We start from the raw sequence: 42,481 nt of genomic DNA, 5'->3' as shown, positions 1-42,481 counted from the left end.
CTCTCCGTGAATGCTTCCGGGCTATCCCGGTCAACACTCGCGTTGAGCGGCACCACCGGGAGGAATAGTCCCAGCAGTGCACAGCGTCCTCGCTGTGTGTTTTTCTTCAAAGGAACCTCGTCCGAGATGGACGGGGTATCAACATATCTGGCGTTGACTTTTGGCACGCTGTTGAGTTCTCAAGGAACGGAAGCTTCCTTCGAGACCGTCTCACCGGCCCCTCCGGGCTTTCCCTTCGGTTTCTCCAGCTTATCAGACCCTTTCCGGCCCGATTCCCGCTGGCGGGATTTCACTGCTTCGCGTTCCTGCCTTTCGGCTTTCGCGCTCCCCGACTTTAGCAGAAGCTTTCCGCCGGATTTCCCACCCATACGAGCCACCCACCGGACACAGACGTGTCCGCTGGCACTCGGCGAGGCGGGGAGGTGTCAACGTACTGGAGCCCCGCACCGGAAGCAAATCCCGCCTCACAGGCACCACAACGCTGCATGGACCCCAGAGGACGCAGACGCTCGGCCAGGCCCACCGCACGGTCCGGCAACCGCCAATGGTCTAAACCGGTCGGCCATGCGGTTAGGCTGCTCTAGCGGTATCGCCGTCCGGTACAAGATGGGGCGGCGCCTATGAACTCCGCACATAGGAGGCTTCCCATGACGACTGTGACGTCCCCCCTCGCCGGAAGGGCCATCGGTCTCGCCGCAGTGCCGGACCCGGTGTTCTCCGGCGCGATGGTGGGTCCTGGGACCGCGATCGACCCGGTGCGCGAGCCGTCCGCAGCGGTCTCGCCGGTTGACGGTGTTGTCGTCTCCCTTCACCCGCACGCGTTCGTGGTCGTGGACGGGGAAGGCCGTGGCGTGCTGACCCACCTGGGCATCGACACCGTGCAGCTGAACGGCCAGGGCTTCGAACTGCTCGTGAACAAGGGCGACACCGTGACCCGCGGCCAGGCCGTGGTGCGGTGGAACCCGGCGGCGGTCGAGGAGGCCGGTAAGTCGCCGGTCTGCCCGGTCGTGGCGCTGGAGGCGACCGCCGATGCGCTGGGCGACGTACGGGAAGACGGCGATGTGAAGGCTGGCGACGAGCTCTTTTCCTGGAGCTGACCGACGCCCCGAGCGCGGCGCCGTAATTTCGACGCCGGGCGGACACGGTAATCACGAGCGCGGCGGCCACCGCCGCTTCAACCGGAGACGGGTGAGATGGAGACAACGCTGCGAGGCGTCGGTGTGAGCCACGGTGTGGCGATCGGCGAGGTACGGCACATGGGCACCGCGGTGCTCGAACCACCGGCGAAGCAGATCCCCACCGATGAGGCCCCCCGTGAGCAGAGCCGGGCGCGACAGGCCGTGGAGGCCGTGGCCGCCGACCTGATCGCGCGCGGCAATCTGGCCGGCGGCGAGGCCCAGGCGGTGCTCGAGGCCCAGGCGATGATGGCCCAGGACCCCGAGCTGATGGCCGACGTGGAGCGCCGGATCGCCGTGGGCAGCACCGCGGAGCGCGCCGTCTACGACGCCTTCGCCGCGTACCGGGCGCTGCTGGCCGGGGCCGGGGAGTACCTGGCGGGCCGGGTGGCCGACCTGGACGACGTCCGCAACCGCATCGTGGCCCGTCTGCTGGGCGTGCCGATGCCGGGCGTGCCGGACAGCGACGAGCCGTACGTGCTGATCGCGCGGGACCTGGCACCGGCGGACACCGCGCTGCTCGATCCTTCCCTGGTGCTCGGTTTCGTAACCGAGGAGGGCGGCCCGACCAGCCACAGCGCGATCCTCGCCCGCGCGATGGGTGTCCCCGCCGTGGTCGCCCTGCCGGGCGCCAGCGAGTTGGCCGAGGGCAGCGTGGTGGCCGTGGACGGCAGCACCGGTGAGGTCTTCGTCGACCCGAGCGCCGAGAAGCGTGCCGCCTTGGAGGCGGCCGCCGCCGAGCGCAAGGCGGCGCTCGCCGCGGCGGTCGGTCCGGGCGCCACCTCGGACGGGCACAAGGTGCCGCTGCTGGCCAATGTCGGCGGTCCGGGCGATGTTCCGGCGGCGGTCGAGGCCGGTGCCGAGGGTGTGGGCCTGTTCCGCACCGAGTTCCTGTTCCTGGACGACAGCAAGAAGGCGCCCTCGGAGCAGAAGCAGGTCGAGGCGTACCGCAAGGTGCTGGAGGCGTTCCCGCAGGGCCGTGTGGTGGTGCGGGTGCTGGACGCGGGCGCGGACAAGCCGCTGGAGTTCCTGACGCCCGCGGACGAGCCCAACCCGGCGCTGGGCGTACGGGGTCTGCGGACGCTGCTCGACCACCCCGAGGTACTGCGCACCCAGTTGCAGGCGCTGGCCAAGGCGGCGGCGGGGCTGCCGGTCTACCTTGAGGTCATGGCCCCGATGGTGGCCGACCGGACCGATGCCAAGGCGTTCGCGGACGCGTGCCGTGAGGCCGGGTTGCAGGCGAAGTTCGGTGCCATGGTCGAGATCCCGTCGGCCGCGCTGCGGGCCCGGTCCATTCTGCAGGAGGTGGAGTTCCTGTCGCTGGGCACCAACGACCTGGCGCAGTACACCTTCGCCGCGGACCGCCAGGTCGGTGCGGTGTCGCGGTTGCAGGATCCGTGGCAGCCCGCGCTGCTCGACCTGGTGGCGCTGGCCGCGGAGTCGGCCAAGGCCGAGGGCAAGAGCTGTGGTGTGTGTGGCGAGGCGGCCTCCGATCCGCTGCTGGCGTGTGTGTTGACCGGTCTCGGGGTGACCAGCTTGTCCATGGGCGCCGCCGCCATCCCGTATGTGCGGGCGACGTTGGCCAAGTACACGCTGGCGCAGTGTGAGCGTGCCGCGGCCGCGGCGCGGGCGACGGACTCGGCCGAGGACGCGCGTCGCGCCGCCCAGGCGGTGCTGTCCGGCGAGTGATTTCGGCCTGCGGGCGCCAACTCGCCCGGCGGCCAGCGGTGTTGCGGGGCGTCCTGCCGTACGGCGGGGCGCCCCGCTCGGTATCCCGCGCGTCACTCCTCGGCAGGCGGGGGCAGCGGTGTGCCCGCGCAGTAGGTCACTCCTGGTTCTGGTGGTACGGGTTCGCCGGTTTCGGCGTCCGTGCAGTAGGCGTCGAAGACCTCCGCCTCGCTCAGTGGATGCAGCCAGCCGTCGCGCAGACTCCAGCCGCGCACCCGGTCCGGTGCGTCGGGTGTGCCGCGTCCGGTGCGCAGCACCACGCCGCCGGGGCTGCCGGTGGCCAGCCCCACGGCGAGTACGGTGCAGAAGACCAGGGCGTCGGTCTCGCCGAGTTGGACCGTGCCGTCGTCCGCGCAGCGGGCGTGCAACACCGCGGCCAGGGGTGGGCTGTCCGGTGTTTCCTCCGCGCCCGGCCCGTCGGCGAGCCGGATCACGGGCACGCTGCACACCAGGTGGTGCCTGCCGGCGCCCGCGGTTCGCAGCAGCCGGGACAGTGCCTCGGAGGCGCGGTCGAAGGCCGCGTTGTGGCCGGAGCAGCCGCTGGCCCTGGCGAGGATGGCGGTGGCGTGCTCCCAGGTGGCGCGCCGGCCGGCGGCGCCGATGAGCTGGCTGACCAGGTCGTCGACCGCTTGGCCCTGGTATGGGACGGTCACGCCGCTCGCCGCGACCTCGGCGGTGTACCGGGATCGGGTGGCGGCGGCGTCAGGGTCCTGGCCGGTGCCGGCGCAGTAGGCCGCGTACTCGTCGGGGTCGAACAGGACGACGCTGGTGTGGATGCCCTGTGCGGCGAGCGAGCGCAGCAGGCCCTGCATCTGGCGCAGGTACTGGGCGTGGTCGTGGAAGGCGAAGGTGGAGTAGGACCGCATCGCGGTGAAGTCCTCGCGGTCCGCCAACAGCGCCACGGTGCTGGGCACTTCGCGGCGGAGCGCGCGGCGTGGCACCCGCCGCGAAGTGCTGAGGTTCTCGGTGTGTGACATGGTTCCCCCTCCGTGCGGCTACCCCCGTAGCCACAGCAGCACGGCTGTCCGGGTCCTCCGACCGGTCACGGTCTTCGAACCCCTTGCTCACTCACCGTAACCCGGGGCACTGACAACGCGCGGCGGAAATCACCGGGGTTTGCTCAACTCTTGGTTCGCCGCTGCCGCGCCAACTCCACGTAGACGCGGAGGAGTTCGATGTTGTCGACGGATCCGGGGTTGACCGCCTTCTCCAGGGGGGTGCCCTGCAGCAGCCGCTTCACCGGGACCTCGATGCGCTTGCCGGTGAGGGTGTGCGGGATGCCGGGGACGGCGATGACCTCGTCGGGGACGTGCCGCGGGGAGAGTTCGCCGCGGATGGCCCGCTTGAGGCGGTCGCGTAGCGCGTCGTCGAGTACCGCGCCTTCGGCGAGCTGGACGAACAGCGGCATCCAGTAGCCGCCGTCGGGCTGTTCGACGCCGATGACGAGGGACTCGCGGATCTCGGGGAGGCGTTCGACCACTTCGTAGATGTCGGCCGAACCCATCCGCACGCCTTGTCGGTTGAGGGTGGAGTCGGAGCGGCCGTGGATGATGACGGTGCCGCGTGAGGTGATGGTGATCCAGTCGCCGTGCCGCCACACGCCGGGGAACATCTCGAAGTAGCTCTCGCGGTACCGCTGGTCGTCCGGGTCGTTCCAGAAGCGGACCGGCATGGACGGCAGCGGTGCGGTGACCACGAGTTCACCGACCTCGTCGATGACCGGCTTGCCGTTCGGGTCCCAGGCCTGCAGGTCGGTGCCGAGGCAGGCGCCCTGCAACTCGCCGATGTAGACGGGCAGGGTGGGGATGCCGCCCGCGAAGCAACTGCACACGTCGGTGCCGCCGCTGACCGAGGCGAGCCAGAGGTCCTCCTTGACCTCGTCGTACACCCAGCGGAAGCCGTCCGGCGGCAGCGGCGAGCCGGTGGTGGCGACGCACTTGACGGCGGACAGGTCGTGTTCGCGGCCGGGCCGGACCCCGGCCTTGCGGCAGGCCATGACGTAGGCGGCCGAGGTGCCGAAGACGGTGGCGCCGGTGCGCTCGGCGACCCGCCACTGCGCGCCGGTGTCGGGGTGGCCCGGGCTGCCGTCGTACAGGATGATCGTGGCGCCCGCGAGCAGTCCGCCGACTAGGAAGTTCCACATCATCCAGCCGGTGGAGGTGTACCAGAAGAAGCGGTCGTCGGGGCCCAGGTCCATGTGCAGCCCGGTCTGCTTGAGGTGCTCGACCAGGATGCCGCCCTGCGACTGGACGATGGCCTTGGGCAGTCCGGTGGTGCCCGAGGAGTACAGCACCCACAGCGGATGGTCGAACGGCACCTGCTCGTAGCGCGGTTCCGCGTCCGCGGAGACCAACGCGTCCCATTCCAGGGCGCCTTCGGGCGCCGGGGTGCCGAGCAGCGGGATGTGCACGACCGCGCGCAGCGTGGGCAGTTCGCGGCGCAGTTCGGCGACGGTGTCGGTGCGGTCGTGCTCCTTGCCGCCGTAGCGGTAGCCGCCGACGGCGAACAGCACGACCGGCTCGACCTGTTGGAACCGGTCGAGCACGCCGCGGGCGCCGAAGTCGGGGGCGCAGGAGGTCCACACCGCGCCGACGGCCGCGGTGGCGAGCAGGGCGATGACGGCGTGCGGGGTGTTGGGTACGTAGCCGCTGACCCGGTCGCCGGGGCGGACGCCGAGGCGGCGCAGGTGGTCGGCGAGACTGGCGACCTGGCGGCGCAGTTCGCTCCAGCTGGTCTCGCGGATCTCGTGCCGTTCGTCCAGGTACAGCAGCGCGGGCCGTTGGGCGCGGTCGGTGTCGTCGGCGGTGCGCAGGGCGTGTTCGGCGTAGTTGAGGGTGGCGCCGGGGAACCAGCGGGCGCCGGGCATGGTGGCGTCGGCGAGCACGGTCTCGTAGGGGGTGGCGAAGCGCACCTGGAACCATTCCACGACGGCCTGCCAGAACCGTTCGGGGTCGCGCACCGACCAGGAGTGCAGGGCCTGGTAGGAGGCGAGCGGGTCGGCCGGGTCACCGCTGGGCGCACCGTGCGTTTCGGCCGCCCATGCCTGGAAACGGGTCAGCCGGGTCGCGGCGATGCGTTCCGGGCCCGGCCGCCAGACGGGACGCGGGGCGGGGGTGGGCTGCGGTGCGCTGGTCATGGTGACGACTCCCTGGGTGGCGCAGCTTTACGCCTGTGTGGTGCGTTGTACCTCTTACGCCTGTGTGCGTTGTACCTCGCCTCGGGCGGAATGTCCCCGGGCGGGGCTGGGCAGGACGATGCCATGTGATCGTCCGCCGCGCCAGGGTCTTCTTCCGGCTCGCTGGTGGAACATGCCGCTCCGGGTAGCTGGCCAGGGTGAACAGTGGCTTAACGCGGGTGGGTACGCCGGGTGGGGCTGGAAGGCTGAGCGGCATGGACAGGCGTGATCTTGTGCGTTCGCTGCGGTGGGTGGGGTCGCGCGACGGCTGGCGGGCGGTGCGGGCCGCCTGGCGCAGACACCGGATCGACGCGCGGGACCTGCCCGGGGGTGGGGCGCAGCGGGCGAGGGTACCGGGGACGGCGTGCGGCGCCGAGGCGTTGCCGGGCGGTGGCGTGGTGTGGTTCGCCCAGTCCTCGCTGCGGGTGCGGGTGGCGGTGGGCGGTGCGGTGTTCTGCGGCTGGGACGGCGCGGCGCCGGAGCCGTCGTACGCGCTGGCCGGTGAGTGCCCGGCGGCGGACACCCGCGCGGTGCTGGAGCCGGACAAGGACGGCTGGCGGGTGGTGTCCGAGCGGATCACGGTGGTCGTCTTCCGCAACGGGGCGGTGGAGTTCCGTACTCCGGGCGGGGTGCTGCTGCGCCGGGAGCTGCCGCCGCGCTGGTGGGACGGGCCGGGCCGGGCGTCGTGCTGGGTGCAGCGGGCGCGGACTCCGGCGGACGCGGTGGTGTTCGGGCTGGGCGGCCGTTCCTCGGGGCCGGGTCTGCCCGCGGGCTCCTACCGGCTGTGGAACACCGATCCGTGCGCCGCGTTCGGTCCTGGTGACGATCCGCTGTACATCACGATGCCGGTGCAGTTCGTGGTCGCGGACGGCGGCTGCCATCTGGTGTTCCACGACAACACCTGGGACGGGCGGGTGAGTTTGCGGGACGGTGAGGAGGGCGCCGGTTCCGGGCACGACCAGTTGGGCGGTTGTGAGGTGCGGTTCGAGGGCGGGCCGCTGCGGTACTGGGTGATGGCGGGCAGTCCGGGCCGGGTACTGGGCACCTGGACGGCGTTGACCGGTCGGCCCGCGCTGCCGCCGCGCTGGGCGCTGGGCTACCAGCACGCCCGCTGGGGGTTCGGCAGCGCCGAGGAGGTGCGGCGGGTGGCGGCCGGGTACCGTGAGCGCGGGATGCCGGTGTCGGCGCTGCACCTGGACATCGACCACCTCGACGGGCACCGGATATTCACCGTGGACCGTGACGCCTTCCCCGAACTGCCCGTGCTGGCCGCGGAGTTGCGGGAGCACGGCACCCGGCTGGTGTCCATCGTCGATCCCGCGGTGAAGGCCGAGCCGGGCCTGGCGGTGTACGACAGCGGGACGGCCGCGGACGCGTTCGTGCGGGACGCCCGGGGTCAGGTGGTGCGCGGGGTGGTGTGGCCGGGCGAGACGGTCTTCCCCGACTTCACCGAGCCCCGGGTGCGCCGGTGGTGGGGCGGGCTGTACGCGGAGCGGCTCCAGCAGGGTTTCGCGGGTTTCTGGCACGACATGAACGAGCCCACGTCGTTCACCGCGTTCGCCCGGTACGGCGAGGCGACGCTGCCGCGTTCGGCCCGGCACAGCCTGGAGGGGCGCGGCGGCGACCACCGCGAGGCGCACAACGTCTACGGGCTGGCGATGGCCCGCGCCGGGTACGAGGCGCTGCGCGAACTGCTGCCGGGGCAGCGGCCGTTCTTCTTCTCGCGCTCCGGCTGGGCCGGGATGCAGCGGTACGGCGGCACCTGGTCGGGGGACGTGGCGACCGGCTGGCCGGGGCTGCGGGCCTCGCTGGCGCTGGTGCTGGGGCTCGGGCTGTGCGGGGTGCCGTACTCGGGGCCGGACGTGGGCGGCTTCCACGCGGTGCCGTCGCCGGAACTGTTTGTGCGCTGGTGGCAGTTGGCGGCCTACCTGCCGTTCTTCCGCAGCCACTCGGCGATCGACGGCGGGCGGCGTGAGCCGTGGGAGTTCGGGCCGCGGGCCGAGGAGTGCGTACGGGCCGCGCTGGCCGAGCGGGTCCGGCTGCTGCCGTACCTGTACACGCTGGCGCATCTGGCGCACCGCACGGGAGCGCCATACGTACGGCCGCTGTGGTGGTACGAACCCGATGACCGCAGGCTGCGGTCGGGCGGTGACGCGTTCCTGCTGGGGAAGGCACTGCTGGTGGCGCCGGTGCTGGAGCAGGGCGCGACCGCCCGGGCGGTACGGCTGCCGCGCGGCCGCTGGTACGACGCGGCCACCGAAGCCGCCCACCACGGCGGCGGCCAGGTGCTGTTGGACGCGCCGCTGGACCGTACGCCGGTGCTGGTCCGCGCCGGGGCGGTGCTGCCCGTCGCGGCGGAGGGCGGGCTGCTGTTGGAGGTGTGGGCTCCGGCGCCCGGGCAGACCGGTTCCGGGGTGGTGATCACGGACGAGGGGGACGGCTGGGAGCCCCCGCGAGTGGAGCGGTTCACCTCCCGCTGGGAGCACGGCGCGGTGGTGGTGGAGCGCGAGGGAGCGGACGAGGTCGGGTACCCGGTGCGTGTGCGGGGGTTGCGTCCGGGGTGACGCGGCGGATCGCCGTGCGTGCGGTACGAGGCGTTGCCGGACACAAGCTAACTGACATACCGTCAATTCCATGGAGCGTACCCCGGTCGTGTCCGGTTGGTTCAGCGGGGACGGTGACGACTTCCGGCTGCTCGGCACCCGGTGCCGGGCCTGCGGGTCCGTGTTCTTCCCCCGGGCGGACGCCTTCTGCCGCAACCCCTCGTGCGACGGCACGGAGTTGGACCAGACGCCGCTGTCGCGCACCGGCACCGTGTGGTCGTACACCGACAGCCGCTACCGGCCGCCCGCGCCGTACCCGTGCGACCCGGAAGCACCCTGGGAGCCGTTCACCGTGCTCGCCGTGGAGCTCGCGGCGGAGCGCATGGTGGTGCTGGGACAGGCCGCGCCGGACGTGACGACGGCCGACCTCGCCGTCGGCATGGCGGTGGAACTGGTACCGGGCGTACTGCACCGGGACGCCGAGCGCGTCTGGGGGACGTGGCACTGGCGGCCGACGGGAGTGGCGGTATGACCGGGGACATAGCGGTGCTCGGCGCCGGGCTGCACCCATGGGGCAAATGGGGCCGCAACTTCGTGGAGTACGGGACAGCGGCCGCACGGGCCGCGCTCGCCGACGCCCAACTCGACTGGCGTGACGCGCAGTTGGTGGTCGGCGCGGACACGGTGCGCGGCGGCTACCCCGGGCATGTGGCGGGCGCGGCCTTCGCGCAGGCGCTCGGCTGGCAGGGCGCCCGGGTCAGCAGCGTCTACGCCGCCTGCGCCTCGGGCGCGCAGGCGATCAACACCGCTCGCGCCCAGATCCTGGCGGGCATGGTCGACGTGGCGCTGGTGGTCGGCGCGGACGCGGCGCCCAAGGGCTTCTTCGCCCCGGCGGGCGGGGACCGGCCGGACGACCCCGACTGGCTGCGGTTCCGGGTGCTGGGCGCCACCAACCCGGTCTACTTCGGGCTGTACGCCCGCCGCCGGATGGCCCGGTACGGGGACACACCGCAGGACTTCGCCCAGGTGAAGGTGAAGAACGCGGCGGCGGGCGCGGTCAACCCCAACGCCCGCTACCGCAAGGCGGTGAGCGCCGAGGAGGTTGCCGCGTCCCCGGTGGTGGCCGATCCGCTGCGGCTGTTGGACATCTGCGCGACCTCCGACGGAGGCGCCGCGCTGGTGCTGTCCAGCATGGCGTTCGCCCGTCGCCGCGGAGTGGCCCCGGTACGGATCCGCGCGGTGTCCACGGTCACCCCGCGGTATCCCAGGACGGCGCTGGACCTGCCGGACTTCGCCACGGACTCGGCGGCAGCCGTGCCGCCGCCCGAGGTCGGCTTCCGCGCGTCGATCGCGGCGGCGGCCTACGAGGAGGCGGGGACGGGTCCCGCGGACCTGGATCTGGCCGAGGTGTACGACCTGTCCACCGCCTTGGAGCTGGAGTGGTACGAGGATGTCGGGCTCTGTCCTGCCGGTGAGGGCGCGAAACTCCTCCGCGAGGGTGCCACCGCCCTCGGTGGGCGGGTTCCGGTCAATCCCAGCGGCGGCCTCGCCTCGTTCGGCGAGGCGGTACCAGCTCAAGCGATCGCCCAGGTCTGCGAGTTGACCTGGCAGTTGCGCGGCCAAGCCGGTGGACGCCAGGTGCCGGGCGCCCGGTGCGGGCTCGCCGCGAACCAGGGGTTGTTCGGGCACGGGGCCGCCGTGATCGCGGTGCGGTAAGCGCTTCGCTGGAAATGCCGCGATGTGCCGTCGATCGGCTACGGCTCCGCCGTGGCTGGTCGCGCCCACGCGGCGGAGCCGCACATGAGCAGAGCCCCGCGCCCCTTCAGGGCGCTACCGAACCGCGGCGCAGCCCCCCAGGGCTTTGTTCGACAACGCCGGACAACACCGTTGTGGTTGCTCGCCGTCGCGGCGGACAAAAGTCGCCGTCTCCGGCGGAAAGTTACGTGAACGCGCCGTAAATCCCCCCGAGTCATAGGCGCCCCAGCGGCATGCTGGGTGGGTGCCTGCCTGGACCGATCGTCTGCGCTTCGCGTTTCAGCCCGTGGTCAACGTGGTGACCGGCTCGGTGGCGGCCTTGGAACTCCTCGCCCGGCCGGAGGAGGGCGACCTGCTGTGCTCCGCGCGCCGCTCCCCCGAACTCGACGTGGAGATCGCCGCTCTCGCGGTACGGTCGGCCGCCCGCCAGGAGGCGCTGCTGCCGCTGCACGTCAACCTGTTCGCGGCCACCCTCGCCGAACTCCCCGAGCCGACACCGCTGTTGGCCGCGGTACGGGAGGTCGGCCGCCGCCCGTGGGAGATCACCGTCGACGTGGGGCCGCCGTTCTCCGGGCTGTGGCGGGACCCGCTGGTCGAGGCGGTGCGCAGCCTGCGCGAGCGGGGCTACCGGATCTGTGTGGACGGGGTCGGCGACGGGGACGTACCCGTCCGGCTGCTGGCCGAGCTGGCCCCCGACATCGTCAAGCTCGACGCCTCGCTGACCGCCGGACTGCCCGGCGACGAGCGTCGGCGGGCGGTGGTGGGCGCGCTGCGGCACTTCTGCGAGAGCGTCGGCGGACGGCTGGCGGTCGAAGGCGTGGAGACGGAACGGCAGTTCGCGGCGGTACGGGAGCTGGGCGTACACCTGGCGCAGGGCAACCTGTTCGCGCCCGCCGCCCGCCGCCCCACCGCCGATGTGTACCGGCCGCCGGTGCCGCCCCCGGCCGCCGCCGTCCCCGCCTCGGCACCCGCCGGGCCACCGGTCGCGGCGTTCCTGCGGCCCGCCGCACTGCTGCCGTTGTCGGTCTCCGCGGAGCGGGTGCGGGAAGTGCTGACCGCCAGCGAGGAGACCTCCGGGGTGGTGCTGGTGGACGACGACGGCGTACCGGTGCGCACCATCGACCGGGACCGCTTCCTGCTGTCGCTGTCCGGCCGTTACGGTCACGCGCTGCACGCCGACCGGCCCGCGCTGCGGCTCGCCGACCATCCCCGGACGATCCCGCTGGCCGCCACCGCGTGGCAGGTGCTGGACGTAGTCGCCGCCGACGCGCGGCGGCGCACCGGGGACGACGTGGCGGTGGTCGATCCGGCGGGACGCTGCGTGGGCGTGGTGCGTCTCGCGGACATCGTCCGGTCGCTGGCGGAGAGCCGGGTGGAGGAGGCGGTCGGCCTCAACCCGCTGACCCGGCTGCCGGGTTCTGACGTGGTCAACCGCGAGTTGGAGCGGCGGATTGCGCAGGGCGTGGGGGTGGCGGTGAGCTGGCTGGACGTGGACGCGTTCAAGCAGGTCAACGACGGCGCCGGATTCGCGGCGGGGGACGAGTTGATCCGGGCGGTCGGCCACCATCTGGCGTTGTGCGCGCGGCAGTTCGCCGGGGCCCTGGTCGGGCACATCGGGGGTGATGACTTCCTGGTGCTGTGCGCGCCGGAGGAGTTGGCCGCCATCGCGGGCGCGGTGCTGGACCGCCCGTGGTCGGCGGGTGGGCTTCCGGTGACCCTGTCGTTGGCCACGCTGCTCTGCCCGCCCGGGCGGATCTGCGACCACCACCAGGCCGCCGGGCAGTTGGCGACGCTGAAGAAGGAGGCGAAGGCACTGGACGGCACGAGTTGGGTACGGGCCCAGGCAGGCCACGCGGGACATCAGATCCTACGCGGAGACAGCCGTCCGTATCCGGTCCGGCGCGCCGCCGCGAACTGACCGCGTCGGCGGGCGAGTTCCCACTGGTCGCCGTTGGTGCGACACCGCCGGGCTGTTCGCCGTCACCGCGGAAGAAAAGATCCGCCGCACCCGGTGAGCGACCATGACGGTGTTGACCCAAGGTCTCGAACCAGCCGCAACCACCGGGCAGTTGTCACTCGGCCCCGCGCCAGCGGCCCTTCACGTCGCGGCGGGCTGCCGCTCGGACGCCCGCTGCATCGCGTGCGAGACCACCGCGATCAGCACTTCCTTGGCGGACTCGCGGTCACGCGCGTCGCACATCACCAGCGGAACGTGCGGATCGAGGTCCAGCGCGTCGCGCACCGTCTCGGCCGAGTACCGCTCGGCGTCATCGAAGCAGTTGACGGCGACCGCGAAGGAGATGCCGCGCCGCTCGAAGTAGTCGACGGCGGCGAAGCAGTCCTGCAGCCGCCGGGTGTCGGCGAGCACCACCGCGCCCAGCGCGCCCTGCGCCAACTCGTCCCACAGGAACCAGAACCGGTCCTGTCCCGGCGTGCCGAACAGGTACAGCACCAGATCCTCGCGCAGCGTGATCCGGCCGAAGTCCATCGCCACGGTGGTGGTGTTCTTGCCCTCCACTCCCGTGGTGTCGTCGACCGGCCGCCCCGCCTCGGTCAAGGCCTCCTCGGTGCGCAGCGGCCGGATCTCGCTGACCGCGCCGACCAGGGTGGTCTTGCCGACGCCGAAGCCTCCCGCCACCAGGATCTTCAGCGCGACGGGTTCGGTCGCGGAGGTCTTTCGGCGGCGGTCAAAGCGCCCGAAGGCCATTGATCTCTTCTCCAGATTGCCGTCCGTGCAAGTGTTTTGAAGACTCTAGCGGTCCAGGGGAGTTCACCGGCCCGCAGGCCCCCGGCCGCCGCCGTCAGCGCACCGCCTGTGCCTGCCAGTGGCTGAACTGCTTGATCGGATCGCCGTCCAGCTTCCAGGGGAAGGCGGTGACGACGCCGCCGATCAGCTGGAAGACCGCGGCCGCGTCCGGGGTCCGCTTGGCGTGCACCAGCCCGTACGCCAGGGTGTTCAGGTCGGCCAGTGCGGCGGCGTGCCGCAGGAAACCGGGCTTCGGCCAGTCGGTGACCGCCCGCTCCAGCGCGGCGGCGGCCGGGGGCTGGGTCCACAGCCGGGCGGCCATCAGCGCGTCCACGCCGCCCGCGGAGACGGCCCGCCAGTAGCGGTCGACCATGGCCACCAACTCCACGCCGACGGCGGGGGCGTTGGGCGGCATTCCGGCGCGGGTGGCGTCGAGGAAGTCCAGCACCTGGGTGTGCGAGCCGCACTCCTCCGGTGACAGGTAGCCGAGCATCTGCAGGTACGCCTCGCGGTGCCAGGGGTCGCGGGTGGTCACCTCGCGCCACACCGGGAACACCTCCTGGGTGGGGCGGGCCAGCAGCCGTAGCGCGCGCAGCAGGGCGAGCCACGGTCCCGGGTCCTCCGGACTGAGGTCGGCGGCGCGGTAGCAGGCGTCGACGGTCTCCTGCGGGTCCGCCAGGCCGCCGTCCCTGCGGCCCTGCACGAGGTCGGCCCAGGCCCGGAACATCAAGGCGTCCGCGCTGTTGGGGTGGCGCCGTACCCAGCTGCGGGTGAGGTTGGGGTGTGCCACGGAGGCCAGCACCATCATGCGGTGCGTACGTCGGTCCCAGTCGTCGCCCGGCTCGTGGAGCAGGTCCGCCACGAGGTCGACCCGAATGTCGGTCATACCGGGCATTGCCGGTGATTCCAGCTGTTTGCGCACTTTGCCGAGTTTTGAGTCATCGAGCTCGGGCGCCAAACGAGGGGTCACGCTACGACGAGAACCAAATATCGGCATGGTTCCGGAGCATAGGGCGAACCCGGACCGCCGCACAGGGCATGACCTGGATCGTTATGCACGTGGTTGCAAACACTGTCCCGATTCCGCTCACCTGCGCGGGCGGCCGATTCTGTGAGCGCCGTCAGCACCGACTGGCAGCGGCTGCGGCGGGCCGTACGGTCGGCGAACCACGCATATCGCAGGGCCAGTTGGGCACACAGACGGCGCGGGGGCTGTTCCGGTTCGGCACCGCGCGGTGCCGAACCGGAACAGCCCCCTCTCACAGCGCCCGTAGGCCGTTGATCACCTCGCGGAGCAGGCTCGCGTCCGGCAGCTCCGCCGGGGGCACCGGCCGGGTGACGTGGACCAGTTCGGCGTCGAGCAGATCGCCGATGAGCACCCGCACCACGCCCACCGGAAGGTCCAGCTCCGACGCCAGTTCGGCGACGGATGTGGGCTCGGTCCGGCAGATCGTGAGGATGTCGAGGTGTTCGGGCGACAGGGTGTGGTCGAGCTCACCCTCCTGGTCGGCGTCGTCGGGGTGTTCGTCGGTGAACACCAGGGCGATCAGGTCGAGCCGGTCCTCGGCGGCATGGCTGGTGCGGCCCCGCGTCATGGCGTAAGGCCGCACCACCGGCCCCGCCGCGTCGTCGTACCACCGGTCCGCTTCGGAACTCATGGCACTCCATCAACCCGTGACGCGCGGCGCGGTGCCCAGGTGCGCGCCGACGCGCTTGACCAGCAGCGCCATCTCGTAGGCGACGAGGCCGACGTCGGAGTCGGCGTCGGCGAGCACGGCGAGGCAGCTGCCGTCACCGGCGGCGGTGACGAAGAGGAAGGCCTGCTCCAACTCGACCATGGTCTGCCGCACCTGGCCCGCGTCGAAGTGCCGTCCGACGCCCTTGGCAAGGCTGTGGAAGCCGGAGGCGACGGCGGCCAGGTGCTCGGAGTCCTCGCGGGAGAGGTCCTTGGAGGCGCCGGTGGCCAGTCCGTCCCCGGAGAGCACCAGTGCCTTGCGGATGCTGGAGACACGTCCGACCAGTTCGTCCAAGAGCCAGTTGAGATCGCCCGTTGGGCTTGTTGGTGCGGTCATCGACCGTCCCCCTCCGATGTCGTTCCTGCTTCGTTCGCGCTCCGGCCGTCGGTGTGGTCCGGAAGGCTGCTGTCGTCGGCTTCCGCGCGGCCGCGCTGCCAGCCGCGCTGTAGCGAGGCCATCCGGGAGCGCACCTCGTCGGCATCACGATCGTATGGCGCCCGCGCGGTGGCATCGGTCGCCGAAGGGCGCTGCCGCGCTGCGGTGTCGTCCTCGCGCAGTTGCGGCGCGAGACTGGCCTGGCGCACCCGGCGCGGTAGCGCGGTGGGTGCGGGCCGGTCGGTGGCGGCCGGTTCCGGTTCGTCGGTCGCGGCCGGTTCGAGGCGGGGCCGGGTCGGGCCGAGGGTGCGCCCGCGGTCGGCGACGAGCACCGGGGACCTGCGGCGGCGCGGTAGCGGGGTCGGCTTGCCGTCGGCCGCGTCGTCGCGCTTGTGGTCGGCCGGGTCGGCGGCCTGCTGGTGTTGCTCGGTGACCTCGGCGAGTGCGACCGGCTCGGCCGTCGCGGGCTCGCCGTCGGCCGTGGAGGCGGGGAGGATGCCCCATTCGCGGAACGCCTGCTCGGTGGGTTCACCGGGCACGGGTACCGCGATCTCGTCGGGGAGTTCGCCGTCGAACCGCGGATGCGCGGGCGGCGCGGCGAGCCGGGCGATGGCGCCGGGCACGGGCTGCTCGCCGGTGCTGGCCGCGTCCTCGGCCTCGGTGAGCAGCGCGGTGGGGACGAGCACGACGGCGGTGGTGCCGCCGTACGGGGACTGCCGCAGGGACACCCGGACGCCCTGGCGCTGGGCGAGGCGGCTGACCACGAACAGTCCGAGCCGGTCGGTGTCGGACAGTTCGAACTCGGGGGTCTCGGCCAGTCGCAGGTTGGCGTCGAGCAGCGCGTCCGCCGTCATGCCCAGGCCGCGGTCGTCGATCTCCAGCACGAAGCCGTTGGCGACCCGCTCGCCGTGCACCTGGACGGTGGTGTGCGGGGGCGAGAACACCGTGGCGTTCTCCACCAGTTCGGCGAGCAGGTGGGTGAGGTCGGCGACCGCCGCGCCGACCACCGCGATCCGGGGCAGTCGGCGCACCTCGACCCGCTCGTAGTCCTCGACCTCGGCGACCGCCGCGCGCACCACGTCCATCAGCCGCACCGGCTTGCGCCACTGCCGGGACGGGGCGGAGCCGGAGAGGATCACCAGGCCCTCGGCGTGGCGGCGCATACGCGTGGTCATGTGGTCCAGCCTGAACAGATCGGCGAGTTCCTGGGCGTCCTCGGTGCGCCGCTCCATGGTGTCCAGCAGGGCCAACTGCCGGTGCAGCAGCACCTGGTTGCGACGGGCGAGGTTGACGAACACGTCGGACACCCCGCGCCGCATGTCGGCCTGCCGTACGGCGGCCTCGACCGCGGCCCGTTGCAGCGTGTTCAGCGCCCGGCCGACCTGGCCCATCTCGTCGTCCGGGTAGTCGAGGCGGGGCACCTCGCTCTCCACGTCGACCTCCTCCCCGGCGGCGAGTCGGCGCATCACGCGCGGCAGCCGGGTGCCGGAGGCCTCCTGCGCCTCCTTGCGCAGCTTGGACAGGTCGCGGGCCAGGCCGCGGCCGATGCGCAGGGAGACGCCGACCGAGACCAGGACGGCCAGCAGACCGAAGCCGCCCGCGATGCCCGCCCGGACCAGCACGCTGATCGCGTAGGGCCGGACGCGCTGCTTGTAGTTCTCCGCGACCTGGCGGTCCAGCGCCGACAGGTCGCTGAGCACCGAGGAGGTGGTGGACTGCCAGGTCTGCGGGCTGACCTGGCCGGTCGCCGCCGCGGGATCGGCGTCGAGGATGCGCTCCTCGGCGTTGTGCAGGGCGGTGCCGGTGCTGCTGCGCCAGTAGTTGTCGAACAGCGCGCGGTCCGCGTCGGGCAGCAGTTGGGGGTACTTGTCGTAGATCTCCCGCTGTTCGGCGACCGCGTCGCCGAAGCCGCGCTGCTCGGCGCGGGTCATCCGCCCGGCCACCTGCGCGGCGGAGTACAGCGCGTCCTCACGGGAGATGGCCTCGCGCGCCTCGGACAGCTCGGTCAACACCCGTGCCTGCCGGTCGAGTTGGACGTTCTGCAGCGTGTTGAGGCCGAGGAAGAAGTCGTAGTACGGCTCGACGATGTCGTTGTACCCGGCGAAGGCGTCGGCGCGACTGACCCGCCCGTCGGACACCTGGCGGCGCAGGCCGTCGAGTTCGCCCGCCTGCTTGACGAGGTCGTCGAGGCGCTGCCGCGAGCTGGAGTCCAGCTTGCCGCGCAACGAGGCGTCAGCGCTGTTGGCCCGCATCTCGGAGACCGACTTGTCGGTGTCGGACTCGGCGGTGCGCAGGTTCTGCTCGGACTGCGAGTTGCGCGGGTCGGCCAGGTAGACCAGGGCGGCCCGGCGTTCGGCGGACAGCGCCTCGACGGTGTTCTCGACCGGGTAGCCGATCTTGTTGGTGACGTCCTTGACGTCCAGCAGGCCGAACACCCCGCGCCCGGTGATCAACGCCGCGAACGCCCAGATGCCGATCAGGGACACCAGCGGCACCACGAGCAGTGCCACGATCTTCCGACGGATCGTTTTCCCGCGAAAGCGCATGGCCTCCCCAACGTCGGCCCCGGGCAGGGGTTGGTAGTCCGTTAAACGGCGCGAGCCTACTACTGTGCGGTGACCAACTCGAAAACACGTCTGCATATTTGAGTTGGTCCGATGGAGGACAACGTCCGGGTTTGATTGGTTAGCAGACGGTTTGCGCTGACCAGTTCTCGCGGGTGAAGTTCCTTGCGCACGACGGGAACCACACGGGCTCGTCGATCGTGCCTCAGTACGGGGAGACGAACCCCCGAAAAAACCGAATACACCGCGACAATTCGGGCAGCTAACAAAGGGTCGGGGGGTGTGTCCCCGAGGGGAGCACAACGTCATGGACATCGACCATGGTTACGACGAGCCGCCACTGCCAGGCGGCACCCTGTGGACCGAGGAGCCCGTCGGCAGGCGCCGGATGCCCGATCCGGTGCGCGCGTCCGCGGTACGAGCGGTGCTGATCGTCTCCGTCACGCTGATCGAGGCGATGGTCGCCATGCTCGGCGCGGCGGCGGGCGCCTGGATCACCGCGCCCGCCCTGCTGTGCACGGTGGTCAGCACGGTCGTCGCCACCTGGGCGGTACTGGATGTCTGGGTGACCCGGCAGGTCTGGATCCAGCGGCACGGCGTCGTCTCCAGTCCCAGCGACGCGGCCCGGCCTCGTCGGCCTCGACGCGGCTCGCCCGCCCGGCGCGGGTCGGCCGAGGTGCGGGCGGCTGCCCGGCGGGGGGTCGCCGGGCTGCGGTAGTGCCTGCCCGGCTGAGGTCCGGCGGAGCATTGCCGGGTCGCGGTGAGTTGGGACCGCCGGGCTCCTTGGCTGGGGTTCCCCCGCCGTCGCGGCGGGGGAACTCCTGGCGCGCAGCACACCCGTGCCGTCAGGCGGGCTGCTCCGCTGGGCGGCGGAACATACGGGTGGCCGTGATCTCCCCGTGGATCGGCTCGGTGTCCGAGGTCTGCTGGGGCAGGCCCGGCCGCAGATGCTCCTCCACGCTGATGTACTTCAGGCCCGCCCGCAGGTCCGCGTCGTTGCGCAGCCGTACCACCAGCGGGAACTCGGCGAGCGCGGTGGTGTCGAACAGGCCGGTGGTGTAGATCAGTTGGACGCCGAGCGCGTCCGCCACCGCCCGCTGCAGTTCCAGCAGGTAGGTGGCGTTGGCCCGGCCGATCGGATTGTCCAGGAACAGCGTTCCCGCGTGCCGCTGCCGGTCACGTCCGCTGTCGTTGCTGCGCAGCGCCGCCATCGTGCAGTACAGCGCGATCGCCGCGGTCAGCAACTGCCCGCCGGAGAAGACATCGCCCATCTGCCCGACCGGAACCCGCTCCGCGCGCAGCACCGCGTCCGGCTTGAGGATCTCCACCGCCACCCCGCGCGGCTCCAGTGCCGCCTGCACCCCGCGCAGCAGCAGGCTCATACCGTCCCGCCGCAGGTCGGAGTTCTTGCGCACGGCCGCACGGGTGGCCTCGTCGATCACCTCGCCCAGCCGCTCGGCCAGTTGGGCCTGGTCGGGATCGTCGAACCGGATCCGCAGGAACTCCTGGCCCGACCACTCCCCCAGCCCCTCCGGCAGCCGGGACAGCCGCTGCGCGGACCGCAGGGTGGCCAGCGATGCCTCGACCAGGCCGCGCAGCCGGTCCACGATGCTGCCCCGGTTGCGCTCCAACTGCTCCAGCTCGTCGGTGAGCACCCGCAGCCGGGGCGCGAACGCGGCGGCCCAGGCGGCGGCGTGCTCGGGCAGCGCGGCGGCGGGCAGCTCACGGATCTGCTGGCGGGCGGGGGTGCGCACCTGCTCGTAGCGGGTGGCGTTGGCGTGCCGTACCAACTGGTCGCAGGCCTCGCGCAGTTGGGCCTCGGCGGCCGACAGGTCGGCCGCGCAGCCGCGCAGCCCGCGCCGTGCCTCGGCCGCCGCCTGCCGGGCCTGCTCCAGGCCGCCGGGGTACGGCTCGGGCTCCTCCTCGCTGCCGGTGTCGTGCGCGGCGTTGTCCCGCAGCAGATCGCGCAGCAGCGCGGCGAACTCGTCGAAGCCGCCCGCCGCGTCCTCGGCGGCGCGGTGCGCTCGCTGCAGTTCGCTGTGCCGCTCCCTGGCCGCCGTCAACGCCTCGGTGCGGTCGGCGAGTTCGCCGGTCACCGTGCGCAGCAGGGCCTGGGCGTGCTCGGCGCCGTCCGGAAGCAGGTCGTCGGGCAGCTCGGTGTGCGCCTCCCCGTCGCCCGGCGCGAGCCGCTCGGCCTCACCGCGCAACCGGCCCAACTGCTCGCTCGCCGCACCGGCCCGCGCCTCGATCCGCTGCACCAGGGCCTCCGCGCGGGCCACCGCGGCCTGCCGGGAGGGGCCGTCGGCACCGTCGGTGCCCTCCAGCAACTGGGCGGCGCGGGTGCGGACCTTGTTCGTCAGCCGGTCCAACTCGGCGAGCGCGGCGCTCTCGTCGCTCTCCGCACGCGCCTGCTCCGCGCGCAGATCGGCGCCGACGCCGACCTTCTCGTACACCTGGGACGCGGCACGGTAGGCCTCGCGCAGCGCGGGCAGCGAGGCGTTCGGCGGTTCGCCCTCGCCGCTCTCCTGGTCGGGGACGCCCGCGATCTCGGCGCGCTCGGCGCGCAGCGCCCGTACGGTGCGCCGGGCGTCGTCGGCGGCGCGCTGGGCGGCGCGGCGGTCCTCGTCGGCGGCGCGGGCGCGGGCCAGACAGGACTCGGCACGCTCCTCGGACTCGGCGGCCTCCTCGGCGAGTTCACGCGTCCTGCGCTGCCAGGCGGCCCGCTCCCGCAGCCGGAACGCCAGTCCGGCGAGCGCGTCGGCGCGGCGGCGGGCGCGCTGCGCCGCCTCCTGCCGCTCGTCGCGCAGCCGGGACGCCTCGGCGGCCGCCTCGTCGGCCTCGGCGCGCCGCAGGCGGGCCTCGGTCAGCTCCTGCTGGGCCGCGTCGGCGGCGGCGCGGGCGGTCTCGACGGCGGCGGAGAGTTCGGCCAGCCGTCCCGGCGGGCAGGAAGCGCGCCAGGAGTCGAGCCGCGCGGCGAGTTCGCGGTCGTGCCCCAGCCGCGCGGCGAGCGCCCTGATCTCCTCGTCGCGGGCGGCGGCCCGCTCGCGCAGCGTCCGGCGCTCGCCGTCGGCCGCCTGCTCGTCGTGCATGGCCGGGTTCGGCGGTACGAGGAAGACGTCATCGGCCGGGTGCCCGGCCGGGGTTGGCGCGAGCAGCGCGGCGGCGGTGCCCACCGCCACCGTGGAGCGGGGCAGCAGCGCGGCTTCCGCCAGGATGTCGCGGGCCCGCTGGTAGGTGTCCGGGTCGGTGACCACGACGCCGTCGACCAGTTCCGGCCGGGCGGACAGCACCGCCGCGTGGTCGCCCGGGTCGACGGCCTGGGCCAGATAGCGCCAGCCGGGCAGCGCGGGCACGCCGTGTTCGCCGAGGTACTCAACGGTGGCCAGCACATCGGGCGACGGCGGCAGCAGCCCGCCGTCACCGAGCGCGGCCAGGATCCGGGAGTCCTCCGCGGCCGAGGTGCGCAGCTCGAACAGCTGCCGTTCGGCGGACGCGACGCTCCCGGCGAGCAGTTCGCGCAGCGTCTCGGCGTTGCGGTCCAACTCCTCGACGCCCAACGCGCCTTGGGCGCTGTCCTGCGGCGTGCGCGGGGCCGGGATGCTGGTGGGCGGCACCTCAAGGCCGAGTAGTTCGGCCAGTCGCGGCTGCGCCGCCAGCGCGGCGGCCGTGCGCTGTTCGGCGGCGTGGCCGGACTCGGCCGCCGCCAGGGCGTCCGCGCCACGGGCGGCGGCGAGTTCGGCGCGGGCCTCCTCGGCGGCCGCCTCGCGGGCCTGCTCGGCGGCGGCGCGGGCGGCGTCACGTGCCGTCTCCCAGGCGGCGACCGCGGTCTTCTCCGCGTCGGAGGCCTCCAGGGCGGCGCGCGCCGGATCGGCGTCCGGGGCCGTGTCGTCCAGCCATCCGGCGCGTACCGCTTCTGCGGTCTCCTGCTCGACCTCGGCCAGCCGCTGCTGGAGGTGGCCGATCTCGCTGCGGGCGCGCTGTGCCGCGGTGGCGGCGGCGGTGGCGTCCCGGTGCGCGCTCTCGGACTCGGCCTGCAGCGCGACGGAGCGCTCCTCCTCCTCGTCGGCCTGCCGTTCGGCCCGGTCGGCGGCGGCGCGCAGCGCGCGTACCAGGTCGGTGGCGGCCTTGGCCCGGGCGGCGAGGGCGGGGGCCGCGTCGCGTTCGGCCTCGCGGATGGCGGCGGCCACCCGGGCCGCGCGATCGGCGGCGGCGCGGTGCCGCAGCACGACCTCCGCCGCCTGCCAGGCGGCGTGCAGGGTACGGGCGTCGACCAGCTCACGGCGCAGTGCTGCGGCGTCCTTCTCGGCGGCGGCCAGGCTCAACGAGGCGTGCCGGTAGGCGAGTTCGGCGCTGACCAGGGCGGTATGGGCGCGCGCGGCATCGGCGTCGGTGACCGCGCGGGCGGCGTCGCCGACCTGCTGGTCGAGCTCGGCGGCCCGGCCGCGCTCCTGGTGGGCCCGGGCGGAGAGCCTGCGGGCCAGCTCGCGGGTGCGGCGCTCGCTCTGGGCGTGAACACCGCGGGCCCGGTCGCGCTGCTCGGTGGCACCGACGATGCGTTCCAGATGGTCCAGGGACCCGGCGGTGAAGTCCCGTTCGGCGGTCAACTCGGCGCGGCGGCCGAGTTTGTTAGCGAAGCCGTGCACCAGGTCTGCCAGGCCGTCGGTGTCGCGGGTGTCGGTGACGGCGCGCAGCAGCAGGTCGGTGAAGTCGGAGTCCTTCTTCACCGCGAACAGGCCCGCGGCCTCGCCCTCGTCGGCGTTCATCTCCCGCTGGTAGCGGAAGAGTTCGGGGTCGAGGCCGAGGTCGCCGAGGTGCTCGTTCCAGCGGTCGTGGATCTCCTCCCACACCACGTCGAGGTGCGGATAGGCCTTTCCGGCCTCGGTGAGCGCGTCGCGGAACCCCTTCATGGTGCGGCGCCGCCCCCGCGCCCCGGAGACCCCTTCGGCGGGCGGCCGCACCGACGCGGCCTCGGCGACCGGCAGCGAGTCCAGGCTGAGGCCGGGGCCGGGGCGGAACGAGTACCAGGCCTCGGCGAACTTGCGCGGGTCCGAGGAGACCTGGCGGCCGCGCCACTCGCTGACCTTGCCCACGACGACGAGTTCACCGGTGATGGTGTGCTGCCACTCCAGGGCGACATGCCCGCAGTCCTCGGCGAGCAGGAACTTGCGCAGCACTCCGGAGCTGGCGCCGCCGAGGGTGTTGCGGTGGCCGGGCAGCATCACCGAGAAGATCAGCTTGAGCAGTACCGACTTGCCGCCGCCGTTCTCCAGGAACAGCACGCCCGCGGGCGCGGGCCTGCGCGGCGGACCCGCGGGCTCGTCCTCGAAGAACTGGCCCTGCGCGGGCGCCGGCTGCGGTACCGGGTCGCCGACGCCCCGCAGGTCCAGCACGGTGTCGGCGTAGCGGGCACCGGCCGGTCCGATGGAGTAGAGGCGGACCCGGGACAGCTCGTACATGGCGGAACTCTCGGTATGTGGGTGGTTCGGATCGTGGTCCGGGGCGAGCCCGGTCGGGGGCTGGGGGCTGGCCCCCAGCGGGGGTCCGGGGGCCAGCCCCCGGAAAACCCCTTACGAGCCGTGAAACGGCAGACCTGCTTCGGCGACCAGGTCCAGGTCCGCCGTCTCGTCCGGCGGCAGCAACGACGCCGTACCGTCGCCGACGGGAACCACGCCGAGATCGAGGAGCTCGGCCATCGCGGCGCTGCCCGCCAGATCGCGGACCTGCAACTGGTAGCGGGCGGTGGTGCGGTATGTGCCGCCCGCCTCGTCACCGGTGCGCTGCAGGAAGCCGGAGTCCACCAGGAACGCGACCGCCTTGCCGACGATGCCGGTGGTCGAACCGGCCAGTCTGCGGGCGTCCTTGGTGGCACCGGTGGCGCTGCGCCGTGCGTAGACCCGCCAGGCCGCCTCCAGGCCGGGCGCGTCGCTGGCCGGGTCGCTGTTCTCGCCGTGCTCCTCGGCGCGTTCCTCCAGGCGGCGGCAGGCCTGGCGGACGAAGGCGTCCACACCGTTGACCGTGATCCGGCCGATGTAGCCGTCGTCGGCCAGGTCGGCCGGGCGGGGGAAGGCCAGCGCGGCGACCGCCAGATGCGCCAGGCCGTGCAGGAAGCGGTCACTGGAGTCGGAGGCGGCGCGCCGCGAGTAGTCGCCCATGCGCACCGCGAACACCGAGTCCTCGCCCGCGGCCACCGCCATACCGGCACGTGGTGAGACCTCCAGCACCACCAGCCCCAGTCCGGCGGCGACCGCGTCGGCGAGCCGGGCGAACGCCGGGTCCTCACGGTGCCGCCGTATCAGGTCGGCGTACTCGGCGTCCCGGGCGGGCAGCAGCTTGGGCTGCAGCCCGAAGGCGACCAGCCGGGCGGCGTCGGCGGCGTCGGCCGGGGTGAGAGCCGCCGGGCGGTCGGCCTGGGGTTCCGGCGCGGGGGCCAGGTTCTCGCCGTCGTCCATCACTCGCGGTGTCCTTCGTCCTTGCCTGCGGTGTTCTCCACCGTCCTGTCCAGTGCCATGCCCGCCGCGTCCAGCAGCGCGGCGCCGACGATCAGATCGGCGCCGCCGAACTCCGGATCGTCCAGCTCCGCACCGTCGTCCACGGCGAACAGCAGCCGCTGTTCGCCCTGCCGGTAGGCGGTGCCCACCGGCGGGCTCGCCGCGTGCACCGCCAACAGGGCCACCAGATAGGGCAGTTCGGGGTCGCGGCGGCGGGCCTCGGCGAGCAGGCCGGAGAGTCTGCGCGGTGCGTCGTGCGGCAGGTCGAGCAGTTCCAGCGCGGCCTCCAACTGCGCCTCGGTGAACCGGCTGTCCTCCGGTGTGGCCACCAGGTCCGGCTCCGGCAGCTCGGCTCCGAGGTGCTCGCGCTCCAGCGGCGGGGTGAGCAGCGCCTCGATCAGGTCGCCGACGCGCACCGCGGGAGGGGTGCGCAGTCCGGTGCCGCGTGCGAAGAACGCGTCGGTGACCCGGCTGGCCCGCTCCACCGGCAACGGCAGTACCGGCGCGAGCAGTTGCCCGTACAGGTCGAGTCCGGCGCGGGCGGCGGGGGTGGCGAAGGCCTGGCGGTCCTGCTCCGCGCGGAACAGCGGACCGGCCTCCAGCAGTCGGGACTGCAACTGGGTGTGGCGGCGGATGCAGTCCTTGACGATGTCCACCAGTTCGGCGGCGCGCCGCTTGTGCTCCGGCTCGGTGGCCTCGTCGCGGGCCTTGCGGATGTTGGTGAGGATCGCGTTCTCGTGCCGGTAGCGGTCGGCGACGTGGTCCAGCGCCTCGTTGATCATGTCGGGCACCGCGCGCAGCCAGTCCACGGCGCGCACGTCGCGCCGGGTGGCCTCCAGGGCGCGGCGCAGCGTCTCGGCGTACTGCACGGTGCGGTAGCGGGCCTGTTCGGCCGCGAGTTGGGCGTCGGCCAGCCGCCCTCGGTTGATCAGCACCTCCAGCTTGACCTCGGCGGCGATCTGGGCGCTGGTGACGTCGGTGTCCAGGGCTCCGACGAGGACGTTGACCGCCTCGTCGGTGGTGCGCAGATAGACGGTGCCGCCGGGGCCCGGGACCTCCTCGATCAGCTTGAAGTCGTAGTCGCGGCGCACATAGCGCCCGTCGGCGCCGAAAGTGCCGTAGACGGCGCGGAAGCCGCGGTCGACGCTGCCGACGTTGATCAGGTTCTCCAGCACCCAGCGGGCGACCCGTTCGTGCTCCCCGGCGGAGCGGCCGGGGGCCTGGGCGGCGACGCGGGGTTGCAGCCGGGCGACTATCTGGTCGTGATCGGCGCCGGTGTCGAAGTCCATGGTGAGCGTGACCAGGTCGATGGCGGCGAGCGCTACCTCGGCCATGGCGTAGGTGGAGTACTCGCCCGCCAGGTTGGCCTTGCGTACGTCCAGGTCGTGCAGCGGAGCCGTGCAGGCCAGCGCCTTGAGCCGACGGGCCAGGCCCTCGTCGGCGGCGGGTCCCGGCGCGACGGGGCGCGGGGAGCCGGTGTTCGGGTGCGGCACGGTTTCCGCAGTGGACGCAGTCACGACGGACAGATTAGGTGGTCGCACTGACAACGCACGAAACGGCGCGGTTCGCGGGAGTCTGTCCGGCCCGCTCCGGCCGGGTCAGTGCGTCGCGCCGCCCAGCATCGCGATGTCGCCGCGCTGGGAGGCGGCGGCCGCCACCACGGCCCGTAGTCCCTCGACGGCCAGCGTAACCGGCATCGATGGCAGTGCCCGGTCGAGGACCTGCTCGGGGGCGTACGGGATGTGCACGAACCCGCCGCGCACCGCTGGGCGTTGGGTGGCGATGAGGTGCATTAGTCCGTAGAAGACGTGATTGCACACATATGTTCCCGCGGTCTGTGAGACGGAGGCGGGCACTCCGGCGGTGCGGGCGGCGGCGACGCACGCCTTGACCGGAAGTGTGGCGAAGTACCCGACCGGGCCGCCCCCGACGACCGGAGCGTCGATGGGCTGCCGCCCGGCGTTGTCCGGGATGACGGCGTCGTTGACGTTGACGGCCATTCGCTCCACGGTCAGGTCGGCCCGGCCGCCCGCCTGGCCGACGCACACCACGACCTCGGGGTCGGTCCGTTCGACCGCCGCCCGCAGCGTGTCCAGCGCGGCCCCGAAGACGCACGGCAGTTGTACCGCCGTGGCGTCACAGCCGTCCGGCGGCGCCGCGGCCAGCCGCCACACCGCCTGCCAGGACGGGTTGACGCGCTCGCCGCCGAACGGCTCGAATCCGGTGAGGAGTACGCGGGTCACAACGCTCCTTGGGGAGGGACCGGGTCTCGGCGCGCGGGACGCTCGCGGCGCGCGTTCAGAACGCGAAGGCCGAGATGATGACGATGTTGCAGGCCAACAGCGCGACCGCGGTGGGGATCTGGGCCCTGATCGGCCCGTACTGGTCCTTCAGCTCCAGCAACGTGGCCGGTACCAGGTTGTAGTTGGCGGCCATCGGTGTGCACAGCGTGCCGCAGAACCCCGCGAGCATCCCGGCCGCCAGTACCACCGCTGGCTTGCCGTGCGCCTGTTGGACCAGCACCGGCCAGCCGACGGCCGCGGTGAGCACCGGGAAGGCGGCGAAGCCGTTGCCCATGATGACGGTGAACACGGCCATGCCGACGCAGTAGACGATGACCGCCAGATAGGTCTGCCCGTGCGGCAGGACGTGTTCGGTGAGCTTGCCCACCGAAGCGCCCACTCCGGACGCCTGGAAGATCGAGCCGAGGGTGGCCAGCAGTTGGGGCAGCAGCAGGACGTAGCCCATCGTCTCCAGCAGTCCGCGCCCCGCGTGCAGCGGCGCGGTGGGTCGCCGTTCACCGACCATCACCATGGCCACGACCAGCGCCACGATGGTGCCGATGCCGAGCCCCAGGATCGTCTCGCTGCCCGTCTGCAGCACCGGTGTTCGCCCGATGTGCCAGCCCTTGACCACCACCGCGCACACCATCGCCACCAGGGGAATGGTCAGCGCCGGGACGAACAGCCGGTTGCCGAGCCGGGCCGCCGAGGCCGCGCGCCGCTCGGCGGAGGCGGTCGGTGCGGTACCGCGCCCGGTGCGGCCGAATCCGGCCAGGCAGACCATGACCAGCACGGCGGCACCGAGCGGTTCGGCGGGCGCGGTCTTGTTCGCCACCCAGGTGCTGTAGATGAACGCGGCGCCGACCAGGCCCCAGAACGCCGCGGTGCCCAGGCGCCTGGGGTTGGTACGGTCCCTGAACATCTGCCCGGCCATGGCCAGGAAGACGGCGCCCACCAGCCAGTAGAACCACTCCGCCTTGATCACGCGGCGGCCTCCTCGCGGGTCAACGCCGCCCCGGCGGCGGCCAGTTCACGCTCCAGACAGCGGTCCAGGCGCAGCAGCCGGGCGCCGTGGATCACGAAGGCGCAGGCCGCGGTCGGTATCGCCCACAGCGCGAGATCCAGCGGCTCCAGATGGGTCTTGTACGTGGTGTTGACGAATCCGGTGATCAGCAGGATCGAGCCGACCGCGAGGAAGCAGTCCTCGCCGAAGAACAGACCGACGTTGTCGGCGCTCGTGGCGAAGGACCGGATCCGCTCCCGGGTCCGCTCGGGCAGCGTGCCGTATCTGCGCTCCGCGGCGCCCTCCGCCATGGGCGCGACCATCGGCCGTACCGTCTGCGCGGGGCCGCCGAGGGTCGTCAGGCCCACGGCGGCGGTGAGTTGACGCAGGATCAGGTAGAGCGCCAGGAAGCGGCCGGTGGTCAGCGCGGCGAACCGGGCGATGAGCGCGCGTGCCTGCTCCCGCAGGCCGTACCGCTCCAGCAGGCCGATCACCGGCAGGGTGATCACGAAGATGCTCACCGAGCGGCTGGCGGCGAAGCCGGTGCCGAAGTCGGCCAGCACCGCGCGCGGACTGAGGCCGCCGAGCAGGCCGGTGACGACGCCCGCCACACCGACGACGAGCAGGGGATTGCGTTTCGTGGCGAATCCGAGGACCACCACGAGCACGCCGAGCAGAGCGAGCATCCGTCCGCCTTCCGCGCTCGGTCCCCACCGGCTGTGGGGAGATAGCGAGGAGGCTAGAAGGTTGTTGAACAATTCCACAAGAGTCATGCACGATATGTGTCTCGTGATTCCGCGGGAGGGACACCATGGACAGCTCACCCCCTGATCTGCTCGGGGAGTTCGCCGCCGACCGCCTGCTGCTCGGCCGGTCCAGCACCGTGCGGCGGGTCACCGACCTGCTGCGCGACCGGATCGCCGCGGGCGCGCTGCGCTCCGGCACCCGACTGTCCGAGGAGGCACTCGGCGGCGCCCTGGGCGTCTCCCGCAACACCCTGCGCGAGGCGTTCCGGGTGCTGGCCCATGAGCGCCTGGTGGTGCACGAGATGAACCGCGGCGTCTTCGTGCGCAGCCTCGGCCCCGAGGACGTCGCCGACATCTACCTCACCCGCCGCGCCCTGGAGACCGCGGGCGTACGGTCCGCGACCGGGTCCGGCCGGTTGGCCGCCGTCAACGAGGCGGTGGCCGCGGGCGAGTCGGCGGCACGCGACGGCGACTGGGCCGCGGTCGCCGACGCCGACCTAGGCTTCCACCGCGCCATCGGCGCGCTGACCGGCAGCGAGCGGATCGACGCCTACCTCGCGGGCCTGCTCGCGGAACTGCGGCTGGCGTTCGCCGTGATGGACGACCCGCGCGCGCTCCATGAACCGTTCCTGCGCCGCAACCGGCGGATCGCGGACCTGCTCACGACCGACCGGACCGACCGCGCCGAGGCCGAGTTGGTCCGCTACCTGGACGACGCACGGGAGCTGATCGTGGCCCGGATGCGGCAGGACGCCGGATGACCGCCCCCGTCATCGACCTCAACGCCGACCTGGGCGAGGGCTTCGGGCGCTGGCCGCTGACCGACGACGAGGCGCTGCTGTCCGCCGTCACCAGCGCCAACGTCGCCTGCGGCTACCACGCGGGCGATCCGGCCACCATGCGCAGGGTGTGCGCGCTGGCCGCCGAGCGCGGGGTGCGGATCGGCGCCCAGGTCTCCTACCGCGACCTGGCCGGTTTCGGGCGGCGCGCGATGGACGTGCCGCCGGAGGAGCTGGCCGCCGAAGTCGCCTACCAGATAGGCGCGTTGGAGGTCTTCGCGCGGGCCGCGGGCGCCCGCGTCGCCTACGTCAAACCGCACGGCGCCCTCTACAACCGCACGGTGTCCGACGCCGAGCAGGCCGCCGCCGTGGTCGAGGGCGTCCAACTCGCGGGCGGCCTGCCGGTGCTCGGGCTGCCCGGCTCCCAACTGCTGGCCGCCGCGCGCAGCGCCGGGCTGACCGCCGTCCCCGAGGCGTTCGCCGACCGCGCCTACACCGGCCGGGGCACGCTGGTGCCGCGCCGCGAGCCGGGCGCCGTGCTGCTGGATCCGGACGCCATCGTGGAGCGGTCCCTGGGCATCGCCCGGCACGGCTCGGTGCGGTCGGTCAGCGGTGCGCCGGTCGCGGTGCGGGCGCGCTCGCTGTGCCTGCACGGTGACACACCGGGTGCCGCCGCGCTGGCCGCCCGGGTCAGAAGCGAACTGCTGGCGGCGGGCGTGGAGTTGGGGGCGTTCGCATGACCGCGCCGCGCCCGCTGCTGGTCGGCGCGCACGCGCTGCTGGTCGAGCTGCCCAGCGAGGAGGCGACCGAGGCGTTCCACACCGAGTTGCTGCGCCGTCGGGCGGCCGGGCAACTGCCACCGGTCCGCGAGATCGTTCCCGGCGCCCGCACCGTACTGCTGGACGGACTGGCCGAACCCGAGGCCCTGGCCGAGGAGTTGGCCCGCACACCGATCCCGCACCTGCCACCGCGCGAGGGGGCGGTGGTGGAGCTACCGGTCCGCTACGACGGGCCCGACCTGGCGGAGGTGGCCGCCCTGTGGCAGGTTTCCCCGGATGCCGTGCCGAAGGTGCTCGGCGGGATCGTGTTCCGGGTGGCGTTCACCGGGTTCGCCCCCGGGTTCGGCTACTTGAGCGGACTGCCCGGCCGCTACCACACACCGCGCCGGGCCACTCCGCGCACCAGCGTGCCCGCCGGTTCGGTCGCACTGGCCGGTCCCTACGCGGGTGTCTACCCGCGCTCCTCCCCCGGCGGCTGGCAGATCGTCGGCAGCACCGACGCCAGGCTGTGGGACCCGGCCCGTGAACCGGCGGCCCTGCTCACCCCCGGCGCCCAGGTGCGCTTCACCCGGGTGGGACCATGACCGCGCGCTACGTGGAGGTGGTGCGCGCCGGAGCGCTGACCACCGTGCAGGACCTGGGGCGTCGCGGATACGCCCACCTCGGGGTGGGCCGGGCGGGCGCCCTGGACCAACCCGCGCACCGGCTGGCCAACCGGCTGGTGGGCAACCCGGAGCACGCCGCGACCCTGGAGACCACGGTCAACGGCTGTGCGGTACGGGCCGGTTGCCCCGTGGTCGCGGCGGTCACCGGCGCGCCCTGCCCGGTACGGGTGGACGGCCGCCCGGTCGCCTGGGGTGCGCCGGTGCGGGTGCCCGCGGGGGCGGTGCTCGAACTCGGAGGGGTGACCGCGGGGTTGCGCGCCTATCTGGCGTTCGCCGGTGGGGTGCGCACCGCGCCGGTGCTCGGCAGCCGCTCCGCCGACCTGCTGTCCGGGCTCGGCCCGGGGCCGCTACGGGACGGTGAGCGGCTGCCGGTCGGCGCGCCGTACGGCCCTTCGGCGGCGGTGGACGCCGCGCCATGTCCCGGACCGCCTACGGAACTTGTGGTTCCACTGGTGCCCGGGCCACGCGCCGACTGGTTCGCCCCGGACGCGCTGCGGATCCTCGCGGCGGGCGGGTACACCGTCAGCCCGGCGAGCAACCGCATCGGCCTGCGCACGCAGGGGCCCGCGCTGCCGCGCGCCAGGGGCGGTGAACTTCCCAGCGAGGGCATGGTGTTGGGCGCGGTCCAAATACCGCCGGACGGCCGCCCGGTGATCTTCCTCGCCGACCATCCGACGACCGGCGGCTATCCGGTGATCGGCGTCGTCCCGCAGGACTGCCTGGCCCCGGCCGCACAGGCGGCGCCGGGGACGCCGGTGCGGTTCGTACCGGTGAACCGGGCCGCCGCGAGGGCCGCTGCCGCACGGCGACACGCCATCTGATCCAGTGGCGCGACACCCGCTGCCCGACAACGGCGTTTCGGCCACCGCCAGCCGCGAGGCCCGATAACAGCGTTTCGGCCACCGCCAGCCGCAACAGGCCGGGCGGCACATTCCCGGCGCCTCGTCCACCGACGGCCACCGCTCGCCCCCGGCGCACAATCGGCACCCGGGACGCCCGCGCCAACCGCACCAGTCGACCGGGCCGGTGCCAACGCGGCCACGGCGCACCAAGGGGCACTCTCACCCACCGGCAGCACACCCACCCGCCGGACGATGACCGTCACTCGCCACCACCAAGCGGGCAACGACACCCAACTACCCCACAATCACCGCTATCACCGCTATCACCGCTACCCAGGCACCGACGCCACCCCGTAGGACTCCCCCGGCGCACAAGCGGAACCCGGCACACCCGCGCGACCCGCACCAGCCGACCGGGCCGGTGCCAGCGCGGCCACGGCGGCCACAGCGGCACGGTGGGCGGCCTCGTCGAGGACGGCGGGGGAGCCCGCGGCGCGGTGACGGCACTCGGCCGCGGCCAGCCGCAACAGGTCGGGCAGCAGGTCCGTGCACCGGTCCAGCACCCAGCCGGTGCCCCGGGTGGCCATCCACCAGGCGCTGGCGGCCCGGCCGGGCGGCGGGCCGTCGGGGGTGGTGCTCGGTGGCTCCCCCGCCGCCAGCCCGCGTTCGGCCAGCAGCGCGTGGAACTCGAACGCCAGCATCCGGTGTCCCAACTCGCTGGGGTGCAGCCGGTCCACGCTCCAGCAGGCGCGGTCGGCGACCCACGGGTGCTCGGCCGCGTGCAGGTGCACCGCCCCGTACCGCCGGGACAGCGCGTGCACGACATGGTTGACCGCGCGCATCCGCCGCCCCAGCGGGCGGGCCAGCGGCCACGGCAGTCCGAGCATCCAGCCCGGGTCCGGCAAGCACGCGGTCAGCGCGGTCACCCCGTCGGCGGCCAAGGCGCCCAGCGCGGCGTCCAGTTGGGCGGCGACCGCGGTGATGTCGAACGAGCCGCGCAGCGTGTCGTTGGCGCCCGCGACCACCGCCGCGAGGTGCGGCCGGAACGCGCGTGCCGCGGTGAGCTGGTCGGTGGCCACATCGGCGGTCAGGGCGCCGCTGCGCGCGCAGTTGAGGTACTCCGCCGCGCCGATGCCCTCGGCGAGCAGTGCGGCCCAGCCGCGCCAGCCGCCCGGCACCGGGTCCCCGAGGCCTTCGGTGAGCGAGTCGCCCAGCGCCGCGAACCGTATCCCCTCGCGCCCGCTCATCGCACGTCCTCCCGCTCCCGCCGCCCGGGTACCGCACCGTGCGCGGCCTCGTGCGCCGCCAGGAACGCCGCCACCGCGGCGGGCCAACCGAACCGCTCGGCACGGGCCCTGGCCGCCGCCCTGCGCCGCGCCTCGGGCACCGCCAGCAACTCGTCCACCGCGTCGGCGAACGCCGCACCGTCGTCCCGGGCCGCCCGGCCCGCGTCCCCGACCACCGAGGGCAGCGCGGAGGACTCGCTGACCACCACCGGCGTGCCGCAGGCCAGCGCCTCCAACGCGGCCAACCCGAAGGTCTCCACCGGACCGGGCGCCAGCACCACGTCCGCGCTGGCCATCAGCCCGTACAGCACCTCCTTGCGCGCCACGTGGCCCAGGAAGCGCACCGGCAGTCCCTCGCGGTGTGCGCGCTGCTCCAACTGGCCGCGCAGCGGGCCGTCCCCGGCGATCGTCAGCACGGCGTGCGTGCCGCGCGCCCGCAGCGCGGCGAGCGCGTCCAGCGCCCGGCCGGGCCGCTTCTCCACCGACAGCCGCACGCACATCGCCAACAGCACCTGCTCCGGCCAGGCGTAGTGGCAGCGGACGTGCTCACCGCCCGCGGACGGACGGCAGGCGGTCAGGTCCACCCCGAGCGGCGCGTGCACCACGTTGCGGGCCCCGATCCGCTCGAACTCCGCCGCCGCCCACCGCGTCGTGCACACCACCCGGGAGAAGGCGTGCGCGGTACGGGAGTTGAGCCGGTCGGCGGCGCCGCGGGCGACCGGCTCCGGCAGGCCCCACATGCGCAGCACACCGTCGGCGCTCTCGTGCGAGACCATCACCGCGGGCACCCGGCGCCGCCTGGCCCAGGCGCCCGTCCAGCGCAGCGTCGTACGGTCGGAGACCTCTAGCCGGTCGGGGCGCAAGGCGGCCAGCTGCCGCGCCACCGCCCGGCGGTCGACCAGCACCCGGTAGCCGCCGGAGCCGGGCACCACCGGCCCCGGCAGGGTGATCACCCGGCCCTGATCGGTCAGCTCGTCGCGGTACGCGGGGCCCGGCACGATCAGCACCGGCTCGTGCCCGGCCGCCAGGTACCCGGCGCCCAGGTGCCGCAGCGCGGTGCGCAGGCCGCCGGAGACCGGGGTGACGAAGTTTGCCAGCCGCACGATGCGCAGCCCTTCCCCGGTCATGCCGCCACCGCCGAGGCCGCGAGCCGTTCGGCGAGCACCTGCTCGTAGTGGCCGACCAGCAGGTCGCCGACGGCAGCCCACGAGCGCCCGGCCACCGCCTCCCGCCCGGCCAGGCCGTACGCGGCGCGCAGCCGCGGCGCACCGGCGAGCCGCCGTACCGCGGCCCGCAGCGCGTCCCGGTCGCCGGGCGGCACCAGCAGTCCGGTGCGGCCCGGGCTGACCAAGTCCAGCGGGCCGCCCGCCGCCGGGGCGACCACCGGTATCCCGCTGGCCATCGCCTCCTGCACGGTCTGGCAGAACGTCTCCATCGGGCCGGTGTGCGCGAAGACGTCCAACGAGGCGTAGATCCGGGCGAGTTCATCACCGGTACGTCGGCCGAGGAAGACCGCGGACGGCAGGGCGGAGCGCAGGTGCGCGGCGCTCGGTCCGTCGCCGACGACGACCAGTCGCACCCCCGGCAGTTCGGCCGCCCCGGCGAGCAGTTCGACCCGCTTCTCCGGTGCCAGCCGGCCGACGTAGCCGACCAGCACCTCGCCGTTCGGCGCCAGCTCCCGGCGCAGCGCCGGGTCGCGGTGGGCGGGGTGGAAGCGGACCGCGTCCACCCCTCGCGGCCACAGGTGGACCCGGGGGATGCCGTGCCGCTCCAGGTCGGCCACCGAGGCGGTGGACGGTGCCAGGGTGCGGTCGGCCGCGGTGTGCAGGGTGCGCAGCCGGTGCCAGGCGGCGGCCTCGCCGATGCCCAGGTAGGCGCGGGCGTAGCCGCCGAGGTCGGTCTGGTAGACCGCGACGCAGGGCAGCCCCAGCCGGGCGGCTCCGGCCACGCCGTGCGCCCCGATCACGAACGGGCTGGCCAGATGGACGAGTTGGGCGCGGTGCGCGGCGATCGCGGCCGCCACCCGGCGGCCGGGCAGGGCGACTCGCACCTGCCGGTAGCCGGGCAGCGGGAGGGACGGCACGCGCACCACCGGGCAGGGCGCGGTGGTGTCCGCCTCGGCGGCCCGGTCCCGGGCGGGTGCGGTGGGGGCGATGACGAGGGGGGCATGACCGCGGGCGACGAGGTGTTCCGCGGTCCGTAGGGCGCAGTGTGCGACGCCGTTGACATCAGGCGGGAAGGATTCGGTGACGAGGGCGACTCGCATACTGCGGTTCTCGGCGCCCGCGAAGATGCGGCGGCCACGTCGATCTTTCCCAGGGGGAAACGTTCCGTGAGCTTCTGGCCATCCCGGCCGGATCGTGTCGCCGGGGGTCGAAGGTCCTCCCCTAATCGATCAGGGGCTTGAAGACCTGATGAAGCTTGAGGGCTCGATCAGGGCTTGAGGGCTCGATCAGGGCTTGAGGGCTCGATCAGGGCTTGGGGGCTCGATCAGGGCTTGGGGGCTTGCCGCACGATGGATCCGCCGCAACCGCGAGCACCCACAGCGGCGGAGCCCGGCGACAGCGAAACCCACCGCAACCGTGACAAACAAACCCCAACCGAACCGCCCTACGCGGAGCGTTGCCGCACAACGGAAGCACTCGTGGTGCTCAACCTGCCGCGCACAGCGCTCTGCACGTCCGCCTCCTCGGCCGGATCGGCGGCCAGCCGCCGCAACTGGGCGAGCACCCGCACGTCCCCGGTCGCCGCGTGCCGCGCCGCCAGCTCGCGGGTGGACTCCTCACAGTCCCAGAGGCACTCGATGGCGAACCCGTCCGCGAACGACGGATCGATCACCGCCAACGTCCGCGCCGCGCAGCCGCGCAGATGCGAGGACGGCGTCTCCCGGTAGACGTGCCGCACCACGGGTGCGGCGCAGCCGATCGACAGCCGCCCCGCTCCCTCCACCAGCACGGCGAGGCCCTCGGCGGCGGCGCCGGAGATCCGCACGGTACGCCGCAGCGCGGCCAACACACGCGAAGCGTCCTCGGCGGTGCCCAGGACGGCGAGCATCTGGGCGGCGGCGGTGCCCAGTTCGTCCTCGCGCTCGGCCCAGCGGCGGGCCCGTTCGACCGCGGCGGCGCTGCGCATGCGCGTGAAGGACTCCAGCGCGGCGCGTGAGACGACCGGCGAGGGGTCACCGGCGGCGGCCTCTATCAGCCCGAGGGCATCGGGGTCCTGCCGACCGGCGAGGTGCCGCAGCGCGGCGGCCCGAGCCGCCTCCGGCCCCCGGCGGGCGGCCCGCAGCAGCTCGGCGCGGTCCTCCGGCCCGGCGACGGCGGCCAGGCAGCGGGCGGCGGGCGCGTCCCGGTGCTGCGCCGGGACGCTGTCCAGCCCCTGCTGGGCCCACTCCAGTACGTCCCGCACGCTCCAGCCGGGCGCCGGACCGGCCGGTCGCAGCTGCCGCTGCCAGCGGTCGAACGAGCCCTGCTCCTGGGCAGCGCGCACCCGCGCACCGTGCACCGGATCCTCCGCCCACAGCCGCCACGGCCGCGGTTCGTACGCCTCGCGCAGCGCACGGGCCAGCGCCGCGTCGCCCTGCGCACCGCGCGGGAAGCGGCCGAGGATCGCGGGCGCCAGGGCGGTCAGCCCCGCGTCGTCGTCCCGCAGCGCCAGCTCGTCCAGCGCCCAGTTCCAGTTGGCGCCGCGGGCCGCGTACTCGCGCAGCAGCCGCAGCGCGTCCCGGCGGCCGTATCCGGCGAGGTGGCCGAGCACCGACAGGGCGAGCCCGGTGCGCTGCTCCTCGGTGTCGAGGAGGTCGTCCGGGTGGAACAGGTGCTGCTCGATCCCCTCGAGCCCGCCCTCCAGCTCCGAGTAGAGCCGCGCGTAGTACAGCGAGCGCGACTCGACCTGCCAGTCGCGGCGCGGGTCGCTCAGCACACACTGCTCCAGCGCGGCGAGGGCCTCGCCGCGCTGCTCCGCGAGGGCATGCAGCGTCCCGTCCCCGCGCCCCCGCTGGAGGAGGCCGAGAAGGGTGCCGCTGGGCGCTATGTCGGGGTCGAACATGAGGTCAGCATCCGGTACGGAGGGTTACGGTGGCAACGGGATTTCCCTGTTGGTGCCCGGCATCCTTACCGCCGGACGCAGGCGTCATGCCTGGAACGCGGTGCGGATTGCGCACGGGTACGAGCGCCGCAGCTTACCCGGAGTGCGCCCGTACGATCTCCCTGGTGCACCGCGCTGACCAGGAACGACCGGGTCGCCTCTGGGATATGCCACAAGCACCACCGGATCGGGTATTGCGGAACCCCTTACGGACGATCGCTCACTGTGCAACAGTCGTCACTGACTCTTTGGGCCGACCAGAAGCTCTCATGCCGCCTCGCGCCCGCAGCTGACGTCTGTATCTGAGTACGTTCGGAGACAGTCATGCCGTCCCATCTGCATGCGGACCACGCCGCAGCACCACCGCCTGACCCCGGCACGCTCGACGCGCTCATCTCGCAGGCGCGCCAGTTGCGCGGCCAGGTGGACGCCGTCCGACGTGAACCCGGTCTTGACGACGATGACGCGCACAGCCGTTGGCAGCGGGCGCTGTGCGATCTCGCCGTGCACCATCTGGACGACCTCGGCGAACACCTGGGCCAGCTCAAGGAAGGGCTGCGGGAGGATGGTGGCGGCGCGGCCGGTGCCGCGTATGCGACGGCCGCGCCGCCCGTCCCCGGGGAGCAACCCCCGCCCGCCGCCCGGCAGGTGCGCGCGCTCGGCCGGGCGGGCAGCGCCGAATGGGACCTGTTGACCGACACGGTGACCTGGTCCGACGAGCTGTACTCGATCTTCGGCAGGACCAAGGCGGACGGCCCGCTCACCCTGGACGAACTCCCGTCCTGGCTGTTCGCGGAGGACCAGCAGACGCTCACCGCGATGGTCACCGGCTGCCTGGTGGACGGCAAGCCGATCAACGGCGAGTTCCGCATCGTGCGCCCGGACGGCTCGGTGCGCACGGTGCACATGGTGGGCGAGCCGGTGCTCGACGCCGACGGCTCCACCGCCTCGATGTGGGCGGTGCTACGGGACGTCAGCGAACTGCGCCGCAGCCAACGGGCGTTGCGCGAGACCCGTGACTCGCTGCGACGCCAGCGCGAGGTGGCGCAGACCGAGCACCGGCTGGCGGTCGAACTGCAGGAAGCCGTACTCCCGCCGTGGCGCGGCTCCCTGCGGTTCCCGCCCGACGGCGAGAGCCACGCCCTCGACCTGGCCGCGCACTACCTGCCGTCCGGCAGCAGCGCGCTGATCGGCGGCGACTGGTACGACGCCATGGAACTCGCCGACGGGTCCACCCTGTTGACGGTCGGCGACCTCATCGGCCATGGGGTGGCGGCGACTTCGGGCATGGCGATGCTGCTGGGCGCGGTGCGCGGTCTGGCACTCGTCGGCCTGGAACCAGGCGAGTTGCTGGCCCGGCTCAACGAGGTGGTGGACCGCTCGGCACAGCCTGCCCTGGGCAGCGCGCTGTGCTGCCGCTACGACGGCCAGCGGCGCACCCTGACCTGGGCCCAGGCCGGGCACCCCGCCCCGCTGCTGTTCCGCGACGGGACGGGGCGCGATCTGACGGCTCCAGAGGGCATGCTGCTGGGCGCCGCCCCGAACGCCTCGTACGGTCAGCGCACCGAACACCTGCTTCCGGGCGACCTGTTGGTGCTGCACACCGACGGACTCGCGCCGCGCGGCTCGGCGCAGGACACCGCCGCGAGCCAACTGCTCGACCTCGGGCCACGGTTCGCCGAGGCCCGCAGCGCGCAGGAGTGCGTGCGTGCGGTCGTCGAACAGCTGGGCAGCCCGGAGCGCGAGCACGACGCCTGCGTGCTGGTCGCCCGGATCTTGTAGGTGCTGTTCTGCTGTTAGCAGGCTCCTGTTGTTGGCTGGCTCCTGTTAGCTGGCCCTGAATTCCGTTGAGACGAATCCCTTGAGACGCTAATGGACCGGCGTTTCCGCCCCTGTCGGCGTGGGTCGGCGACGCCGCCGGTAGCGCTACACGCTGGCGGTGCCGTCCTTTGTCCCGGGCTTCTTCGGCAACAGGGTGCGGATCTCGTCGCGCAGTTCCTGGATCGTCGGGTACGTGGCGTACCGCCCGGTCAGCCGGTACATCTCACGCAGCCGGTCCCAGGTGCGGTGGGACGACGTCTGGCCGATGCTGAGCAGCGCGAGCCGGGCGTAACGGTCGGCCTGCTCCGGGTCGTCGGCGATGAAGCAGGCCGAGGCCATGGAGATGTAGTCGAAGATCCGGGACCGCTCGTGCCCCGCCCTGCGCAACTCCAGTGCCTGCTGGGCGTGGTGTTGCGCGGGCAGCGCGGCCGATGGATCGTGCTCGGCGAGCGTGCGGAACGCCAGGGCCTGCATGCCGTGCAGATCGGCCTCGTCGAAGTTCTGCATCCAGCACGGCGGCGGTACATCGCCCTTGTCGGAGACGAACAGGTCCTCGGCCTGGCCCAGTGTGCGCCGCATCGCCTGGCCGCGTCCCTTGGCCGCCAGCGCCCAGGCCTCGATGGTCTGGAGCATGGCGCGGGTGCGTGGCAGGGCCTGTTCGCCCGAGCCGGACTGGGCGAGCTTCATCAGGTCCAACGCGTCGTCCGGGCGGCCCAGATGGACCATCTGGCGGGCGGCGCGGGACATCGCCTCACCGGCCCGGGGCCGGTCACCGCCTTCGCGGGCCGCGTGCGCGGCGATCACGAAGTACTTCTGGGCGGTGGGCTCCAACCCCACGTCGTGCGACATCCACCCGGCCAGACACGCCAGGTTGGCCGCCACCCCCCACAACCGGCGTTGCAGATGGGCCGGATGACGGTAGGAGAGCATGCCCCCCACCTCGTTGAGCTGTCCGACGACCGCCTTGCGCTGGAGTCCTCCGCCGCGTGAGGCGTCCCAGGCGCGGAACACCTCCACGGAATGCTCCAGCGCCTCGATCTCCTCGGAGCCCACGGGCGCCGCCTCATAGCGGTCATAGCCCGCGGTGGTGGCCTTGGCGGCGTGCAGGGGGTCGTCGAATACGGGGGCGTCGGCTGACAGGGCAGGGTCGGTGTGCAGCCACTCGTACATGGCGCTACTCAGTGCAGAGCCTGCGGCGAGCGCGGCGCCCGCGCCCACCAGACCGCGTCGGTTGAGCATAAGGTCCATTCCCGTGAATTCGGTGAGGACCGCTGCGGTTCGCTCCGGTGGCCACGGCAGGCTTTCGGCTGCCTGCGGATCACCCCCGCGTCGGCGGGGACGGCGGAACCCGAGATCCTCGATGGTCACGACACGGCCGAGGCGCTCGGTGAACAGGGCGGCCAGCACTTTCGGCACCGGATCGCGCGGCGTCTCACCGGTCTCGATCCAGCGGCGCACACGGGAGGTGTCCGTCGACAGTTGCGGGTGGCCCATCGCGGCCGCCTGCCTGTTGACCATCCTCGCGAGCTCGCCTTTGGACCAGCCGGTGAGTCCGAACAGATCCGCGAGACGGGTGTTGGCTTCCTTGGTCACGTCAAGCCCCCAGGTTCCTCGGCACAGTTGACAGTAGTGGCCGAAGGAACGCCCTGGGAGTATTCGCCAGGGTCCGCCAGGGTCCGCTACGTGGTTCACCACCCGCGGATGGGTGTGATGTAGGAACGCGCCTCCCCGGCCCATCCGGAGCGCGGGTGCTCGGGCGCCGGTGCCCTCTCAGTTCGCCTGTCAGCTCGCCTGTCAGTTCGTTGGGTACCGGTGCGTTGGGTACCGGCGTGCGCCGAGTTGGCGCCCGGCAGCCGCATTCCCCCAGGGTGCGGAGGCCGGTTGGGGAACCCGCCGGGCCGGCTTGCGCCGAACCGATGAGTGCCGCCCCCAACGAGCCAGAAGCATTCCCCAGGCACACGAAGGGATCTGTTACCACCCCATGTACTCAGCATCGTCCTCCGTGTCCGCCCCACCCCGGCCGCTCGCCCCGCGTGGGCCAGGCCTCGTGGCGCGCCCCCGGGCCGCCTCCACCGAGCCGTTCCTGGACCCCTCGTACGCGGCCGCGGCGGGCCGTGGCGCCGGGCGGCCGCGCGGCATTCCGGCCGCGGCCTCCCACCCGCTCAGCGGGAGGCTCGATGTGACCGGCCCCCAGGGCGCGCCGCTGCGCTCGGCGATCGCCTCCGTCCAAAGGATCTGCCCGGAGTTCACCCCGGCGCAGGTGATGCGGCGCACCAGCCGCTCGGTGCTCCTGGTGGGCACGGCGGGGCGCAGCCCGGCCGTCGCCAAGTGCCTGCTGGACCACTCGCCGGTATGGCAGAAGCAGTTCAGGCAGGAGATAGCGGCGTACCGGACGTTCGTCCGGCACCGCCCCCCGGTCCGGGTGCCGCGCCTGGTCGCCGCCGATCCGGACAGCTGCACCCTGGTGATGGAACGGATGCCCGGCCGGGTCGCGGCGCTCCAGCGGCATCCCGTCGAGGCCCCGCCGCGCGCCGACATACGAGCCGCGCTCGGCGCCATCTGCCGGATCAACCAGTGGCAGCCGCCCGCCGACGCATTCAAACGCCCCCTTGAGTACGGCACCCGGCTCGCGCGCTTCCATGAGCTCGGGCTGCTCACCGACCGCGACCTGGGCGACCTGCAGAAGCTGCTACGCGGCCTGGCCCGGGACTTCGGCGGCCACGGCCCCTGGCAGTTCTGCCATGGCGATGCCCTGCTCTCCAACGTGCTGCTCTCGCCGACCGGCCCGGTCCTGGTGGACTGGGAGCACGCCGGCTGGTACCTGCCGGGGTACGACCTGGCGGTGCTGTGGTCGGTGCTGGGCGACGATCCGGTGACGCGGCGTCACATCAGCCAGCTCGCCCAGTCCGCCGGACCCGCGTGGCGGGACGCCTTCCTGGTGAACCTGATGCTGGTGCTGACCCGGGAGATCCGCACCTACGAGACGGCGGTACAGCGCTCCATGCACGGCACCGGCCCGGCCGCCCCGGGCGCAGCCGAGGCTGGTGAGGAGCAACGGCTCCTGCTGCGCCGCCTCCACGACGACTGCGGGATGGCCCGCCGCGCGGTACGGGCAGCCGTGGGCACCCGCTGAACCACCCGGCGCCACATCGCGCGAAGCACACCACCGCAGCCCTCCCGCGTCCCCCGGACAGCGTCATCCGGACGGCCCAAAATCCGGGCATCGAAGGCTGGCCCGCCGAAGCCGTGCGGGCGTGAATGCCCGTGCCGGGAAACCCCCGGCACGGGCATTGACGTGCCCATCAGCCGTCCTGGACCAGCGGAAACACCGAGAGCACGGATGTTTGACTGACCATCAGACAGCCGGTACGCCTGTGACTCCGCCCATGTGGAACGCGCCAGACCCAGGGAGGCTGCTTTGCGAGGCTCCGCATCCCCACACCCCGGACGCCGTGGCCCATGGCCCACGCTGCTGTCCGTGGCCACCGCCGCCGCACTGCTCCCGGTGTTCTGCGCGGCCCCACGGGTCGACGCCACCACCCCACCGCGCCCCGAGCCGCTCCAGCAGGCCTTCGCCCAGGCCGCACAGCAGTACCACGTACCGCTGAGCGTGCTGCTCGGCGTCTCGTATCTGGAGTCGCGCTGGGACGCTCATGCCGGGCGGCCCAGCGTCAGCGGCGGCTACGGCCCCATGCACCTGACCGACGCCCGTACCGCGATCGCCCAGTCCCGCTACCGCACCGACGGTGACGCGGCGGGCGACACCCGTGGTGACCCCGCCCGCTCCCGGCTGAGCCCCGGCACCGTCACACTGCCCCAGGACCGGGTGCTGCCCCCGTCGTTGCGGACCGCCGACCAGGCGGCCCAGCTGACCGGGCTGCCCGACGACCGGCTGCGCACCGATCCG

32 protein-coding genes (1 of these 32 cut by a window edge) are annotated in these 42,481 nt (G+C 73.2%); 14 read left to right on the top strand and 18 right to left on the bottom strand.

Annotation, left to right across the window (positions count from 1 at the left end):
* Positions 1-647 precede the first annotated feature (647 nt).
* Together NON19_RS07995 and ptsP are read left to right on the top strand one after the other, a co-directional pair.
* Positions 648-1,097 carry a PTS sugar transporter subunit IIA gene (locus tag NON19_RS07995; RefSeq protein WP_255925958.1) on the top strand — a complete coding sequence of 150 codons (450 nt, stop codon included), beginning with the start codon at positions 648-650 and terminating at the stop codon, positions 1,095-1,097.
* 96 nt (positions 1,098-1,193) lie between these two features.
* On the top strand, positions 1,194-2,864 hold the full coding sequence (ptsP, locus tag NON19_RS07990) for a phosphoenolpyruvate--protein phosphotransferase (protein WP_255925957.1): 1,671 nt from the start codon (positions 1,194-1,196) through the stop codon (positions 2,862-2,864).
* A 92-nt stretch (positions 2,865-2,956) separates the two neighbouring features.
* Here the strand turns inward: ptsP and NON19_RS07985 are convergent, their stop codons facing one another.
* Complete coding sequence (locus NON19_RS07985; RefSeq protein ID WP_255925956.1) at positions 2,957-3,880, bottom strand: DUF8829 domain-containing protein; 924 nt, start codon at positions 3,878-3,880, stop codon at positions 2,957-2,959.
* A gap of 143 nt (positions 3,881-4,023) precedes the next feature.
* Positions 4,024-6,039, bottom strand: coding sequence for an acetoacetate--CoA ligase (locus NON19_RS07980; protein ID WP_255925955.1), 2,016 nt, complete (start codon positions 6,037-6,039; stop codon positions 4,024-4,026).
* Positions 6,040-6,293: 254 nt separating this feature from the next.
* Between NON19_RS07980 and NON19_RS07975 the strand changes: the two genes are divergently transcribed.
* The 4 genes from NON19_RS07975 (at position 6,294) to NON19_RS07960 (ending at position 12,294) form a co-directional block, all read left to right on the top strand.
* Positions 6,294-8,642 carry a glycoside hydrolase family 31 protein gene (locus tag NON19_RS07975; protein WP_255925954.1) on the top strand — a complete coding sequence of 783 codons (2,349 nt, stop codon included), beginning with the start codon at positions 6,294-6,296 and terminating at the stop codon, positions 8,640-8,642.
* Positions 8,643-8,712: 70 nt separating this feature from the next.
* Positions 8,713-9,153, top strand: coding sequence for a Zn-ribbon domain-containing OB-fold protein (locus NON19_RS07970; protein WP_255925953.1), 441 nt, complete (start codon positions 8,713-8,715; stop codon positions 9,151-9,153).
* On the top strand, positions 9,150-10,337 hold the full coding sequence (locus tag NON19_RS07965) for a lipid-transfer protein (protein ID WP_255925952.1): 1,188 nt from the start codon (positions 9,150-9,152) through the stop codon (positions 10,335-10,337). Before NON19_RS07970 ends, NON19_RS07965 begins: the two co-directional genes overlap by 4 nt.
* Before the next feature lie 283 nt (positions 10,338-10,620).
* Positions 10,621-12,294 (top strand): EAL domain-containing protein, encoded by a 1,674-nt coding sequence (locus NON19_RS07960; RefSeq protein ID WP_255925951.1) that lies wholly within the window; start codon positions 10,621-10,623, stop codon positions 12,292-12,294.
* Positions 12,295-12,474: 180 nt separating this feature from the next.
* Here the strand turns inward: NON19_RS07960 and NON19_RS07955 are convergent, their stop codons facing one another.
* From NON19_RS07955 to NON19_RS07935, 5 genes are all read right to left on the bottom strand, one after another.
* Positions 12,475-13,083 (bottom strand): GTP-binding protein, encoded by a 609-nt coding sequence (locus NON19_RS07955; protein WP_255925950.1) that lies wholly within the window; start codon positions 13,081-13,083, stop codon positions 12,475-12,477.
* Positions 13,084-13,177: 94 nt separating this feature from the next.
* Entirely contained in the window at positions 13,178-14,008 is an 831-nt protein-coding gene (locus tag NON19_RS07950; protein ID WP_255925949.1) for a hypothetical protein, read from the bottom strand.
* Positions 14,009-14,381: 373 nt separating this feature from the next.
* Positions 14,382-14,780: a DUF742 domain-containing protein gene (locus tag NON19_RS07945; protein ID WP_255925948.1), complete on the bottom strand. Its 399-nt coding sequence runs from the start codon at positions 14,778-14,780 to the stop codon at positions 14,382-14,384.
* 9 nt (positions 14,781-14,789) lie between these two features.
* Positions 14,790-15,194, bottom strand: a complete 405-nt coding sequence (locus tag NON19_RS07940; RefSeq protein WP_255925947.1) for a roadblock/LC7 domain-containing protein — start codon at positions 15,192-15,194, stop codon at positions 14,790-14,792.
* Positions 15,191-17,779: a nitrate- and nitrite sensing domain-containing protein gene (locus tag NON19_RS07935; protein ID WP_255925946.1), complete on the bottom strand. Its 2,589-nt coding sequence runs from the start codon at positions 17,777-17,779 to the stop codon at positions 15,191-15,193. The genes NON19_RS07940 and NON19_RS07935 overlap by 4 nt, the downstream gene beginning before the upstream one ends.
* Before the next feature lie 325 nt (positions 17,780-18,104).
* On the opposite strand from NON19_RS07935, the gene NON19_RS07930 reads away from it, so the two are divergent.
* Positions 18,105-18,515: a hypothetical protein gene (locus tag NON19_RS07930; RefSeq protein ID WP_255925945.1), complete on the top strand. Its 411-nt coding sequence runs from the start codon at positions 18,105-18,107 to the stop codon at positions 18,513-18,515.
* Between the two features lie 127 nt (positions 18,516-18,642).
* On the opposite strand, the gene NON19_RS07925 is transcribed toward NON19_RS07930, so the two are convergent.
* The 6 genes from NON19_RS07925 to NON19_RS07900 all read right to left on the bottom strand — a co-directional run bounded on the left by NON19_RS07925 (position 18,643) and on the right by NON19_RS07900 (position 28,256).
* Positions 18,643-23,253 carry a hypothetical protein gene (locus NON19_RS07925; RefSeq protein ID WP_255925944.1) on the bottom strand — a complete coding sequence of 1,537 codons (4,611 nt, stop codon included), beginning with the start codon at positions 23,251-23,253 and terminating at the stop codon, positions 18,643-18,645.
* 111 nt (positions 23,254-23,364) lie between these two features.
* Positions 23,365-24,246, bottom strand: coding sequence for a hypothetical protein (locus NON19_RS07920; protein WP_255925943.1), 882 nt, complete (start codon positions 24,244-24,246; stop codon positions 23,365-23,367).
* Complete coding sequence (locus NON19_RS07915) at positions 24,246-25,802, bottom strand: hypothetical protein (protein WP_255925942.1); 1,557 nt, start codon at positions 25,800-25,802, stop codon at positions 24,246-24,248. The genes NON19_RS07920 and NON19_RS07915 overlap by 1 nt, the downstream gene beginning before the upstream one ends.
* A gap of 81 nt (positions 25,803-25,883) precedes the next feature.
* Positions 25,884-26,528: a pyroglutamyl-peptidase I gene (gene pcp, locus NON19_RS07910; protein ID WP_255925941.1), complete on the bottom strand. Its 645-nt coding sequence runs from the start codon at positions 26,526-26,528 to the stop codon at positions 25,884-25,886.
* 55 nt (positions 26,529-26,583) lie between these two features.
* Positions 26,584-27,552 carry a DUF979 domain-containing protein gene (locus NON19_RS07905; protein WP_255925940.1) on the bottom strand — a complete coding sequence of 323 codons (969 nt, stop codon included), beginning with the start codon at positions 27,550-27,552 and terminating at the stop codon, positions 26,584-26,586.
* Positions 27,549-28,256, bottom strand: a complete 708-nt coding sequence (locus tag NON19_RS07900; RefSeq protein WP_255925939.1) for a DUF969 domain-containing protein — start codon at positions 28,254-28,256, stop codon at positions 27,549-27,551. Before NON19_RS07900 ends, NON19_RS07905 begins: the two co-directional genes overlap by 4 nt.
* A 125-nt stretch (positions 28,257-28,381) precedes the next feature.
* On the opposite strand from NON19_RS07900, the gene NON19_RS07895 reads away from it, so the two are divergent.
* From NON19_RS07895 to NON19_RS07880, 4 genes are read left to right on the top strand one after another with little or no spacing between them, the layout of a single operon-like run.
* Positions 28,382-29,077, top strand: coding sequence for a GntR family transcriptional regulator (locus NON19_RS07895; RefSeq protein WP_255925938.1), 696 nt, complete (start codon positions 28,382-28,384; stop codon positions 29,075-29,077).
* Positions 29,074-29,835, top strand: a complete 762-nt coding sequence (locus tag NON19_RS07890; RefSeq protein ID WP_255925937.1) for a LamB/YcsF family protein — start codon at positions 29,074-29,076, stop codon at positions 29,833-29,835. The genes NON19_RS07895 and NON19_RS07890 overlap by 4 nt, the downstream gene beginning before the upstream one ends.
* Positions 29,832-30,458 (top strand): 5-oxoprolinase subunit B family protein, encoded by a 627-nt coding sequence (locus NON19_RS07885; RefSeq protein WP_255925936.1) that lies wholly within the window; start codon positions 29,832-29,834, stop codon positions 30,456-30,458. The genes NON19_RS07890 and NON19_RS07885 overlap by 4 nt, the downstream gene beginning before the upstream one ends.
* A complete protein-coding gene (locus tag NON19_RS07880; RefSeq protein WP_255925935.1) occupies positions 30,455-31,360 on the top strand; it encodes a 5-oxoprolinase subunit C family protein in 906 nt (301 codons plus the stop codon). Before NON19_RS07885 ends, NON19_RS07880 begins: the two co-directional genes overlap by 4 nt.
* 350 nt (positions 31,361-31,710) lie before the next feature.
* Here the strand turns inward: NON19_RS07880 and NON19_RS07875 are convergent, their stop codons facing one another.
* The 4 genes from NON19_RS07875 to NON19_RS07860 all read right to left on the bottom strand — a co-directional run bounded on the left by NON19_RS07875 (position 31,711) and on the right by NON19_RS07860 (position 36,714).
* Positions 31,711-32,628: an SGNH/GDSL hydrolase family protein gene (locus tag NON19_RS07875; RefSeq protein ID WP_255925934.1), complete on the bottom strand. Its 918-nt coding sequence runs from the start codon at positions 32,626-32,628 to the stop codon at positions 31,711-31,713.
* Positions 32,625-33,794, bottom strand: a complete 1,170-nt coding sequence (locus tag NON19_RS07870) for a glycosyltransferase (protein ID WP_255925933.1) — start codon at positions 33,792-33,794, stop codon at positions 32,625-32,627. Before NON19_RS07870 ends, NON19_RS07875 begins: the two co-directional genes overlap by 4 nt.
* Positions 33,791-34,933, bottom strand: a complete 1,143-nt coding sequence (locus NON19_RS07865) for a glycosyltransferase family 4 protein (RefSeq protein ID WP_255925932.1) — start codon at positions 34,931-34,933, stop codon at positions 33,791-33,793. The genes NON19_RS07870 and NON19_RS07865 overlap by 4 nt, the downstream gene beginning before the upstream one ends.
* Positions 34,934-35,277: 344 nt before the next feature.
* Positions 35,278-36,714, bottom strand: a complete 1,437-nt coding sequence (locus tag NON19_RS07860) for a HEAT repeat domain-containing protein (protein ID WP_255925931.1) — start codon at positions 36,712-36,714, stop codon at positions 35,278-35,280.
* Positions 36,715-37,077: 363 nt separating this feature from the next.
* On the opposite strand from NON19_RS07860, the gene NON19_RS07855 reads away from it, so the two are divergent.
* Positions 37,078-38,535 carry a PP2C family protein-serine/threonine phosphatase gene (locus NON19_RS07855; protein WP_255925930.1) on the top strand — a complete coding sequence of 486 codons (1,458 nt, stop codon included), beginning with the start codon at positions 37,078-37,080 and terminating at the stop codon, positions 38,533-38,535.
* Between the two features lie 144 nt (positions 38,536-38,679).
* Here NON19_RS07855 and NON19_RS07850 read toward each other — a convergent pair whose 3' ends face one another.
* Positions 38,680-40,167 carry a DNA-binding protein NsdB gene (locus tag NON19_RS07850; protein WP_255925929.1) on the bottom strand — a complete coding sequence of 496 codons (1,488 nt, stop codon included), beginning with the start codon at positions 40,165-40,167 and terminating at the stop codon, positions 38,680-38,682.
* Positions 40,168-40,555: 388 nt separating this feature from the next.
* Here NON19_RS07850 and NON19_RS07845 point away from each other — a divergent pair, with 388 nt between their 5' ends.
* Positions 40,556-41,707: an aminoglycoside phosphotransferase family protein gene (locus NON19_RS07845; protein ID WP_255925928.1), complete on the top strand. Its 1,152-nt coding sequence runs from the start codon at positions 40,556-40,558 to the stop codon at positions 41,705-41,707.
* 339 nt (positions 41,708-42,046) lie between these two features.
* A protein-coding gene (locus NON19_RS07840) for an N-acetylmuramoyl-L-alanine amidase (protein ID WP_372514033.1) crosses the window boundary here: on the top strand, positions 42,047-42,481 show its start. Its footprint extends 1,500 nt past the window's final position; 435 of the gene's 1,935 nt are visible here — the first part of the coding sequence; it begins with the start codon at positions 42,047-42,049; its stop codon lies beyond the right edge, outside the window.

Source organism: Streptantibioticus rubrisoli (genome assembly GCF_024436055.1).
GTDB classification, from domain to species: domain Bacteria; phylum Actinomycetota; class Actinomycetes; order Streptomycetales; family Streptomycetaceae; genus Streptantibioticus_A; species Streptantibioticus_A rubrisoli.
The sequence above is the reverse complement of the archived record's forward strand: the minus strand, read 5'-3'. Positions and strand labels throughout refer to the sequence as shown.

What these genes read in the sequence shown, in the direction of transcription:
- NON19_RS07880 (WP_255925935.1), top strand. Translation starts at nt 30,455, where the DNA reads ATGACCGCGCGCTACGTGGAGGTGGTGCGCGCCGGAGCGCTGACCACC.
- NON19_RS07995 (WP_255925958.1), top strand. Translation starts at nt 648, where the DNA reads ATGACGACTGTGACGTCCCCCCTCGCCGGAAGGGCCATCGGTCTCGCC.
- NON19_RS07970 (WP_255925953.1), top strand. Translation starts at nt 8,713, where the DNA reads ATGGAGCGTACCCCGGTCGTGTCCGGTTGGTTCAGCGGGGACGGTGAC.
- NON19_RS07930 (WP_255925945.1), top strand. Translation starts at nt 18,105, where the DNA reads ATGGACATCGACCATGGTTACGACGAGCCGCCACTGCCAGGCGGCACC.
- NON19_RS07955 (WP_255925950.1), bottom strand. Translation starts at nt 13,083, where the DNA reads ATGGCCTTCGGGCGCTTTGACCGCCGCCGAAAGACCTCCGCGACCGAA.
- NON19_RS07900 (WP_255925939.1), bottom strand. Translation starts at nt 28,256, where the DNA reads ATGCTCGCTCTGCTCGGCGTGCTCGTGGTGGTCCTCGGATTCGCCACG.
- NON19_RS07855 (WP_255925930.1), top strand. Translation starts at nt 37,078, where the DNA reads ATGCCGTCCCATCTGCATGCGGACCACGCCGCAGCACCACCGCCTGAC.
- NON19_RS07845 (WP_255925928.1), top strand. Translation starts at nt 40,556, where the DNA reads ATGTACTCAGCATCGTCCTCCGTGTCCGCCCCACCCCGGCCGCTCGCC.
- NON19_RS07895 (WP_255925938.1), top strand. Translation starts at nt 28,382, where the DNA reads ATGGACAGCTCACCCCCTGATCTGCTCGGGGAGTTCGCCGCCGACCGC.
- NON19_RS07950 (WP_255925949.1), bottom strand. Translation starts at nt 14,008, where the DNA reads ATGACCGACATTCGGGTCGACCTCGTGGCGGACCTGCTCCACGAGCCG.
- NON19_RS07890 (WP_255925937.1), top strand. Translation starts at nt 29,074, where the DNA reads ATGACCGCCCCCGTCATCGACCTCAACGCCGACCTGGGCGAGGGCTTC.
- NON19_RS07885 (WP_255925936.1), top strand. Translation starts at nt 29,832, where the DNA reads ATGACCGCGCCGCGCCCGCTGCTGGTCGGCGCGCACGCGCTGCTGGTC.
- NON19_RS07975 (WP_255925954.1), top strand. Translation starts at nt 6,294, where the DNA reads ATGGACAGGCGTGATCTTGTGCGTTCGCTGCGGTGGGTGGGGTCGCGC.
- NON19_RS07865 (WP_255925932.1), bottom strand. Translation starts at nt 34,933, where the DNA reads ATGCGAGTCGCCCTCGTCACCGAATCCTTCCCGCCTGATGTCAACGGC.
- NON19_RS07920 (WP_255925943.1), bottom strand. Translation starts at nt 24,246, where the DNA reads ATGGACGACGGCGAGAACCTGGCCCCCGCGCCGGAACCCCAGGCCGAC.
- NON19_RS07945 (WP_255925948.1), bottom strand. Translation starts at nt 14,780, where the DNA reads ATGAGTTCCGAAGCGGACCGGTGGTACGACGACGCGGCGGGGCCGGTG.
- NON19_RS07925 (WP_255925944.1), bottom strand. Translation starts at nt 23,253, where the DNA reads ATGTACGAGCTGTCCCGGGTCCGCCTCTACTCCATCGGACCGGCCGGT.
- ptsP (WP_255925957.1), top strand. Translation starts at nt 1,194, where the DNA reads ATGGAGACAACGCTGCGAGGCGTCGGTGTGAGCCACGGTGTGGCGATC.
- NON19_RS07935 (WP_255925946.1), bottom strand. Translation starts at nt 17,779, where the DNA reads ATGCGCTTTCGCGGGAAAACGATCCGTCGGAAGATCGTGGCACTGCTC.
- NON19_RS07875 (WP_255925934.1), bottom strand. Translation starts at nt 32,628, where the DNA reads ATGAGCGGGCGCGAGGGGATACGGTTCGCGGCGCTGGGCGACTCGCTC.
- NON19_RS07860 (WP_255925931.1), bottom strand. Translation starts at nt 36,714, where the DNA reads ATGTTCGACCCCGACATAGCGCCCAGCGGCACCCTTCTCGGCCTCCTC.
- NON19_RS07870 (WP_255925933.1), bottom strand. Translation starts at nt 33,794, where the DNA reads ATGACCGGGGAAGGGCTGCGCATCGTGCGGCTGGCAAACTTCGTCACC.
- NON19_RS07985 (WP_255925956.1), bottom strand. Translation starts at nt 3,880, where the DNA reads ATGTCACACACCGAGAACCTCAGCACTTCGCGGCGGGTGCCACGCCGC.
- NON19_RS07940 (WP_255925947.1), bottom strand. Translation starts at nt 15,194, where the DNA reads ATGACCGCACCAACAAGCCCAACGGGCGATCTCAACTGGCTCTTGGAC.
- NON19_RS07965 (WP_255925952.1), top strand. Translation starts at nt 9,150, where the DNA reads ATGACCGGGGACATAGCGGTGCTCGGCGCCGGGCTGCACCCATGGGGC.
- NON19_RS07980 (WP_255925955.1), bottom strand. Translation starts at nt 6,039, where the DNA reads ATGACCAGCGCACCGCAGCCCACCCCCGCCCCGCGTCCCGTCTGGCGG.